This window comes from Fibrisoma limi BUZ 3 (assembly GCF_000296815.2).
In the GTDB taxonomy this organism is placed as follows: Bacteria; Bacteroidota; Bacteroidia; order Cytophagales; family Spirosomataceae; genus Fibrisoma; species Fibrisoma limi.
In genome coordinates, this window is the sequence record NZ_CAIT01000009.1 from 1962878 (window position 1) to 2007105 (window position 44228).

General features: G+C 52.0%; 30 protein-coding genes and 3 rRNA genes. 15 read left to right on the forward strand and 18 right to left on the reverse strand.

Features of this window, described 5'->3' with window-relative positions; translation table 11 throughout:
* Positions 1-135 precede the first annotated feature (135 nt).
* From BN8_RS27880 to rrf, 3 genes are all read left to right on the forward strand, one after another.
* Positions 136-1642 (forward strand): 16S ribosomal RNA (locus tag BN8_RS27880).
* A 185-nt stretch (positions 1643-1827) separates the two neighbouring features.
* A 23S ribosomal RNA gene (locus BN8_RS27885) occupies positions 1828-4659 on the forward strand.
* 145 nt (positions 4660-4804) lie between these two features.
* Positions 4805-4916: ribosomal RNA gene (rrf, locus tag BN8_RS27890) — 5S ribosomal RNA — on the forward strand.
* Together the 16S, 23S and 5S rRNA genes form the textbook arrangement of a ribosomal RNA operon.
* 72 nt (positions 4917-4988) lie before the next feature.
* On the opposite strand, the gene BN8_RS27895 is transcribed toward rrf, so the two are convergent.
* The 11 genes from BN8_RS27895 to ilvD form a co-directional block, all read right to left on the reverse strand.
* Positions 4989-5453 (reverse strand): hypothetical protein, encoded by a 465-nt coding sequence (locus tag BN8_RS27895; protein ID WP_009285301.1) that lies wholly within the window; start codon positions 5451-5453, stop codon positions 4989-4991.
* Positions 5454-5553: 100 nt separating this feature from the next.
* Positions 5554-6693 (reverse strand): 2-isopropylmalate synthase, encoded by a 1140-nt coding sequence (locus tag BN8_RS27900; RefSeq protein ID WP_009285302.1) that lies wholly within the window; start codon positions 6691-6693, stop codon positions 5554-5556.
* 11 nt (positions 6694-6704) lie between these two features.
* Positions 6705-7778 carry a 3-isopropylmalate dehydrogenase gene (gene leuB / locus BN8_RS27905; protein ID WP_009285303.1) on the reverse strand — a complete coding sequence of 358 codons (1074 nt, stop codon included), beginning with the start codon at positions 7776-7778 and terminating at the stop codon, positions 6705-6707.
* Between the two features lie 63 nt (positions 7779-7841).
* The gene (leuD, locus tag BN8_RS27910; protein WP_009285304.1) at positions 7842-8435 is read right to left on the reverse strand and encodes a 3-isopropylmalate dehydratase small subunit; all 594 of its coding nucleotides are present in this window, start codon (positions 8433-8435) and stop codon (positions 7842-7844) included.
* A 12-nt stretch (positions 8436-8447) separates the two neighbouring features.
* Positions 8448-9851 (reverse strand): 3-isopropylmalate dehydratase large subunit, encoded by a 1404-nt coding sequence (leuC, locus tag BN8_RS27915; RefSeq protein WP_009285305.1) that lies wholly within the window; start codon positions 9849-9851, stop codon positions 8448-8450.
* A gap of 6 nt (positions 9852-9857) precedes the next feature.
* A complete protein-coding gene (gene ilvA, locus BN8_RS27920; protein ID WP_009285306.1) occupies positions 9858-11129 on the reverse strand; it encodes a threonine ammonia-lyase IlvA in 1272 nt (423 codons plus the stop codon).
* 51 nt (positions 11130-11180) lie between these two features.
* Complete coding sequence (locus BN8_RS27925) at positions 11181-11759, reverse strand: O-methyltransferase (protein WP_009285307.1); 579 nt, start codon at positions 11757-11759, stop codon at positions 11181-11183.
* A gap of 111 nt (positions 11760-11870) precedes the next feature.
* Positions 11871-12914, reverse strand: coding sequence for a ketol-acid reductoisomerase (ilvC, locus tag BN8_RS27930; RefSeq protein ID WP_009285308.1), 1044 nt, complete (start codon positions 12912-12914; stop codon positions 11871-11873).
* Between the two features lie 30 nt (positions 12915-12944).
* A complete protein-coding gene (ilvN, locus tag BN8_RS27935; RefSeq protein ID WP_009285309.1) occupies positions 12945-13478 on the reverse strand; it encodes an acetolactate synthase small subunit in 534 nt (177 codons plus the stop codon).
* A 4-nt stretch (positions 13479-13482) separates the two neighbouring features.
* Complete coding sequence (gene ilvB, locus BN8_RS27940; protein ID WP_009285310.1) at positions 13483-15225, reverse strand: biosynthetic-type acetolactate synthase large subunit; 1743 nt, start codon at positions 15223-15225, stop codon at positions 13483-13485.
* 53 nt (positions 15226-15278) lie between these two features.
* Positions 15279-16979: a dihydroxy-acid dehydratase gene (ilvD, locus tag BN8_RS27945; RefSeq protein WP_009285311.1), complete on the reverse strand. Its 1701-nt coding sequence runs from the start codon at positions 16977-16979 to the stop codon at positions 15279-15281.
* A 117-nt stretch (positions 16980-17096) separates the two neighbouring features.
* Between ilvD and murQ the strand changes: the two genes are divergently transcribed.
* Entirely contained in the window at positions 17097-17894 is a 798-nt protein-coding gene (murQ, locus tag BN8_RS27950) for an N-acetylmuramic acid 6-phosphate etherase (RefSeq protein ID WP_009285312.1), read from the forward strand.
* 82 nt (positions 17895-17976) lie between these two features.
* The gene (locus BN8_RS27955) at positions 17977-19437 is read left to right on the forward strand and encodes a glycoside hydrolase family 140 protein (RefSeq protein ID WP_009285313.1); all 1461 of its coding nucleotides are present in this window, start codon (positions 17977-17979) and stop codon (positions 19435-19437) included.
* On the opposite strand, the gene BN8_RS27960 is transcribed toward BN8_RS27955, so the two are convergent.
* From BN8_RS27960 to BN8_RS27985, 6 genes are all read right to left on the reverse strand, one after another.
* Positions 19434-20636: an AGE family epimerase/isomerase gene (locus tag BN8_RS27960; protein WP_009285314.1), complete on the reverse strand. Its 1203-nt coding sequence runs from the start codon at positions 20634-20636 to the stop codon at positions 19434-19436. The genes BN8_RS27955 and BN8_RS27960 overlap by 4 nt on opposite strands.
* Before the next feature lie 117 nt (positions 20637-20753).
* Positions 20754-23252 carry an endopeptidase La gene (lon, locus tag BN8_RS27965; RefSeq protein ID WP_009285315.1) on the reverse strand — a complete coding sequence of 833 codons (2499 nt, stop codon included), beginning with the start codon at positions 23250-23252 and terminating at the stop codon, positions 20754-20756.
* 178 nt (positions 23253-23430) lie between these two features.
* Complete coding sequence (locus BN8_RS27970) at positions 23431-23901, reverse strand: DUF6702 family protein (protein ID WP_229368371.1); 471 nt, start codon at positions 23899-23901, stop codon at positions 23431-23433.
* 43 nt (positions 23902-23944) lie between these two features.
* Entirely contained in the window at positions 23945-25261 is a 1317-nt protein-coding gene (gene rseP, locus BN8_RS27975) for an RIP metalloprotease RseP (protein ID WP_009285317.1), read from the reverse strand.
* Between the two features lie 162 nt (positions 25262-25423).
* Positions 25424-26593: a 1-deoxy-D-xylulose-5-phosphate reductoisomerase gene (locus BN8_RS27980; protein WP_009285318.1), complete on the reverse strand. Its 1170-nt coding sequence runs from the start codon at positions 26591-26593 to the stop codon at positions 25424-25426.
* A gap of 10 nt (positions 26594-26603) precedes the next feature.
* Positions 26604-28115 carry a GH3 auxin-responsive promoter family protein gene (locus tag BN8_RS27985; protein WP_040006620.1) on the reverse strand — a complete coding sequence of 504 codons (1512 nt, stop codon included), beginning with the start codon at positions 28113-28115 and terminating at the stop codon, positions 26604-26606.
* Between the two features lie 209 nt (positions 28116-28324).
* Here BN8_RS27985 and BN8_RS27990 point away from each other — a divergent pair, with 209 nt between their 5' ends.
* The 10 genes from BN8_RS27990 to BN8_RS28035 all read left to right on the forward strand — a co-directional run bounded on the left by BN8_RS27990 (position 28325) and on the right by BN8_RS28035 (position 42610).
* Positions 28325-29350, forward strand: a complete 1026-nt coding sequence (locus tag BN8_RS27990) for a rod shape-determining protein (protein ID WP_009285320.1) — start codon at positions 28325-28327, stop codon at positions 29348-29350.
* 156 nt (positions 29351-29506) lie between these two features.
* Positions 29507-30343: a rod shape-determining protein MreC gene (mreC, locus tag BN8_RS27995; RefSeq protein WP_009285321.1), complete on the forward strand. Its 837-nt coding sequence runs from the start codon at positions 29507-29509 to the stop codon at positions 30341-30343.
* 59 nt (positions 30344-30402) lie between these two features.
* Complete coding sequence (locus tag BN8_RS28000; protein WP_040006965.1) at positions 30403-30909, forward strand: hypothetical protein; 507 nt, start codon at positions 30403-30405, stop codon at positions 30907-30909.
* Positions 30910-30915: 6 nt separating this feature from the next.
* Positions 30916-31401: a free L-methionine (R)-S-oxide reductase MsrC gene (gene msrC, locus BN8_RS28005; protein ID WP_009285323.1), complete on the forward strand. Its 486-nt coding sequence runs from the start codon at positions 30916-30918 to the stop codon at positions 31399-31401.
* 141 nt (positions 31402-31542) lie between these two features.
* Positions 31543-32601, forward strand: coding sequence for a 6-bladed beta-propeller (locus BN8_RS28010; protein ID WP_009285324.1), 1059 nt, complete (start codon positions 31543-31545; stop codon positions 32599-32601).
* Positions 32601-34619, forward strand: coding sequence for an alpha-amylase family protein (locus BN8_RS28015; RefSeq protein WP_009285325.1), 2019 nt, complete (start codon positions 32601-32603; stop codon positions 34617-34619). Before BN8_RS28010 ends, BN8_RS28015 begins: the two co-directional genes overlap by 1 nt.
* Positions 34620-34662: 43 nt before the next feature.
* The gene (locus BN8_RS28020) at positions 34663-36195 is read left to right on the forward strand and encodes a c-type cytochrome domain-containing protein (RefSeq protein WP_040006621.1); all 1533 of its coding nucleotides are present in this window, start codon (positions 34663-34665) and stop codon (positions 36193-36195) included.
* Between the two features lie 173 nt (positions 36196-36368).
* Complete coding sequence (locus BN8_RS28025) at positions 36369-39818, forward strand: DUF1553 domain-containing protein (RefSeq protein ID WP_009285327.1); 3450 nt, start codon at positions 36369-36371, stop codon at positions 39816-39818.
* A gap of 49 nt (positions 39819-39867) precedes the next feature.
* Complete coding sequence (locus BN8_RS28030; protein WP_040006623.1) at positions 39868-41322, forward strand: DUF1501 domain-containing protein; 1455 nt, start codon at positions 39868-39870, stop codon at positions 41320-41322.
* 160 nt (positions 41323-41482) lie between these two features.
* The gene (locus tag BN8_RS28035) at positions 41483-42610 is read left to right on the forward strand and encodes a mechanosensitive ion channel family protein (RefSeq protein WP_009285329.1); all 1128 of its coding nucleotides are present in this window, start codon (positions 41483-41485) and stop codon (positions 42608-42610) included.
* On the opposite strand, the gene BN8_RS28040 is transcribed toward BN8_RS28035, so the two are convergent.
* Positions 42588-44162, reverse strand: coding sequence for an FAD-dependent oxidoreductase (locus BN8_RS28040; protein ID WP_009285330.1), 1575 nt, complete (start codon positions 44160-44162; stop codon positions 42588-42590). The genes BN8_RS28035 and BN8_RS28040 overlap by 23 nt on opposite strands.
* Between the last annotated feature and the right edge of the window lie 66 nt (positions 44163-44228).

Sequence of the window (44228 nt, forward strand, 5' to 3'; positions counted from 1 at the left end):
TCTCACCCAGGTTCAGCAACGGCTGAGCCGACAGTTCTTTGACAAACTGGTCAGCACAACTAACAAGAGCCCAACTGGTCTTCCCTTGCGGAAGCGGTTGAACAAGACAGTAGCTTTTTAGCTACAACACTATTTACAATGGAGAGTTTGATCCTGGCTCAGGATGAACGCTAGCGGCAGGCCTAATACATGCAAGTCGAGCGGGCAGCAATGCCAGCGGCAAACGGGTGCGTAACGCGTAAACAACCTGCCCCGGATTGGGGGATAGCCCGGCGAAAGCTGGGGTAAACCCGCATGGTGCTAATGGGTGGCATCACTGATTAGCTAAATATTTATAGATCCGGGAGGGGTTTGCGTCTGATTAGCTGGATGGTGGGGTAACGGCCTACCATGGCCATGATCAGTAGGGGTTCTGAGAGGATTGGCCCCCACACGGGTACTGAGAGACGGACCCGACTCCTACGGGAGGCAGCAGTAGGGAATATTGGGCAATGGAGGCAACTCTGACCCAGCCATGCCGCGTGCAGGACGAAGGCGCTCAGCGTTGTAAACTGCTTTTGCCCGTGAAGAAACGCAGCCCTGCGGGGTTGTTTGCCGGTAACGGGTGAATAAGCACCGGCTAACTCCGTGCCAGCAGCCGCGGTAATACGGAGGGTGCAAGCGTTGTCCGGATTTATTGGGTTTAAAGGGTGCGTAGGTGGTCCTGTAAGTCTGGTTTGAAAGCTGGGTGCTCAACACTCAGATGTGGCTGGATACTGTGGGACTTGAATGAACTGGAGGTCACTGGAACGGGTCATGTAGCGGTGAAATGCATAGATATGACCCAGAACCCCGATTGCGTAGGCAGGTGACTACGGTTTGATTGACACTGAGGCACGAGAGCATGGGGAGCGAACAGGATTAGATACCCTGGTAGTCCATGCCGTAAACGATGATGACTGGCTGTTGGGTCTTTGGACTCAGTGGCTGAGCGAAAGCGTTAAGTCATCCACCTGGGGAGTACGCCGGCAACGGTGAAACTCAAAGGAATTGACGGGGGTCCGCACAAGCGGTGGAGCATGTGGTTTAATTCGATGATACGCGAGGAACCTTACCTGGGCTAGAATGCGCGTGAAGTGGGTGGAAACATCCGCGCCCCGCAAGGGGCACAAAGCAAGGTGCTGCATGGCTGTCGTCAGCTCGTGCCGTGAGGTGTTGGGTTAAGTCCCGCAACGAGCGCAACCCTTATCGTATGTTGCCAGCACGTAATGGTGGGGACTCATGCGAGACTGCCTGCGCAAGCAGAGAGGAAGGGGGGGACGACGTCAAGTCATCATGGCCCTTACGTCCAGGGCGACACACGTGCTACAATGGTCGGTACAGCGGGTCACGATGGGGCAACCCTGAGTCAATCTTGCAAAGCCGGTCACAGTTCGGATTGGGGTCTGCAACCCGACCCCATGAAGCTGGAATCGCTAGTAATCGCGCATCAGCCATGGCGCGGTGAATACGTTCCCGGACCTTGTACACACCGCCCGTCAAGCCATGGGAGTTGGGGGGACCTGAAGTTCGGGGTAACAACCGGACAAGGGTAAACCCGGCGACTGGGGCTAAGTCGTAACAAGGTAGCCGTACCGGAAGGTGCGGCTGGAACATCTCCTTTCTGGAGCCGTCGGTGAGTGATCACCGGCCAGTGGGTGTTAGTGTGCTGATGGGTTTGTCAGAGCCGGGCTGTCGTTACCGCAAGGGGCGTCAGCGCAGCAGTTCTTTGACGTACAGGGAAAGACGAAACAGCGGTGTAAGCCGCTGGTCTAACGTAAGTAAGTAGTTGACTGATTGATTTGTGACATATACACAAGCAAAGGGCGTCTGGGGGATGCCTAGGCTTCTGGTGGCGAAGAAGGACGTGGCAAGCGACGAAACGGTGCGGGGACCCGCTGGCAGGGGCTGATCCGCACGTGTCCGAATGGGGCAACCCACTAGCTTGAAGAGCTAGTACCCTTTCGAGGGGGCAAACGCGGTGAACTGAAACATCTAAGTAGCCGCAGGAAGAGAAAACAAGTCGTGATTTCCCAAGTAGTGGCGAGCGAACGGGGAGGAGCCCAAACCGGCTGGGTTACGGCCCAGTCGGGGTTGTAGGACCTGACAACAAGGCAGCAAGCGAACCGAAACGATCTGGGAAGGTCGACCGTAGAGGGTGAGAGTCCCGTACGGGTCAGGGCGCTGCCGGGTCGGGGATCCTGAGTAAGGGGGGGCCGGAGGAACCCCCTCTGAATCTGGCGGCACCATCCGCCAAGGCTAAATACGACCAGAAGACCGATAGGGCAGAGTACCGTGAGGGAAAGGTGAAAAGAACGGGGAGTACCCGGGTGAAAGAGAACCTGAAACCAGGCGCTTACAAGCGGTCGGAGCCCCTGGATGGGGGTGACGGCGTGCCTTTTGCATAATGAGCCTACGAGTTACCGTCACTGGCCAGATTAAGCGACTGGAGTCGCGAAGTCGAAGCGAAAGCGAGTCTGAACAGGGCGCATAGTCAGTGGGGGTAGACGCGAAACTTGGTGATCTACCCGTGGCCAGGCTGAAGGGGGGGTAACACCCCGTGGAGGGCCGAACCGATAAGCGTTGAAAAGCTTCCGGATGAGCTGCGGGTAGGGGTGAAAGGCCAATCAAACTGAGAAATAGCTCGTACTCTCCGAAATGTTTTTAGGAACAGCGTTCGATGTTACCACTGGTGAGGTAGAGCGACCAACAGGATGCGGGGGAGTCACATCCTACCAACTTCTGATGAACTCCGAATGCGCCAGGGGGTGTCGGGCAGTGAGGGGCAGGGTGCTAAGGTCCTGTTCCGAGAGGGGAACAACCCAGACCATCGGCTAAGGTCCCCAAGTGTGTGCTAAGTTGAACAAAGGCGGTCCGGCTGCTGAAACAGCCAGGAGGTTAGCTTGGAAGCAGCTATTCCTTTAAAGAGTGCGTAACAGCTCACTGGTCGAGCGGGGCGGGCGTCGATAATAAACGGGCATCAAGCACACCACCGAAGCCGTGGACTCATGCATGAGCATGATGTGGTAGGAGAGCATTCCCTTTGGGGTGAAGGTCAGGCGCGAGCTGAGCTGGACTGAAGGGAAAAGCAAATGTAGGCATAAGTAACGAGATGGAGACGAGAACTCTCCACACCGTAAGGCTAAGGTTTCCTCCGCGATGGTAGTCATCGGAGGGTTAGTCGGGACCTAAGGGGCAGCCGAAGGGCGGGCTCTGATGGCAAGCGGGTTAATAGTCCCGCACTGTCCATGCAGGTCGTCTCATGACGGAGCGCCGGGGCTGCTACGTCCGGCCGGAAGGGGGCGTTGAGGGGAGGCTACGGCTGAACCGAAGTGGCGAAGGGGCTTCCAAGAAAAGTGAGGCTGCGTTAAGCGCATGGGTACCCGTACCGTACACCGACACAGGTAGCCGGGATGAATAATCTAAGGTGGACGAAAGAATCATGGTTAAGGAACTCGGCAAGATAACCCTGTAACTTCGGGAGAAGGGGGGCCTACCCACGCGAGTGGGAGGCTGCAGAGAAGACGCCCAGGCGACTGTTTACCAAAAACACAGGACTCTGCCAAATCGCAAGATGACGCATAGGGTCTGACACCTGCCCGGTGCTGGAAGGTTAAGGGGGGATGTTAGGGGCAACCCGAGGCATTGAACTGAAGCCCCAGTAAACGGCGGCCGTAACTATAACGGTCCTAAGGTAGCGAAATTCCTTGTCGGGTAAGTTCCGACCTGCACGAATGGTGTAACGATCTGGGCACTGTCTCAACCATGAGTTCGGTGAAATTGTAGTAGCGGTGAAGATGCCGCTTACCCGCCACGGGACGGAAAGACCCCGTGCACCTTTACTACAGCTTATCATGGATCGCTGGTCAGGCATGTGTAGGATAGGCGGGAGGCAGTGAAGCGGTGTCGCCAGGCATCGTGGAGCCGACCTTGAAATACCGCCCTTGGCTGACTGGTGGTCTAACCTGCGAGGGGACAGTGGTTGGTGGGTAGTTTGACTGGGGTGGTCACCTCCGAAAGGGTAACGGAGGTTTCCCAAGGTCCGCTCAGGCCGGACGGTAATCGGCTGGGGAGTGCAATAGCAGAAGCGGGCTTGACAGTGAGGTCGACGGACCGATCTGGTGCGAAAGCAGGGTATAGTGATCCGGTGGTACTGCATGGGTGGGCCATCGCTCAAAGGATAAAAGGTACGCCGGGGATAACAGGCTGATCTCCCCCAAGAGCTCACATCGACGGGGAGGTTTGGCACCTCGATGTCGGCTCGTCACATCCTGGGGCTGGAGAAGGTTCCAAGGGTTCGGCTGTTCGCCGATTAAAGTGGCACGCGAGCTGGGTTCAGAACGTCGTGAGACAGTTCGGTCCCTATCTGTGGTGGGCGCAGGAAGTTTGCGGGGATCTGTCCTTAGTACGAGAGGACCGGGATGGACGCACCGCTGGCGGATCGGTTGTCATGCCGGTGGCACGGCCGAGTAGCTACGTGCGGATCAGATAAGCGCTGAAGGCATCTAAGTGCGAAACTGGCCCCAAGATGAGACTTCCGGTATAAAGGGTTGTGCGAGACGAGCACGTTGATAGGCGGCAGGTGCAGGGGGTGAGAGTCCTAGAGCTGAGCCGTACTAATGAGCCCGGACGTGTAGCTGTCAAATTCGAGTCAATACGTTGTTACGTTACTTGCGTTAGGTAAGTCTTTCTCTGTGCTGTCCAAGACACGAAGGTGTGTTTTGGAGTCGAAGGCTGCAACGATCTAAGCTGGTCCTGGTTAGGGGCTGGCGCCAGTCACAAGGAGGCTGGTGGTCATAAGGCGGGTGAGCACCTCTTTCCATCCCGAACAGAGCCGTTAAGCCCCGCACTGCCGATGGTACTGGAGTCGTTTCCGGGAGAGTAGGTAGCTGCCACCTCTTGTCAAGCGAGTCGGAGCCGTCCCCAAAAGGACGGCTTTACTCATTTTATGATGGCTAAACTATAATGTCTTAAACTACGACAGCTTCGCTAAAGTTAGGAAGCTGTATCTTCTCCAATAAATTCTCCTCAAGCAAGTTGGCCCATTCAGCCATGTAGGCAACTACATCATCGCGTACGTTATGTTTGAGGGTAAGTCGCCTTTCAACCGCAAATCGAGCCAAGACCTGCTTATCGGACAGTTTTTCTAAATGCTTTAAGTCTTCCAGCATTAAGCCAGCATTGAGCATTTCATTAATTACTATGTCAATTGGAAGCGAACTGGTTGAACAATAATCATCAACTTGCTCATTCCAATCGCCATAACGCTGCATGGCATACGTGTGAATTTGATCTTTACTCAATTTAGTCAGTTCCTGCGCTAAATTGCCGCAATTGCACCCGCCCATATGGCCCCATTGATAGGGTGCGCCATCTTTAAGCTTTTTGGCAGTCCGGCGCAAAGCGTTTATCAATTCTGGATTCGGTCGTGCCATTTTTGTTCAAGGTTTATTTGGTTTCTTGCCTAACGTACTGTTTTAAAGTTTTGTTCGTAGGGTATTATAGCAAAAAAGCCGGCTATTAACCGGCTTTTATCTATCTGACTAACTCCATCAGATCTTTATCATTAACTTCTTTTTTTACATCAGCTAAATCAAGGAAACGCTTATAAATACCATCAAGCGTTGGCTTGTCGTATCGATAACCTAACAATTCGAGCCGGTGCTTTAAGGCATGACGGCCGCTACGAGCTGTCAGAATGATAGAGGATTTAGGAACTCCAACATCGTGAGGATTCATAATCTCGTAGTTCTCAGCATGCTTAAGAAAACCGTCCTGGTGGATGCCTGATGAATGGGCAAAAGCGTTTCGGCCGACGATAGCTTTGTTTGCCTGGACGGGCATCCGCATCATCTGAGACACTAAATTACTTACCGGAAACAGACGGGTAGTGTCTATACCTGTTTCAAACCCAAGTTCTTTGTGAACCTTCAACGCCATTACAACCTCTTCCAGCGACGTATTGCCCGCCCGCTCACCAATGCCATTCATAGTAACCTCGACCTGACGAGCACCGTTCATAATGCCGGCCAGCGAATTCGCTGTTGCTAAACCTAAATCGTTATGGCAGTGAATAGAAATGGTGGCCTTATCAACGTTAGGTACGTTGTCATAGATATACTTGATTTTGCGGCCATACTCTTCCGGTAAGCAATAGCCAGTTGTATCCGGAATGTTAACAACCGTAGCACCAGCCCGAATAACGGCTTCCGTCAGTCGGCACAAAAAATCTAGATCAGCACGGCCAGCGTCTTCTGCGTAAAATTCTACATCATCGACGTAGTTACGAGCATGTTTGACCGCTGAGATGGCCTGTTCCACTATCTGGTCCCGTGTACTGTTAAATTTATTGCGAATATGAATATCTGAGGAGCCAATTCCAGTGTGTATACGACCCCGTTTGGCTAGCTTAAGGGCTTCGCCGGCCGCGTCAATATCGTCTAGCTTCGCACGTGAAAGAGCACAGACAGTAGGCTCGGATACTGCTTTGGAAATTTCAACAACCGACCGGAAGTCGCCAGGGCTGGAAACTGGAAAGCCGGCTTCGATGATGTCAACGCCCAGGCGCTCTAGTTCTTTGGCCACAACCACTTTTTCTTCGGTTGTTAACTGGCAGCCCGGAACCTGCTCACCGTCACGCAGAGTAGTGTCGAAAATATAGACTCGCTGGCTCATTGTATGTATAGTTAATTAAGTTCAGCAATTAGTCGGGCACCAATGGCTTCTGTGCCCAATATTCTGTCAGAAGAGGTATTGGTGTCGGCAATGTCGCGTGTCCGGTACCCTGCTTTAAGCACGTTATCTACAGCGGCAAGCACTGTTTCTGCTTCTGTTTTAAGCCCAAACGAAATGTCGAGCATCAACGCAACGGATAGAACGGATGCCAACGGATTAGCGACGCCTTTTCCGGCAATGTCATGCGCCGATCCGTGGATAGGCTCATAGAGCCCAACAGTGTCACCGACCGAAGCCGAAGCCAGCATACCCATAGAACCTGCAATTTGCGACGCTTCGTCCGTCAGAATGTCGCCGAACAGGTTTCCGGTCAATACAACGTCGAAGCGCCGAGGGTCTTTAATAAGCAGCATAGCAGCCGCGTCGATGAATTGGTGCTCAACCTCTACGTCCGGGTATCGTTTGGCCACATCCTGCACCACTTCCCGCCAAAGCCTTGACGACTCCAATACGTTTGCTTTATCAACCGAACACAGTTTCTTTCGGCGCGTCATAGCGGCCTCGAACGCTTTTTCAGCAATCCGCTCAATCTCATAGCGGCTATATATCATTGTGTCATAAGCCGTGCTACGATCTTCGTTACGCCCCTTTTCACCAAAGTAAACATCACCGGTTAGTTCGCGGAAAAACAGGATATCAGCACCCTGTAAAAATTCCGGCTTAATGCTGGAAGCCCCCAGAAGCTCATCAAACAACTTGATGGGCCGCAAATTGGCGTAAAGTCCCAACGCTTTCCGAATACCCAGTAGCCCCTGTTCCGGCCGCACTTTAGCCGAAGGATCATTATCGTACTTCGGGTGGCCAACCGCTCCAAACAGAATGGCGTCTGACGCTTTGGATTTAGTAATGGTTTCTTCTGGTAGCGGATTACCTGTGGCTTCAATAGCTGCGTGGCCGATCAGGGCTTCGTCGTACGTGAACTCATGGCCAAACTTCTCGGCAATCCGCTCCAGCACCTGTTTGCCAACCGCTGTCACTTCCTGACCGATTCCGTCGCCGGCAATAACTACAATGTGTTTCTTCATTCTACTGATTGACTAACTGGTTGAATTGTAGAGTGTAGCACAATGCAATCAGTTGGTCATTTATTATGCGTGGGCTAAGTCGAACTGTTTTATATCTTCTTTTAGGCTGAGTAAATAATCAATATCGTCGTAGCCGTTCATCAGGCACGTCTTTTTATACGTATTGATGTCGAACGACTCGCTCAGACCGTTCGCCAGGGTAATGGTCTGGTTCGCCAGATCGACCGTTATCAGTGTATGCGGGTCTGCATCAATTGCTTTAAAGATTTCGGCCAGGAACGCGTCTGAAACCTGAGCGGGAAGCACGAAGTTGTTTAAGGCGTTATTCTTAAAAATATCAGCAAAAAAGCTGGAAATAACGACTTTGAAGCCGTAATCATGAATGGCCCAGGCTGCGTGTTCGCGGCTGGACCCCATACCGAAATTTTTGCCAGCAACCAGAATCCTGGCGTCTGCATAGGTGAGGTTGTTCAGTACAAAATCGGCTTTTGGAGTATCATCAGCATTATAACGCCAATCCCTAAAGAGGTTGTCGCCAAAGCCTTCACGCGTGGTTGCCTTCAGGAAACGGGCCGGAATAATCTGGTCCGTATCAATGTTTTCGATAGGCAGCGGAGCCGCGGTTGCCGTCAGTTTAGTGAATGTTTCTTTGCTCATGATTGCTGAAGGTTACACAAACTCTCGTACATCCTGTACTTTGCCAGTAACGGCGGCAACGGCGGCCGTGAGCGGAGATGCCAGGAAGGTGCGTGACTGAGGTCCTTGACGACCCTCAAAGTTCCGGTTCGACGTGCTGACACAATACTTACCGGCCGGAATTTTATCTTCGTTCATGCCCAGACAAGCCGAGCAGCCAGGGTCACGTAGTTCAAAGCCGGCTGCTGCAAACACTTTATCGAGTCCTTCGGCTTTGGCCTGATTAGCTACCTGAACAGAACCAGGCACGATCCAAACCTCGACACCGTCGGCCTTTTGCTTACCCTTTACAAATTCAGCTACCTGGCGTAGGTCTTCAATCCGAGCGTTTGTACAGGAGCCAATAAACACGTAATCGACGGGTTTACCGACCAAATCCATGCCGGGTTCAAGCCCCATGTACGCCAGCGACTTCGTATAGGAGGCCAGTTCGCTTTCGGGGATATCGCTCAAATTTGGTACTTGATGGCTGATGCCGATACCCATGCCGGGATTGGTCCCGTAGGTAATCATCGGCTCAATGTCTTCGGCGTTGATGTTCAGTTCACGATCGAACGTGGCACCTTCATCCGTTTTCAGCGTACGCCAGGTTTCGACCGCCTTGTCGAAGGCTTCGCCCTGCGGAGCAAATCGGCGCCCACGAATGTAATTGAACGTAGTTTCGTCAGGAGCAATCAGACCACCACGAGCACCCATTTCAATGCTCATGTTGCAAATGGTCATTCGGGCTTCCATTGACAAACTTTCGATTGTATCGCCCGCGTATTCGACAAAGTAGCCGGTTGCACCACTAGCCGAAATTTTCGAGATGATGTAAAGAATGATGTCTTTCGACGTAACGCCTTTACCGAGCTTGCCATTAATGCTGATACGCATCCGCTTCGGTTTGTATTGCAGAATACATTGCGTAGCCAGTACCTGCTCCACTTCTGACGTACCGATACCAAACGCGATGTTACCAAACGCGCCGTGGGTGCTGGTATGGCTGTCGCCACAAACGATGGTCATGCCCGGTTGAGTGAGACCCAGCTCAGGGCCGATGATGTGCACAATGCCCTGAAATGGATGGCCGAGGTCGTAGAGTTCGATTCCAAAGTCTGCACAGTTCTTACGCAGGGTTTCCACCTGATGGCGCGATAAGGCTTCTTTGATCGGAAGGTGCTGATCTTTGGTCGGGACGTTATGGTCGGCGGTAGCCGTTGTACGGCCGATGTTGAACACGCTAATACCCCGTTTCCGCAGGCCGTCAAACGCTTGAGGGCTGGTTACTTCGTGGATGAAATGGCGGTCAATAAATAAGGCATCGGGATGGCCTTCAGCGCGCTTGACAACGTGGGCGTCCCAGATTTTATCAAAGAGAGTAGTGGGCGTTGACATATATTCTCAAATCAAAAACTCAAATAAATCTGGCTTATCGTTGAGGTACTCAAAGTGAATGCGGGCATCCTGCATACGAATCAGGAGCGGTTCAAAATCAGCTTTACTTTTCAGTTCAATACCAACCAGAGCAGGGCCGCGTTCACGATTCGTCTTTTTGGAATACTCAAAGAGTGTGATGTCGTCGTTGGGACCGAGTACGTCGCTTAGAAATTCCCGCATGGCACCCGCCCGTTGGGCAAACCGAATGATGAAATAGTGCTTCAGGCCTTCGTACAGCAAGGAACGCTCTTTAATTTCCTCCGTCCGGGTAATGTCATTATTGCCACCACCAACGAGACACACGACGTTTTTGCCTTTGATCTCGTCTTTCAGAAAGTCCAGTGCTGCGATCGTCAGGGCACCCGCGGGCTCGGCAACAATGGCTTCTTCATTGTAAAGCTGCAGGATTGTCGTGCATACTTTGCCTTCGGGCACAAGCACCACACGATCCAGATTCTGACGGCACACCTCAAACGTCATATCACCGACGCGCTTGACGGCGGCTCCATCCACGAACTTATCGATCTCATCAAGAGCAACTACGTGACCTTCATCTATAGAAACCTTCATGGATGGTGAGCCAAGCGGCTCAACACCGATGAGCTTGGTTTTAGGACTTAGTTGCCGAAAAACCGTCGAAACACCCGATGCCAGACCACCTCCGCCGATTGCCATCAGCAGGTAATCAATCTTAAAATTTGAGTCTTTAAATATTTCCAGCCCGACTGTACCCTGGCCTTCCATCACCTGAACGTCGTCGAAAGGGTGGACAAACGTACTGTCGTGCGTATTAACGTATTCAATAGCTGCGTGGTAAGCGTCATCGTACGTATCGCCGGTGAGCACAACCTCGACAAACTCTTTACCGAACATCCGTACCTGCTTCACCTTCTGGGCGGGCGTAGTTGTTGGCATAAAAATCCGTCCTTTAACGCCCATTTTCCGACAGGCATAAGCCAGCCCCTGCGCGTGATTTCCAGCACTCGCACACACGACTCCCTTCGCCAGAGCCTCCTGGGGCAGGCTGGCCATTTTATTATAGGCCCCCCGAATTTTGTAGGACCGCACAACCTGCAAATCTTCCCGTTTCAGGAAAATGTTGGCCTGGTACCGATCCGACAGGTTCATGTTTTCCTGTAGGGGCGTATGCGTCGCGACTCCCCGCAGCCGTTCGGCCGCAAGGTAGATATTATCAAGGTCGGGAAACGTTATTTTCTTCTCTGCTTCTACCACCACCTGTTTTATTTACGACTGATGACGTTATCCTTCAAATTTACGAAATCTTCATCAGTCTTTCTTCGTCGCTATGATCAAGCCGGTTGACCAGGCCAGTTTTGTTAGTACGATGTCGTCGCGGTTCTCCAGATGAGCTACTAACTGCTCAGCTTTAGTGTCATGGCCATCCGGCCAGTTGGGTTGCGGCAACATATCGTCAATTACGTATAGACCACCCAGTTTCAGCATGGCCAGCGTTTCATCGAGCTGTAGGTATTTTCCCGCCCAGGTATCGGCGAAAATAAAGTCAAATGCTCCCGGATTTGCTTCGATCCACTCGGTACCGTCCTGGCAAACCAACGTCAGCCGCTCATCGTGGCCTAAAAACTGTTCTGCGATAGCCTGACAGGCTGGGTCATTATCGACCGAAATTAGCGTCGAGTGCTGGTCCATACCGTCCAGCAGCCAGGCTGTCGACAGGCCCGTTCCCGTGCCGAGTTCCAGGAACGTACCGCCGGGTTTGGACCGTGCCAGTGTTCGCAGCAATGAGGCTGTCAGCACATCGGCGTTCATGGCAAAGCCCAGGGCGGTTGACGCGGCAACTATGCCCTGATGCGGATCGATCGTCTCGGAGATACTGTCGAAGGCCATGATGCAATGGAAAAGGAGGGTAGGAATAGTAGGGAATAGCGTCGGTTCGTATAGGGTAAAGTAGTGCCGGGTTCTGAACCCGACACCACGTTCCCAGATACCACATTATTACTAGCTTCGTTCGGGGCGCAGGCTGCGAACGGCAGTACCCGCTTGCCACATTTCAGATTCGCGCAGTTCTTTCAGCTCGACTTCCAGCTTTTCGCGGTAGTCAGGCTGCGAGTTCCGGGTGATCGAAATATTGGCTTGCTCACCCGCCTTCACTGAATTGTAGAGTTGCTCAAAAACCGGTTTGGTGGCATCACGAAATGGCTTCCACCAATCGAGGGCACCCCGCTGGGCCGTAGTTGAACAGTTAGCGTACATCCAGTCCATACCGTTCTCGGCAACGAGCGGCATGAGTGACTGCGTCAGCTCTTCTACCGTTTCGTTGAACGCTTCAGATGGGCTGTGGCCGTTAGCCCGGAGTACTTCGTACTGAGCCGCGAAGATGCCTTGAATAGCGCCCATCAACGTACCACGCTCACCCGTCAGGTCGGAGGTAACTTCTTTATAGAAATCCGTTTCGAACAGGTAGCCGGAGCCGACACCGATACCCATGGCAATGCACTTTTCGCGGGCGTGGCCTGACGCATCCTGATAAATGGCGAAGCTGGAGTTCAATCCCTTGCCTTCTACAAACAGGCGACGCAACGAGGTGCCGGAGCCTTTCGGAGCTACCAGGAATACATCGACATCGGCAGGAGGAACAATGCCTGTCTGGTCTTTGTACGTTACGCCGAAGCCGTGCGAGAAGTACAACGATTTGCCGGGTTTGAGGTATGACTTAACGGTCGGCCACAGTTCAATCTGAGCGGCATCCGACAGCAGGAAGCAAATGATCGTACCGCGCTCCAGAGCCTCCTCAATTTCGAACAGCGTTTCGCCGGGGACCCAGCCGTCGGCAACGGCTTTGTCGTACGTTTTGCCTTTGCGCTGGCCGACGATTACGTTGAACCCGTTGTCGCGCATGTTGAGCGACTGGCCAGGGCCCTGTACGCCGTAGCCGATAACGGCAATTACGTCATCTTTAAGTACGTCGAGGGCTTTCTCAAGAGGAAACTCTTCGCGGGTTACTACGTCTTCTTCTACTCCGCCGAAGTTAATTTTTGCCATGACAGACAGTTGTATAAAAGGTTAAACAAATTACAGATAGTATTCCCACTCGGCCTCCGGGAGGTATTCAACCAGCCCTTTTTCGGTTTTTCCGACGGCAACGCGTCCCGAGCGTACAAATTCCAGGATACTGTGGGGTTTAATGTATTCGAAGAAGGTAAAAATCTCCTCTTCGGTCCCGGTTTTCTCAATCACGACGTAATCAAGCCCCCAATACACTACCCAGGCTTTGTACTGGTTATTGATTGTTTCGATATCCAGTGGTTTTGCTCCCAGTGGCGTTTCAATCTTGAACAGGGCAATCTCGTTGTATACAACGTCTTCGTTCAGATAGCCAAAGACAGCCAGCACTTCTACAATTTTTCGAATCTGCCGGACCAGTTTCTCAACGGCCTCCCGAGACTCGTGCTTGATGACAATCGTAAACCGGGATACGCCCTTTCGCTCCGTTTCCGACACGGTCAGGCTTTCAATGTTAATTCGTCGCCGGGTAAAAATGATCGTGATGCGATTAAGCAGCCCGATCGTGTTTTCGGTGAATATGCAAATGGTGTAGGTCGTCATCGGGCTATTCGAGTCTAATACTGGCTACGCTTGTGCCGGCCGGAACCATGGGAAATACGTTTTCTTCCTTTTCGACAATCACTTCGAGCAGATACGGCTTGTCGGAGTTGAGGAGCGTGTCGAGCGACGCAGACAGGTCCTCGCGGTGATTGCACGTATGCCCATCGATACCGAAGCCTTTGGCGATGGTAATGAAGTCAGGGTTCTGCAATTCCACAAACGAGTATCGGCGTTCGTAGAACAACTGCTGCCATTGACGTACCATGCCGAGGTAGTTGTTGTTGAGGATAATCGCTTTAACCGGCAGTTTGCTTTGGGCAATGGTCCCCAGTTCCTGAATGGTCATCTGGAAGCAGCCGTCGCCGATGATCGCGATAACTTCACGGCTTGGATCACCGACTTTGGCACCAAAGGCTGCAGGAAGGGCGAAACCCATTGTGCCGAGGCCGCCTGACGTAATGAGGCTATTCGGACGTTTATACTGGTAGTAGGCAGAGGCCATCATCTGGTGCTGACCAACGTCGGCAACCAGTACCGCTTCACCATTGGTTTTTTTAGACAGCAAGTCGATCACCTCTGGCATCTTGATCTTTTCTGTCGTTGGTGCCAGGGCCGGGCGCTTTACCTTCTCTTCTTCAATGGCGTCGTACTTCCGGAATTCGTTTCGCCAAACGGTGTGGTCGTTAGGCTGTACCAGTGGAATCAGGCGGTTCAATACCTCTCTGGCATCTCCAATCACCGGGGCATCTGCCTTGATAATCTTATCAATTTCGGCCGGATCGATCTCAATGTGAACCACTTTAGCCTGGGGAGCAAACAAGGTGGCGTTGCCCGTTACCCGGTCGTCGAAACGCATACCGATCCCAATCAGTACGTCGCATTCATTGGTCATGACGTTCGGGCCATAGTTGCCGTGCATACCGAGCCAACCGGCATACAGCGGATGGTCGGCGGGGAAAGCCGACTGACCAAGCAGCGTAGTCGCAACAGGTATGCCTGTTTTTTCGGCGAATGCCAGTAATTCTTTTTCGGCTTTGGCGATCAGCACACCATGCCCGACCAGCATATACGGCTTTTTGGCGTTGTTGATGAGCTCAGCAGCTTTTTCTACCTGATCCTGCTTTGGAATCAGGCGCGGGCGGTAACTGACGAGCGTCTGGCAGCACTGATACTGAAACGGCTTGGTCATCAGTTCCTGTTGCGCATTCTTCGTAATGTCAATGACCACTGGCCCCGGCCGTCCCGACTGCGCAATGTAAAACGCTTTGGAAATGATTTCCGGAATCTCGTCGGCGTTCGTAACCTGGTAGTTCCACTTGGAAATCGGCATGGTAACGCCAATCACATCGGTCTCCTGAAAGGCATCGGTACCTAACAGGCTTTTACCAACCTGACCAATCAGGCACACCATCGGTGTTGAGTCGATCAGTGCATCGGCAATGCCCGTTACCAGATTGGTAGCACCCGGGCCTGACGTAACCAGGCAGACCCCCGCCCGGCCGGTGATGCGGGCATACCCTTCTGCTGCGTGGGCTGCTCCCTGCTCGTGCCGTACGAGAATATGGTGCAACTGATCCTGAAAGTCGTAAAGCGCATCATACACAGGCATGATGGCACCGCCTGGATAGCCAAAAATTGTGTCAACACCCTCTGCGACGAGCGACCGCATGAGCGCTTCCGAACCGGTGATCAGCTTCACCTCTTCCGTTATCGTTTCTTTCTCTGGTACGACGCTAACCGTTTCCATGGAGCTATGCGTTTAAATAGTATCGTTCTGTGTTTACTGCTACCCATACGGGGCTAGACTTCATCTGTCACACACCCTTCACTGGCCGGCTTCACGTCACGGATGTACTTGCCGAGCATTCCCCTTGTAAACCGAGGTTCGGGCTTCGTCCACTGACTCCGGCGCTCGGCCAGTTCTTCGTCTGATACGTGCAAGGTGATGTTTCGGGAAACGGCGTCGAGTGTAATGCGATCACCGTCTTTAACGAGTGCAATTGGGCCGCCTTCATGAGCTTCAGGCGTGATATGCCCTACTACAAAGCCGTGTGTACCTCCCGAAAAACGGCCGTCGGTAATCAAGGCTACTTTGTCGCCCAATCCGGCACCCATGATGGCGGAGGTAGGCTTCAGCATTTCGGCCATGCCCGGTCCGCCTTTCGGCCCTGCGTTTCGAATTACAATAACCTGTCCGGGCAGGATTTCGCCTTTAGCCAGCGCATCGATAATCTCGCCTTCGTGTTCGCAAACTTTGGCAGTACCCTCAAATCGTTCGCCTTCTTTACCTGTGATTTTAGCAACGCCACCCTCAGGAGCGAGATTGCCGTACAAAATCTGAATGTGCCCTGTTTTTTTGATGGCCTGCGACAGCGGGAAGACAATCTTTTGCGCATCGAAATCCAGATCAGGAGCCTCGGCCAGATTTTCGGCAACGGTTTTGCCCGTAACAGTCAGGCAATCGCCGTGGATCATGCCCTGCTGGTATAGGTATTTCATTACCGCCGGAACACCACCAATAGCCAGCATGTCTTCCATGTAATATTTACCGCTGGGTTTCAGGTCGGCCAATAAAGGCACTCGGTCGCTGATTGCCTGAATATCGTCAAGGGTTAAGGAGATACCGGCGGTTCGGGCAATAGCCAGGTAGTGCAATACTGCATTGGTTGAACCGCCCAGGGCCATAACGATTGTTAGTGCGTTTTCGAGCGATTCGCGGCTGATGATTTCTTTCGGAGTGATGTTGCGTTCGAGCAACACTTTCATAGCCGCCCCAATTTTTTTGCATTCCTGCTGCTTTCCCTCGTGAGTAGCCGGGTAGCTGCTGCTAAAAGGAAGGCTTAAGCCCATAGCTTCAATGGACGAAGCCATCGTATTAGCGGTGTACATACCCCCGCAAGCACCTGCGCCCGGAATAGAATTCTGAATGACGCCTTTGTAGTCTTCGTCTGATATGTTGTTGGCGAGTTTTTTGCCAAGGGCTTCAAATGCCGAAACAATGTCTAGTTTCTGTCCTTTGTAGTGTCCTGACCGGATGGTGCCGCCGTATACCATGATGCTTGGCCGGTCGAGCCGCGCCATTGCCATGATGGCTCCGGGCATGTTTTTATCGCAGCCAACCACGGTCACTACGCCGTCGTACCATTGTGCTGATACGACCGTTTCTATGGAGTCGGCAATCAGGTCGCGGCTGGGGAGCGAATAACGCATACCGTCATTACCGTTCGTCATGCCGTCGGAAACACCAATTGTATTGAAAATTAAACCGACCATGTCATTCGCCTGAATGCCCTGCTTCACATAGACCGATAAGCCGTTGAGATGCATGTTACAGGTATTTCCCTCGTAGCCTGTGCTGGCAATGCCAATTTGCGGTTTTTGCATATCCGCTTCCGTCAGACCAACGCCATAAAGCATGGCCTGTGCAGCCGGATTGCTGACTTCCTGGGTCAATGTGCGGCTAAAGCGGTTCAACTGAACGGTGGTGGCTTCTTGATTCATATTTAGCGAAATTTCGCTGTTGGCGTAATAACGCTTCAAAGAAAAGAGACCTTTTTCATTTATGCAAGAATTTTTGGGTTAATTGTAGCTTAGCTGACAGGGGCTTACCTTTGGCATATGATTACGGAAACTACTTCTCACTACGATCATTTAGAAACAATGTCGGTAGGTGAGCTACTGACAAACATTAATAAGGAAGACCAGACGGTTCCATTGTCGGTTGAGAAAGCGATACCTCAGATTGAAGCACTAGTCACCCAAATCGTGGCGCGGATGAAAGAAGGCGGACGGCTCTTTTACATTGGTGCCGGTACGAGTGGTCGGCTAGGTATTGTCGATGCATCGGAGTGCCCTCCTACCTACGGTGTGCCACACGATCTGGTAATTGGCCTGATTGCCGGTGGCGATGGAGCTATTCGGAAAGCCGTGGAATTTGCCGAAGATGACCCGGAGCAGGCCTGGAAAGATTTGCAGGTTTACCATATAGAAGCACTTGATACGGTTATTGGTATTGCTGCCTCGGGCCGAACGCCTTATGTAATCGGTGGTTTGAATCAGGCTCGGGCAGCCGGCTGCCTCACCGGCTGTATTGTCTGCAATCCTGGTTCGGCCGTAGCTCAGGCGGCTGAGTTTCCGGTTGAGGTGGTCGTTGGGCCAGAGTTCGTGACAGGCAGCACCCGCATGAAGGCGGGTACGGCCCAGAAGCTGGTGCTGAATATGATCTCGACGTCAGTTATGATCCAGCTTGGCCGGGTTAAAGGGAACAAAATGGTCGACATGCAACTGACGAACATCAAGCTACAGGACCGGGCCGCGAAGATGGTGATGAGCGAACTGGGTGTCAGCCGCGAAAAAGCTGAAGAACTGCTGGCTAAATACGGCAACGTGCGGGGCGCGATTGAGGCTCAGCAGTAGACAAGGCGAGTGTCTGCTTTAAGATCTAATGACGGGGCTGGTTTGGTATCAGCCGTTTTCCGTGAGCTATTCCTAAACCCACATGAATTACAAAGCCCTTTTGCCGGCTGCCTGGATAGCCATTGCAACCGCCGGTGCTCAGTCATTACCCGAAATTAAAGTCAGCAGTAATCAGCGCTATCTACAAACGGCCGACGGTAAGCCATTTTTTTGGCTTGGTGATACAGACTGGGAGCTATTCCATCGCCTGAATCGGGAAGAAACCGACGCTTTTCTGGAAACCCGCCGAAAGCAGGGCTTCAACGTCATTCAGGCGGTGGCTTTAGCCGAATTTGACGGTGTCCGTACGCCAAACCGGTATGGAGATCTGCCCCTCGTAAATGAAGACCCTACAAAACTTGCCATCACACCCGGCGCTGATCCTAAAGATCCCGCCCAGTACGATTACTGGGACCACGTGGACTACGTTGTGCAGACGGCCAGCCGGAAAGGCCTTTACATCGGTCTGTTGCCCACGTGGGGCGATAAGCTGACTCGCGACTGGGGCGCGGGGCCGGTCATTTTTACGCCGGAAAATGCTCGAGTTTATGGCCGGACGTTAGGCCAGCGATACGGACGGTATAATGTGATCTGGATTTTGGGAGGGGATCGCCCGGCCATTTACAAGGGCCGCAAGGAAAACAAAGATAAAGAGTTCGATGACCGGCCCATCTGGCGGGCGATGGCAGAGGGCATTGTAGAGGGTGTTGGGCATGATCCGTTTATTACGTACCACCCGCCCGGTGGACCAAATTCAACTTCACAATACGTTCACAATGAGCCCTGGCTTGACATGAATGCGTTTCAGTCTGGTCATGGCTCGCGGGAAATTAAGGCCTGGGATTTGGTTACGCGGGATTTGGCGCTGGAGCCACAGAAACCAACGCTGGATATGGAGCCTTGTTACGAAGATCATCCCGTAAATCCGTGGGATGGTAAGTGGACCCGGCAGCGCGGTTACTTCTCTGCCTACGACGTCCGGGCCCGGACGTATCGCGGTGTCTTTGCCGGGGCCTGTGGAGTGACGTATGGTCACCATCAGATCTGGCAATTTGTGAATAAAGACCTGTATCCACCAATCAACATTGGCGATACGCTCATTCCCTGGCCACAAGCCTCCAATGCAGAGGCCGCCAACCAGATGCAGTATTTGAAGCGACTCATGCTGTCTCGCCCTTATACTTCGCGCATTGGCGATCAGCGTATAATTACATCAGCGGCCGGAACATCATATATCGATCGTATCGAAGCGACCCGCGACACCGACGGATCGTATATAATGGTCTACTTGCCGCAGAACCAGCCGGTCAGTCTGTCTCTTGAAAAGTTATCTGGAAATCAGCTACGTGTCTGGTGGTATAACCCGCGTACCGGAAAGGCCACTGCGGGTGAGACAATGAAAAAAGCGGCTACACACTCATTTACGCCACCATCAAATGGAAAAGACTGGGTGCTGGTTGTAGACGATGCGTCGAAGAAGTATAAAGCGCCGGGCCAGCTTTAGGCAACTCGTACATTACGGCCTAAGGGCTGCAACTGACCGCATCTGGCCAGTGTATGAGCCGTTTCAGTCATACATCGAATGGGCGAGTAGCAGCTAATGTCAGGGGTGGCTTTTACCGGCATAAAAGGGCTGTTTTTATGGTCCAGTACCAGATGCCAGCCTATGTGCTTCGGATCAGGAAAGAAATGAAAAACGTAATCGTGGATGCGTTTAAACCATTTGGGACATTCGGGGTGGCGGGTGTGAAAATAGCCTTTTGTCAAGGCCGACAGTGCTTCCAGATGTACCCAGGCCCATTTTTGTCGCCAGTCAGTGAAGGGTAGCGGCTGTCCTTTGTAATCGACGTACTGAAAAAAACCACCGGTCGGCTCATCCCAGGCCTGCTCGCACATCCACAAAGCCCACGTAACTGTTTGCATGGCCAGCTTACGGTTCGGTAGCTGATCGCATAGATCGAGCAGTACGTTCACGGCCCGAAACGTCAGGCCTGTATTTAGCCGCCTGCCTTCAGGCGTATTTACAAACGCACCTTCAGGCAGGATGTACTCCCGCAGCGTGTCGGTACGTCGGTCCAGAAACTCGCGAAGCAGTTCCAGCAAAAGGGCTTCAACGGCTTCTTTCCAGGTTTCTTCGCTCAGGAGCGGTTGCATGGCCAATAAAGCTGTCAGCACAGTGATTGGCTCACTCAGATGCCGTAGCTGCCGAAATCCGCCCAAATCTTTTACCTGATCGAACCGAGTGGTAGCTCGTCGGTGAAGGAGCGTCCGAAACGTTTGCTGTGCCAGCATGGACCATTCATCTTCGCCCGTGGCCTGGTAGAGTTGCACATACGCCATCACGGCGAAGCTATCGGGAACTACATCCGGGGCCGGAGCGACCGGACGGCCCCGGCGGTCGAGGATAGCGTAGCAGTCGAGATGTTCGTCGTGAGCGAACTGGCTGAGGAATGCAGCACCGTATCGGGCGTGGTCGAGCCAGGCCGATTGGCCATCCAGTTTGGTATACAACCAGGCAAAAGCCCAGGCCTGCTGGGCCTGGCTAGCTACGTATTTGTCGGTTTCAACGGCTTCGCCCGTCGTTGTCAATATATCAAAATACCCTCCGCATAGCTCATCCCGGCTGTGTTTCAGCCAGAACGGCACGATCTGCCGCAGGAGAGCCTGCTGGTAATCGGCGGAAAGCTTTTGAAAATCGAGCATAACTGATAAATATAGAACGAGGCTGCCGCAGATTACCGCATTGGCGGGCCGACGAATGTACACAGATAAAAATCTGGGTTCATCAGCGTAATCTGCAACAACCTCGTTTCGGCAAAATTAATACGCTCGCTCAACTTCGCGTTCCCGTTGCGAGTCACGCTCTTCGGGGAACACAAATTTCATGGGCTTGCCAACCTGGCCCGGTAATAAGGCAGTCTCAAGTACCTGGTCCACCGTGTCAACGTAGTGAAACGTCAGGTCCTTGATGTAGGTCTGGTTGATTTCCTCGATATCCTTACGGTTTTTGGAGCAAAGGATAATCTCTTTGATACCAGCTCGGTTAGCCGCCAGAATCTTTTCTTTGATGCCACCAACGGGAAGTACCTTACCCCGCAATGTAACCTCACCGGTCATGGCCAGATACGGACGTACCCGGCGCTGCGTATAGATCGACGCCATTGAGGTCAGCATCGTAATACCCGCCGAGGGACCATCTTTCGGAACCGCGCCAGCCGGAATGTGGATGTGCAGGTCGTAATGGTTGAAGATTCGATAGTCAATGCCCAGATCGTCGGCATGTGCTTTCAGATACGAAAGCGCTGTGATCGCCGACTCCTTCATTACGTCGCCTAATTGTCCGGAAAGCGTTAAGGTGCCTTTGCCGCGGCTCAGGCTGGATTCTATAAGCAGAATTTCACCACCTACCTGTGTCCAGGCCAGTCCCGTTACAATACCGGCAATGTCGTCGTCGGCGTATAACTCCTTGTCAAAGATTTCGGCACCAAGCATCTTCGGAATATCGGCAGCTTTGACCACGTGATTGTATTCTTCCTCCATGGCAATGGATTTGGCTACCTTCCGAACCAGTGCGCCAATTTTCTGCTCCAGATTCCGAACACCCGATTCGCGGGTATAGCCCTCGATGATTCGCAGAATCGCTTTATCTTCGATCTGTAGGTCTTTAGTCTTCAACCCGTGGTCTTTCCGCTGCTTCGGAATGAGGTATTTCTTCGCAATCTGAACTTTCTCCTCAACCGTGTAGCCGGCAATGTCGATGATTTCCATCCGGTCGCGCAGGGCAGGGTGGATCGTATCGAGTGTATTGGCCGTAGCAACGAACAACACCCGCGACAGGTCGAACTCCGTTTCCAGATAGTTATCCATAAACGTGGAGTTCTGTTCCGGGTCGAGTACTTCCAGCAGCGCCGACGACGGGTCGCCCCGGAAGTCAGAGCTTACCTTGTCAATCTCGTCAAGAATGAAGACTGGGTTGGCCGAGCCGCACTTCCGGATGTTCTGAATAACCTTGCCCGGCATGGCACCAATGTAGGTTTTCCGGTGACCACGTATTTCGGCTTCGTCGTGAACACCACCCAGTGCCATGCGGCTGTATTTCCGTCCCAAGGCTTTCGCAATTGACCGGCCAAGCGACGTTTTACCGACACCCGGAGGGCCATACAGGCACAAAATCGGGGCCTTCATGTCGTTTTTGAGCTTCAGTACGGCCAGGTACTCGATGATGCGCTCTTTCACCTTTTCCAGGCCAAAGTGGTCGGCATCCAGAATCTTTTGTGCCCGCTTCAGGTCGAAGTTGTCCTTGGTATATTCGTTCCAGGGCAAATCAACCATCAGCTCGATGTAGTTCATCGTTACCGGGTATTCCGGTGCCATTGGGTTGATGCGCTGAAGCTTATTTAACTCTTTATCGAAATGCGCCCGGACATCTGCCGACCACCGTTTCTGATCGGCCCGCATCCGAAGTTCTTCAAGGTCGCGGTCGGGACTGTCCATCCCGAGTTCGTCCTGGAGTACTTTCATCTGCTGACGAAGGTAATAATCGCGCTGCTGCTGGTCGAGGTCCGAGCTGGCTTTCGATTGAATCTCGCGTTTCAGTTCAAGGAGCTGGACTTCGCGGAGCATATATTCGAGCAGGAGCTGCGCCTGCTGGCTACCTTCCAGCGTTTCGAGCAACCGTTGCTTGTCGGCTACTTCCGCATTGATATTCGACGACAGGAAGTGAAGCAGAAACGTAGGACTTTCGATATTGTCCAGCGCAATACGGGCTTCCTGAGGAATTTCCGGGTTTAAGCGCAGAATCTTATACGCTGCATCTTTTAACGACTGAAGCAGTGCTTTCCCTTCTTTCTTATTAACATTCGGGAAGGCATCATCGATCTGACGCACCTGTGCCGTCATAAAGGGCTCTTCCTGAACAATCTGCTGAACTTCGAACCGCTTTTTACCCTGAATAATAATGGTAATATTACCGTCGGGCAGCGTAATCATCTTGATGATATAAGCTACTGTACCCAACCGGTACAAATCATCGGCCGTTGGTTCATCTTTCTGCTGATTCAGTTGTGCAACGACGCCAATTATGCGATTGCCCTTGTATGCTTTTTTTACCAACCGGATTGACTTCTGACGACCAACAGTTACCGGAATGACCATGCCCGGGAAAAGCACGGTGTTTCGAACCGGCAGAATAGGCAGGTTAGTTGGTAACTCGTAATCATCGTCAAGGCCTTCGGGTGACCCCAGCGGCACAATTTCCAGGTTGTCCGAGTCAAAATCGGCCAGCAATAAGCGGGCTGTTAAATCTTTATCTGAAATCATATAGTGACTGCCAAACTGACAGCTATCAATTCATTTGTCGGTGTCCTAATGCAAAAACCAGTATACGAAGTGTTTACAAGGGTCGTGCCAGAATGGGCAATGCTGACGTAATGCCAGCGTCAATGCACAATACACAAAATAACTAAAACAAATGGGTTATCATTTATAAAATTTACTTTCAGAGAGAAATTGGTTGTATGGGTTGGTTTTTACGAAAAACAAAGGTTTTTTTCTGACCTGAGTATTGAATATTGACCATGTTAACCTGATCATCAAACAGTTCCATTAGTATATCCTGCTTCATCTGGCCGCCCTGGAAAGCTTCGGCATAAGGCATTTGTAAGTATACCCAGCATGCATCGGCTTCAAGCTCATATCCCACGTATTCAGTGGGTTTGCGTTGTCGGTCGGAAGTTACATAAGCAAAATGAGCTCTGACATACTTTTCTATTAACGGGTCAAATTTGTCATTGGCCGAGAGGTGTATTTTTTGACCACTTTCCTTAGCGAGCGCCGTTTCAAGATCGTCCGTAAAGAGACGGATGCTAATTTCAAATGCCTTCTCCTTTGGATTGAACTGCATTTGAGTAACACTGGCATGAAAATCATGCAAACGCAGTGGCCGGGCACCCAACAGGCAGCCGGCCACTACGAACAAAAGAACGATTACAACACTTCGTTTAACCAAGTCCTTAGAAAACGGCTTTGAATACGTCGTTAAAAATAGCAAAGGCCATCAGTCCCAGCAAAATAACCATCCCTACGCGTTGTGCTGCTTCGAGGAAACGGTCTGATGGCTTCCGGCCCGATACGATCTCATACATGAGGATGGTAGCATGACCACCGTCAAGAGCCGGAATGGGTAACGCATTCATAAATGCCAGGGCCATAGAGAGCAGACCCGTTACGGTCCAGAACCGATCCCATACCCAAATACCACCAAACAGGTTTTGAGCGATGCCAATCGGACCGCTCAGAGCTTTTGAAGCGGATACCTCACCCCGGAAAATCTTACCAAACCCTTTGATGTTGTCGAACACAACCTGGAAGGCGCGTTCAGTACCCACAACCAGCGCTTCTCCGAAAGTGTACTCCTGGGTTGTATATTTCAGTAATCCTTTTGGGTAGAAGCCGATCGTACCCGTTTCGGTCGTTGTTACGTTCAGCGTCAGCGACTGCCCGTTCCGGTTGATACCGAGCGTCAGGGGTTTATTAGGATAGGGCTTTACACTTTCAACGAACTCGTGGTAGAACCGGATAGGCTTTCCATTAACGCTGGTAATTACATCGCCTTCTCTCAGGCCTGCCTTGGCGGCCGGTTGATCGGGAACAAGTTCGCCAACTTTGAAGGGCTGGGCAATATCAATGAACTCACCGGCGCTTTTCCGATCGGCTAGTTTGTCGACCAGATTGTTGGGTATGTAGATGTCTTCCTGCTGACCATTACGCTCGATGGTGTAGTAACTATTGGTGCCCAGCAGTACGTCCGTACTTGTGATGTCGTTGAAACGTTCGTACGGTTTGCCGTTAATCTTAACGATTTTGTCACCCGTCCGCAGGCCAATTTCCTGAGCCAGTTTGCCGGCAACGATACCGTATTTAGCATCTTCGGCGGCAATGTATGTGTTTCCATTTTTGTAGGTCATGAAAACGAAGATCATGATACCCACAATGACATTGACGATGATACCACCCAGCATAACGATCAGCCGCTGCCAGGCGGGTTTAGCCCGAAACTCGTAGGGCTTTGGCTCGGCCTTCATTTGTTCGGTGTCGAGCGACTCGTCAATCATGCCCGAAATTTTCACAAAACCTCCCAGCGGGATAGCGCCTACTCCGTATTCCGTTTCGCCCCGTTTCGTACTCCAGATTTTAGGCGGAAACCCAATAAAATACTGCTCTACCCGCATGCCAAATGCCTTTGCCGCCAGTAAATGGCCCAGCTCATGCAGTCCTACCAGGATGGACAGACCCAGAATGAGCTGTCCCGCCATTATTAATACTTCCATGTATGTTTGAACTGTGATTAACTAACTTTCTTTCTGTCAATAATCTAGGAACGGCGTCTGAAAAAGCGGAGCAAAAACAAGCCTAGTGCAATGCCGATGATAAACCAGATCCAGTATTCCATGCGATATGAACGTTGAGTGAAGCCTCTATTGTCTAAACACTTAAACTAAACTTTTGATTCGCTCGGCGGCTACTCGCCGTGTTTCTTCGTCGGTCCGGACATAATCATCATAAACTGGCGCTTTGACAAAGCTTACCTTCGCCAGACAGGCTTCGATAACGTCCGAAATTTCCAGGAAGCCTATCGCATCGTGCAGAAACGCATCGACGGCTATTTCGTTTGCGGCATTAATGATACAAGGCGCATTTCCGCCCCGGTCCAATGCATCAAACGCTAACTGCAAATTGCGAAACGTATCGGTATCCGGCTGTTCAAATGTGAGGGACGGATAGTTGACGAAGTTAAAACGCGGAAAAGTAGAGGGCAAGCGGTTGGGGTAGCCCAGTGCAAACTGAATCGGTAGCCGCATATCGGGCAGGCCCATTTGCGCCTTCATGCTCCCATCCTCAAATTGTACGATGGAGTGAATGATGCTTTGCGGATGAACAATGACATCAATCTGATCCGGACGAAGCCCGAACAGCCACTTCGCTTCGATCACCTCCAGCCCCTTGTTCATCAACGTAGCCGAATCGATCGTGATTTTAGCCCCCATGTTCCAATTGGGGTGTTTGAGCGCCTGCTCCTTGGTAACACCGGCCAGAAACTCCCGCGACTTTCCCCGAAATGGGCCACCCGAAGCCGTTAGAATAATCTTTTCGATGGGGTTGTGAAACTCACCCACCAGACACTGGAAAATAGCCGAGTGCTCCGAATCAACGGGGTAAATGTTCACACCTTTCTGTTGGGCCAGGGCCGTGATCAACTCACCGGCCACTACCAGCGTTTCCTTGTTGGCTAAGGCAATCTGCTTGCCGGCTTCGATGGCTTTAATTGTTGGCAGCAGACCCGCATAGCCGACCATCGCCGTAAGGACGATGTCAATGTTGTCCATCTGCACGACCGATGCGATGGCATTGAGTCCGGCATATACTTTAATGTCTAGCGGATTTAGAGCGTCGAATACCTGATCGTAGCGGTCCTGATTGCAAATGACGACTACGTTAGGCTTCAGGTCAATGGCCTGTTGGATAAGCAGATCGGCATTGTTGTTAGTTGTCAGGACCTCAACCTGAAAGGTATCCGGGTGGGCTTTAATCACCTCAACGGCCTGCGTCCCGATGGAGCCAGTGGAGCCAAGGATGGCGATGTGGCGTTTAGAATGCTGCATTAAGTGTTTGTTACGGTTGTAGCTCGCTCAAATTATTACTAACTAATCCCTCCGCAATCTTCCGGTCATTCGCCAGGCGCGGTACTTTATTTTGCCCGCCCAGCTTCCCCTGCGATTTCATGTACCGTTGGAACGCGCCACGTGGTAACGTAGTGAGCTTCAACGGCCGTAGAATGCCGCCCGTAATCAGGTCGTCGTAGTAAACGTTTAGCTCAACCAATCGGTTATCCACATCCTGTGCAAACGCAGCCGGGTCGTTGGGTGGAGTCGCAAATTCAACCAGCCACTCGTGATAAGGCAAGCCTTCGGCCGGGCTAACCATGGGCGCAACCGTGAACTCAACCACTTCGGTTTCAGGGTGACGCTCCATCGCAAATTGCAGGGCTTTCTCAACTTCTTCGCCAATGACGTGTTCCCCAAAGGCTGAGATAAAGTGTTTGATACGTCCCGTCACGACCAGACGGTACGGATCGCGGGACACAAACTTGACCGTATCGCCGATGGAGTAACCCCACAAACCGGCGTTGTTGTTGATGATGACGGCGTAGTTTTTTCCTAACTCTACTTCATCGATCGTCAGTCGGCGCGGATTTTCGGAGAAGTATTCATCTGCCGGAATGAATTCGAAAAAGATGCCGCTGTCCAATAACAGCAAAAGCCCTTCTTCCGTCTGCGTATCCTGAAAGGCGATGAAACCCTCTGACGCGGGGTACGTTTCGATCGAATCGATTCGTTTACCGATGCTTTCGAAGAGTTTGGCGCGGTACGGCTCAAAGTTAACGCCACCGTACACGAACACTGAGAAGTCCGGAAAAACGTCTTTGATCTTCTTGCCGGTACGTTCCTGAATCCGATCGAAATACATCTGTACCCACGGGGGTATACCCGAAATGAGCGACATGGGCTGGTTAATCGTTTCGTCGATGATCCGATCCAGCTTGGTTTCCCAATCCTCGATGATGTTGGTTTCCCAGGAAGGTAGTTGATTCGTGCGGAGGTAAGCTGGTACGTGGTGGTTAGCAATGCCGGATAATCGGCCAGTTTTGATACCGGCTTTTTCGTCCAGTTCAGGACTGCCCGACAGGAAGATAAGTTTCTTGTCCAGAAAGGCGCCATTGCTGGTTTCGTTCACGTAGTTCAGCAGGGCGTCGCGGGCCGAATCGATGTGGTTCGGAATCGAATCGCTTGTGATGGGGATGTATTTCGTACCGGAGGTGGTACCCGAGGTCTTGGCAAAATACGTTGGCTTGCCTTTCCACAGTACGTCGGACTGGCCGGCCAGAATCTTTTCAATGTAAGGTTTCAGGTCCTCATAATCGCGGATGGGGACAGCCGTCCGAAACTCCTCAACCGTTTGAATGTCGCGAAAACGATGGTCTTGGCCAAAAAGGGTTTGCCGACCGCCGTCGACCAGCCGCCTGAACCAGCGCTGCTGCGCTTCGGCGGGCCGATACATCCATTCCTGCTGCCGCTGAACAACCCATTTAGCCAAGGGGCGGCTCAATACTGATCGTACTCCCATAGTCCTGCAAAAGTAATGGATAATAGACAATGGATAACGTACGAGGCTAATCGCTCATTTTACACAAGCAGGAATCCATTTATCTGATAGTCATTTGAAAAATACAATACTCTATTCATATAGTGGGCATGAATTATCTCGAATAATCCATATTTTTGCAAACCTTTCAAAAATCTGTAGGCGTAACGAAGCTTCTTAGCAAACCTGAAATGGGACTTTTCAATTTCTTGACCAGCGACATTGCGATTGACCTGGGTACGGCGAACACCTTGATTATTCACAAGGATCGGATTGTGGTGGATGAACCCTCGATTATCGCGATGGACAAGGTCAGCGGTAAAGTGCTGGCAATTGGCCACAAGGCCATGCAGATGCACGAAAAAACGAACGAGAACATAAAAACGATTCGTCCGTTGAAAGACGGAGTGATCGCTGACTTTACGGCTGCTGAATTGATGATTCGCGGCTTGATTAAGATGATCGATACCGGCAGTAAGCTGTTTTCGCCGTCGCACCGGATGGTCATCTGCATCCCGTCGGGTATTACGGAGGTAGAAAAGCGGGCTGTAAAGGACTCGGCCGAGCACGCTGGCGCGAAGGAAGTGTACATGGTACACGAGCCGATTGCAGCCGCTATCGGCATCGGCATTGACATCACGCAGCCGAACGGAACGATGATCGTTGACATCGGCGGTGGTACGACCGAAATCGCTGTGATTGCCTTGTCAGGTATCGTTTGCGAACAGTCCATTCGCATCGCCGGCGACGTATTCACCCGCGATATCGTCGATTACATGCGTCGGGAGCACAATCTGCTCATCGGCGAACGCTCTGCTGAGCAGATTAAGATGGAAGTTGGCTCGGCCCTGCCCGAACTCGACAACCCGCCGTCGGATTACGAAATTCGCGGTCGTGACCTGATGACCGGTATTCCGAAAGAGATCAAGGTAACGTACAGCGAAATTGCCTATTCACTCGATAAATCCATTTCGAAGATTGAAGAAGCTGTGATGAAGGCGCTCGAAATCTCACCCCCGGAACTGTCGGCCGACATCTACACGAACGGTATTCACCTGACGGGTGGCGGGGCTCTGCTGCATGGTCTTGACAAGCGGCTGGCAGCTAAAACCAAATTGCCTATTCACGTAGCTGATGATCCGCTCAAGGCCGTCGTGAAGGGGACCGGCGAGGTGATCAAAAACCTCGATATGTACAAATCAGTACTGATTAGCTAAGTATAGCCAGGCTTTAGTCTGGAATAGTTAAGTAAGTCATTTTTTCAATTGTCAGCCCTGAACTACACGGACTGAAGTTCAGGCTACATGATAGGTTTGAGTTACTGGCTCAAACCTATCGCCGTTTTCTGCCATCATTCCACCGTTGCCCGACGCATGGGAGAGTTATTTGATTTTATTGTCCGTAGCCGGAATTTCATTTTGTTTGTGTTGCTGGAGGTGATCTGTTTCTATTTCATCATCAACACAAGCAATTACTGGAGCGCGACCTATTTCAATACGTCGAATCGTTATGCCGCGCAGATGCTGGCCTGGTCGAACGCGGTTAGCGAGTATACCCAGTTACGTCAGGTGAACGCTGATCTGGCGGCCGAAAACCAGCGGCTGAACCAGGAACTTATGAAGCTTACACAGGCCCAGCCGGCTGCTCCAGCGCAGTATAAAGCAGATTCGTTGTTTGCCAATCGTTTTAAATACACGGTTGCAAAAGTGGTAAACAACACCACTCAGTTTGCCAACAACTATATCACCATCGACAAGGGAACGGACGACGGCATTCAGCCGGGTATGGGCGTAATTTCTCCAACCGGTATTGTCGGCAAAGTGAAAATCTGCAATCGGCACTTTTCGGTTATTACGTCCATTCTGCACTCTGAGTTTCTGGTGTCGTCGAAGCTGGTAAAAGCGAATGAAATCGGAACGGCGCGTTGGGATGGCGTTGATCCTAATCTGGTCAAGCTTCGTGACATATCCCGTATCAAGCCAGTGAGTAAAGGCGATTCGGTGGTTACGTCGGAGTTTAACTCCACCTTTCCGCCCGGGATTCTGGTGGGCCGTGTGCGTTCTGTTGGAGTAGAGCCGAACCAGACCTTTCACGACATTACGCTCAATCTGGCAACCAATTTCGGCAACCTGGCTTTTGTTTATGTTGTGCAGAACCTGCTACGACCTGAGCAGGAGCAGTTGGAAAAGCAGCTCGAAACTGAAAAATAGCCGGGTCTTCAGCATCCGTAAACCGCCATATATCCGCCAATTCTCCGCTACGCATGACTATGACCTTACGTGAGATTGTACGAACCACGTTGCTGTTTGTGTTTTATCTGGCTCTGCAAATCTTGCTGGTACGCAATCTTGTATTATTCGATTACGCGTTTTGCTTCGTGTACATTGCCTGTATCCTGATGCTACCGCTGGATACCAGCCTGACACTGTTGTTGGTGACGGCTTTCGTAACGGGCCTTATTGTCGATACATTCTACAATACACTTGGTATGCATGCGGCCGCTACGGTTCTGATGGCGTACTTTCGGCCTATCATTGCCCGGACGCAAATTGATCAGTCGGGGCAGGAGTTTCGCACGGAGGTGTTGTTGCAGGATCTGGAAACCGGCCAGTTTTTTCGCTATGTGCTTATTCTGGCACTAATTCATCACGCGGCTTTGTTCTTCATCGAAGCGAGTAGCCTCACACTACTGATTCCTACTCTGATACGCATTGGTGCCAGCGTACTGTTCACTACGGTTAGCATCATGCTGCTTACTTTCTTTACAAAACGATGATTGATCATGGCGGAAACTTTGCTTATTCCACAAACTACTGATCGAAAAGCTATTTACGACAGCCTGATTCCGCAGCTAGCCGCCCTGACGGAAGGAGAGCCCGATCTGACGGCAAACCTTGCCAATATCGCGGCTGCGCTGAAAGAAGCGTTCGGCTTTTTCTGGGTTGGATTTTATCTGAAAAAAGAGAACCAACTGGTACTTGGGCCGTTTCAGGGGCCGATTGCCTGCACGCGCATTGCGTTCAACAAGGGCGTGTGCGGAGCCGCCTACACGCGCCGGGAAACCATTCTTGTTCCGGATGTAGAGCAGTTTCCCGGGCATATTGCGTGTAGCTCCGCATCAAAGTCGGAGGTGGTTGTTCCTGTATTTGACAAGCAGGGTGAGGTGAGTATGGTGCTGGACGTTGACAGTGATCAGCTTAACGACTTCAGCGAAGTTGACGTTGAAGGTCTTGAGCGCGTTGCAGCGCTGATTACGGCATTTGTGTAGGTTGTCCTGGCCAGGCTTTCGCCTGGCCTTTGATAATTTTTCAGATTGGCCAAGCAGGAGCCTGGTCGGGACTTTGGCGGTCGGTGTAAGGGTAAAGTACACCGGAGATTGTCTTTTTTAGGTAAACCCTGACAAACGACCATGCTTTTCCATTCGTCCCGGCGGTCCTTCCTGCGGCAGGCCTCCCTCCTTACGGCTGCGGGTCTATCGACTCCTTCATTACTCTCCGCTTCGGCCGCGAACGAGACCGTCGTACTGGGTCATAATTCCCATCGGTACCGGATTGTGCCTAACTGGGGCATGCTCGACGCAGGCGTCAATCCTGTCAACGACTGCCATGAAATGGTGCAGGACGCCAAAGGGCGAATTATCCTGCTTACCAACGAGACAAAGAACAATGTTCTGATCTACGACAAGTCAGGTAAGCTGCTCGAAACCTGGGGGCATGAATACCCGGGTGGGCATGGCCTGACGCTGGCGGGCGAAGGGAGTGATCAGTTTCTGCTTATCTCCGACACAGATCGGCATCAGGTTATCAAGACCGACCTGAAAGGCCGCGAATTGATGAAGCTCGATTATCCAAAGGAATCAGGAAAATACGCATATCCGAGCCAGTTTAAACCAACTGAAACAGCGGTCAATCCCGCAAATGGCGACATTTACGTAGTAGATGGCTACGGTCTGAACTACGTTACGCAGTATGATCAGAAGGGCCGGTACATTCGGCACTGGGGTGGTAAGGGCACCGGCGACGAAACCTTTGACTGTTGCCACGGGATCGTGGTGGATCGACGTACGGCATCGCCTACGCTGTTGATAACCGATCGTCGGCGTAATGCGCTGAAACGGTTCTCCCTGGACGGTAAGTACATAGCTACCATTGCCCTGCCGGGGTCGTACATCTGTCGGCCGGTGATTCACGGAGACAACATTTACGGAGCTGTGTTTCGCAGTACGTCCGATTCGTATCCAGATTCAGGCTACATCACCATTCTGGATAAAAACGACCGGGTTGTTTCGACGCCTGGCGGATCAGAGCCGGTCTACGCAAACGGAAAGCTGGGCGAACAGCGCAAGGATCGAAGTGCCACTATTTTCATGCACCCGCATGACGTGCTTGTTGACGAGGACGATAACATCTACGTAGCGCAGTGGAACTCACGGAAAACGTATCCGGTCAAACTGGAACGTGTCGCCTGATGAAGTACACTCTCTCACTATTCCTGGCCATATGGGCCGCTGGGAATGTAGTGGCTCAGCAGCGATCAGCGGTTCAGACCAACCGGCAGGCACCGCTCCGCCGAGCGGATAGTTTCTTCGGATTGCATTTTGATTTTCACGCGGAAAAGGGGGATACTGCCATTGGCCGAACCCTGACCGAGGGTATGATCGATACGTTGCTGACCCGCGTCCGGCCCGACTTTATTCAGGTCGATTGCAAAGGGCATCAAGGTGTGTCGAGTTACCCGACAAAAATCGGCTACTCACCAGACCGGTTTGTCAAAAATACCCTGGAGTTGTTTCGCACCGTGACGCGCCGACATGGTGTGGGTCTTTACGTTCATTACTCAGGTGTCTGGGACTTTGAAGCGCTACGGCACCACCCTACCTGGGCACGGGTCGAACCAGGCGGTAAACTGGATACGCGGGCTATGTCGGTCTATGGCCCTTACGTAGATAGCCTGCTGATTCCGCAGCTAAAAGAAATCAGCGATTACGGCGTTGATGGCGTTTGGGTCGACGGCGACTGCTGGGCGACCGTACCGGATTATGGCCCGGCAGCGCTACAGGCGTTTCGGTCCGAGACAGGCATTCAGGACGTACCCAAAAAGAAAGGAGACGGTGGCTATGATGCTTTGCTGGAAACCCAGCGCCGGGCTTTTCGGCGGTACGTGGGGCACTACGCCGACGAACTGCATCGCTACAAACCAGCGTTTCAGGTGGCTAGTAACTGGGCATTTTCGTCGTTCATGCCCGAACCGGTCGACATCAACGTCGATTTTATATCGGGCGACTTGGCTCCAACAAATAGTGTCAACAGTGCGGCTTACGAAGCCCGGTGCATTGCCCCGCAGGGAAAACCCTGGGACCTGATGGCCTGGAGTTTTGGTAGTAACTACGATGAAGTGCATTCGCCCAAGCCCGCCCGGCAGTTATGTCAGGAGGCCGCGCAGGTAATGGCAATGGGGGGCGGTTTTCAGGCTTATTACACCCAGCAGCGCGACGCGAGCATCAGGCTCTGGGAAGTGGGCGTTATGGAGGAACTGGCCCGATTCTGCCGCGCTCGTCAGGCTTACACGCACAAAGCGGTTCCTGTTCCGCAGATCGCCCTGGTGTACTCAAGTGTCGGTTATAAAAAGCTCAGCACAGGCATTTACCCCGGCTCCAATGGTATTAACCAGGCGCTGATCGGTATCCTGGATATGCTGTTGTACAACCAATACCCGACCGAGGTGCTGATGGAACATCATTTGCGCGGTCGGATGCAGGAGTATCCGGTTATCATCATACCGGAGTGGGCAACGCTCGATCCCACTTTTCGGGACGAACTGGTGCAATACGCCCGGAATGGCGGCAAGCTGGTAGTGATTGGTAGCGAAGCCGTACTTAACTTCCCTGATGTACTGGGCGTGCAACTGAACAACGTAGTAAAAGGCGGCTTGTCGGTCGGGCTGGCTAATCAGATTACGGATACGCCCGAAACATACCAAACGTTCTCGCCGGCAGCCGGTACGCAAACAATTGGAGGGATATACCGTCGGCGGGATATGCGGAATCACGTAGGCCCTGCGGCTTCAATTGCTCCGTTGGGAAAAGGTCAGATTGCCGCTATTTACGTGAATCTGGGTGCCAACTACCTGAAGCGCGAAACAGTGCAAAATCGTGATTTTCTAAAGGCCGTTCTGAATGAGGTGTTCCTGAAGCCGCTGGTTGAGGTCCGAGGCTCCGGGAAAGTGCACGTAACGGTAAATCGGAAAGGAAGCCAGTTACTGGTGAATCTGATTAATATGACTGGTGCGCATGCCAATAAAGCCGTCCATACCTACGATGACATAGCACCGGTAGGGCCTTTAACAGTGAGCCTGCGGACCCCAACCAAGCCTAAGCGTATAATACGTCAACCTGGGAACGTTCCGGTACGGTTCACCACGGAAAGTGATAAAATTTCATTAATAATTCCGAAATTAGACATTCATTCCGTGCTGGTTATTGAATAAGCAGATCGTTCTGCTTCCGCTTTTTTTTTGAGTTGATATTACCATGAACTCTCTATCTATCCTCTTACAAGTCAATACGTCACCGTCTGATTGGGTCCTGTTTTTCGGACACTTTCACCCACTGATCGTACACCTGCCTATTGGTTTTCTAATTGTTGCTGGTATCCTCGAAGCAGGTCGGCGGATGGGGAAAATCAGTGTCAGTGATTCAGCCGTCACCAGTGTTTTGTTCTGGTCGGCAGTCAGTGCCACAGTAGCCTGTCTTTTTGGTTATTTCTTATCGCTTGGCGGAGGCTACGAACAGGAAACGCTGGATAGCCACATGTGGCAGGGCATCGGTGTAGCAGTGTTTGCGTGGATCGCCTGGGCGGTTAAATCCGATTATATTGGTGATCGCATTCCATTTGGGTCAGCTCTCTACCTGCCTGCGCTGGTGGTGGCTATTGTTCTGCTCGGTACCGCTGGCCACCTGGGCGGTTCGCTGACCCACGGCTCCGACTACCTCACGCAGTATACACCAGAACCGTTCCGAACCCTGGCCGGTATTCCGCCCCGCCAACAGGAGGTGGCGATCAAGCCTATTACGGATGTTAACCAGGCACTGGTCTACGAGCAGATTGTCAATCCAATTTTGAAAACGCGCTGTGTGCAGTGTCATAATGCCGAGAAATCGAAAGGCGATCTACGCTTTGATACCGCCGAGATGCTGAAAAAAGGAGGGGAGAACGGCCCTGTATTTATAGCCGGCAAAGGAACTGAAAGCGAGCTGGTGAAGCGGTGCTTACTGCCCGAAGAAGACGATCACCACATGCCGCCCAAGGGAAAGACTCAGCTCACCGAGGGCCAGATAGCACTGTTGACCTGGTGGATTGATCAGGGGGCACCTTTCGACAAAAAAGTGTCGGACCTGAAAGTTAACGATGCTATTGCGCCGGTTTTGGCATCGCTGAGCAGCGGTGCACCAGTTGGCAGCGGCAGTCGTGTAGCTTCGTCAGGGCCCGCTCCTGTATCGCCGGTGCTGACCATGAAGCTACCGGCTCCCGATCCTAAAGCCGTCGAGGAACTGAAACAAACAGGTTTGCTAGTGCTGCCGCTGTCGAAAGAACAGCACCAGTTGGAGGTCAGCGCCGTCAATGCCAAGACTTTTTCTGACGCTCAGGCAGCTTTGCTACCCAAACTTTCGCAGCAGATTGTGTGGCTGAAGCTGGGCGAAACGGCCGTTACGGATGCGACACTGGCACAAGTAGCTAAACTCAAGAATCTTCAGAAATTACATCTGGAACAGACCAAGGTTACCGATGCCGGATTAAAGCAACTTAAAGGATTACCCAACCTGGAGTATCTGAATCTGTACGGTACGGCCATCACCGATGCAGGATTGAAAGAACTGGCCGAGCTGAAAAGCCTTAAAACGGTTTACCTCTGGCAGACAAATGTTACGGAGACGGCACTTGCCGAGTTGAAAAAATCGCTTCCCAACGTAGAATTCGTGGGAGGGATTAGTGAACAGGCGGTGGCTGAATTCACCAAAGCCGGGGCAACTGAGGCCCAACCCGACGATCCGAAGAAGAATTAAGTTTTCGCGTAAGGCGCAGCTTATGTAGTGCCTGAACGAGGGCTTTTTCTGCTATAAATCGCGATAAATCTGTAGGTAAGCTATAGGACGGTTTGGTAAAGAAATTGAGTTTAACTTCTCATTCGTGCAAGAAAAACGTAGTTTTGTTACGTATTCCTTTTCTATCTCAACGTATGCCTATCTGGTCTGACATACGATTCAAATACGCAGCTCTATCAATAGCGCTCGGTACGTTTGGGGTGACGGTATGGTCATCGTGCGGTCATCGCTCGGTCGAGAAACCGGCCGACGTACTAGCTGCGGAAGCCAATCTGCCCGAAAAGGTTGATTATAACCTGCACATTAAGCCTATTCTTTCCGACCGTTGTTTTGCCTGCCACGGACCAGATAAGAATAAGCAACAGGCTGGTTTGCGGCTCGATACGCCTGAAGGTGCTTACGAGGCACTGGCCGAGAGCGGCAAAAGAGCCGTTGTACCGCATGACCTGGGCGAAAGCGAGGTTGTTCACCGGATTACGAGTACCGATCCGGACTATGTCATGCCTACGCCGGAATCAAATCTGAGCCTGAATGCCGAGGAGAAAGCACTGATTCTGCGCTGGATTGAGCAGGGGGCCGAATACAAAGAACACTGGTCGCTTATCGCTCCGACCAGACCCAATCCGCCCAAAGTAAACGACGAAAAGTGGGTTAAAAACGATATTGACCGCTTTGTGCTGGCTAAACAGGAAGCAAAGAAGCTAAGCCATGCGCCCGAAGCTGATAAAGCGACCTTGCTACGTAGGGTTAGCCTGGACCTGACGGGGTTGCCCCCAACGTCGGCTGAGGTTGATGCATTCATGGCCGACAAATCGCCCGATGCGTATGAAAAAGTGGTAAACCGACTGCTGGCCAGCCCACACTATGGTGAACGTCAGGCTATGGAGTGGTTAGACGTAGCTCGCTATGCTGACACCCACGGTTACCAGGACGATGGTCTGCGGACGATGTGGCCCTACCGCGACTGGGTCATTAAAGCATACAACCGAAACCTGCCCTTCGACAAGTTCATTACGTGGCAACTGGCCGGCGATCTGCTGCCTAAATCCACCAACGCGGACGTGAACCGGAGTCGAATGATTGCCACGGCCTTCAACCGTAATCACCAGCAAAGTCAGGAAGGCGGTATTGTGGATGAAGAATATCTGGTAGAATACGTAGCTGACCGGGCCAATACGTTCGGGAAAGCCATGCTCGGCTTGACGGTGGAATGTGCCCGGTGCCATGACCACAAATACGACCCCATTAGTCAGAAGGATTATTTTCAGTTGTTTGCCTTCTTCAACAGTAATAATGACCGTGGGCAGATTCCATACAACGGCGAGGCTGCACCGACCATCACGCTAACCAAGCCCGAGACGGAGGCTAAGCTAAAGTTTATTCGTGAAAAGCTTACGCCACTTGAACAACAGTTGAACGTGAACCGGCCCGACTACCAGCATCGCTTTAGCCGCTGGCTGGCGACGGCCGAGCGTGGGGGGGGGCGACCTTCAAATCTGTGCTTGATCGCTCATTACACATTCGATGAAGCTGACCGTACGGACATCAGCGCGTATGAGAAAGCTCAGAATGAGAAACGAAAACTTGAGCAGGAAAAGCGTAAACGAGAAGAAAAGAAAAACCCGGAGGTAAAGAAGTCGGAGAAGAAGGCCACTGCTAAACGCAAAACAAAAGAAGAGCTTCTGAAAGACCCGCGCAACGCTTTTGCCAATACGGTCAACGATACGCTGCCTGCCCGCTTGGGCGGAGACCCTGACAAAGTACCCTACAGTGTGCCGGGCCGGTTTGGGAAAGCACGTTTCCTGCCCGGTGACAGCTTCATTCAATTACCTTACGAGTTTGGAGCGTTTGAGCAAAATCAGCCTTTCACGGTCAGTAGCTGGTTCAATCTGTCAAAGCCTGGAATGGCTCTTACGTTGATGGGACGTACGACGGGGCCAATGGATGGCCAACGCGGTTATCAGCTTGATCTTCTCGCCGACGGTCGTCTGAAGTTAACGTTCAGTCACGTTTGGCCGGCGAACGCCATCGATATTGAATCGCTCGACAAGGTGCCCGTCGGGCAATGGTTTCAGGTGGCTTTCGCCTACAACGGTATGGGCGAAGCCAAAGGATTAACCTTGTACGTGAATGGGGCACCTGTCCGAACGAAAGTTATAACCGATAATCTCATTCACAGTACAGTTTACGGCAAAGATAAAACGCACTGGGCGCAGCACTCGTTTTACGTCGGTCGGATGCACGATTATTTTTATAAAGACTTTGCGGTTGATGAACTGCGGATCTATAATCGTTGCCTGACCCCGCTCGAAATGCCGGCTCTGGCTGGTCGGCCGGATGCATTAACGGCTGCTCTGCGGACGCCCGTTACTAAGCGTACGCCGACGCAACGGACGGGCTTATACGTCTATTACGTTACCACGCAGGATTCTACGTATAGCAAAGCCTTTGCGGAAGCCATGAAGCTTCGCGGTGAAGAGTTGATGCTCTATACGAACTCAGATCAGTTGATGGTGATGCAGGAGCGGTCCGTGCCGCGTAAAACATTCGTATTGAAACGGGGTGCCTACGATGCACACGGAGAGGAAGTTTCGCCATCAACACCCGAGCAACTCATGCCTTTCCCGGCCGACTACCCGAAAAACCGGCTTGGGCTGGCAAAATGGTTATTGCATCCGGATAATTCGCTGTTTAGCCGCGTAATGGTGAATCGGTTCTGGCAGCAATATTTCGGACAGGGATTGGCTAAAAACAGCGACGATTTTGGTAACCAGGGAGCGTTGCCATCACATCCAGAATTGCTGGATTACCTAGCTGTACAGTTCCGGGAAAGTGGCTGGAATGTGAAAGCCATGCAAAAGTTGATCGTCATGTCGGCTACGTATCGACAGGCGTCTACGGTGTCCGAGAAGGCCCGCGAACTGGACCTCGACAACTCATTTCTGACGCGTGGGCCGAGTTACCGGATGTCGGCTGAGCAGGTTCGTGATAATGCATTAGCCGCGAGTGGCCTGCTGACTCGAACCGTTGGCGGCCCTAGCGTGCATCCCTACCAGCCGGCCGGCATCTGGGAAGCGCTGGCCACACGGAATGCCGTAAAATACGTTCAAAACCACGAAGACAGCCTCTACCGACGGTCGATGTACACCATCTGGAAGCGGAGTTCTCCTCCACCGATGATGTTGAATTTCGACGCCAGCGAACGCCATTTCTGCATAGTTAAACGCCAGAAAACCAGTACGCCCTTGCAGGCACTGGTAACGCTCAACGACCCGCAGTTCGTCGAAGCGGCCCGTGTTCTGGCGCAGCGTGGGCTTGCGCAGGGACAGACCGGCGACGTATTCATCAATAATGCCTTCAAGGCTGTGGTGAGTCGTTCGGCACGGCCAGCCGAAATTGATCTGATGAAGCAGTTGTATGCTGAGGAGTTGAGCGACTTCCGCCGTAATCCAAAACGAGCCAAAGAATTGCTTTCGGTGGGTGAGTACCCCATGGATAAAAAGCTAAACCCGGAGGAGCTGGCGGCCTGGACGGTAGTGGCCAGCACCATCATGAACGTTGACGAAGCGATTATAAAACGATAGCCGTTGGCTACTGAGTCAAGTTGTGCTCAACAGTCGACTGATGAAGACTATGGACATTCAGGACGAAATCCACGATCAGCTTAGCCGCCGGACCTTTCTGGGTCAGACCAGTGCGGGGTTGGGTACCATTGCGCTGGCGTCGCTTTTAAATCCTAAGCATTTGTTTGCCGGCTCATCAGCCCCGGGCGAAACGCCGGGGTTGGGTAAACCGCACTTTGCTCCTAAGGTAAAGCGGGTAATCTACCTGTTCCAGAGTGGTGCACCCTCGCAATTGGAGTTGTTTGATTATAAGCCCCGGCTGGAAAGTATGTGGGGCAAAGACCTGCCGGAGTCGGTGCGGAAAGGGCAGCGACTGACCGGTATGACAGCCGGACAAAGTCACTTTCCATTAGCTGCCTCCCGCTATAAATTTGCGCAGTACGGTCCCAGCCGGATGTGGATCAGCGAACTATTACCGTATACCTCCCGTATCGTCAACGACCTGACTTTTATTCGGTCGATGCACACCGAAGCGATTAACCACGATCCGGCCGTTACGTTCTTCCAGACCGGAAGTCAACAAGCAGGGCGGCCGAGTTTCGGGTCGTGGATTAGCTACGGACTGGGATCAGATAACCAGAATCTGCCTGCTTTCGTCGTGCTTTTGTCGAAAGGTCGTGATGGTGATCAGCCCCTCTACGCCAAACTATGGAGCAACGGCTTTCTGCCTTCCATACACCAGGGCGTTGTTTTCCGGTCAGGTCCGGACCCAGTTTATTATTTGAACAACCCGCCGGGTATCGACAAGGCCAGCCGTCGACGGATGCTCGATTATCTGGCCAAAATGCATCAGGAGCAATATAAGCACGTACTCGATCCGGAAATCAATAACCGGATGGCTCAGTACGAAATGGCCTACCGCATGCAGACCTCCGTGCCCGAAACGCTCGACATCTCGAAGGAGCCCGACTACATCTTCGATATGTACGGTCCTGAGTCGCGCAAACCCGGTACGTTTGCCGCTAATTGCCTGCTGGCCCGCAAACTGATCGAAAAGGACGTAAAATTTGTGCAGCTCTATCACCAGGGCTGGGATCAGCACGGCAATCTGCCCAACGACATCAAGATTCAAACGAAGAGCGTCGACCAGCCGTCGGCCGCTTTAATTCTAGATCTGAAGCAGCGTGGCCTGCTCGACGATACGCTGGTTATCTGGGGTGGGGAATTTGGCCGGACGAATTATTCACAAGGCAAGCTGACCAAAGACAACTACGGCCGCGATCACCATCCCCGTTGTTTTACAGTTTGGATGGCCGGTGCCGGTATCAAGAAAGGTATGGTCTACGGCGAAACGGACGAATTTGGCTACAACATTGCCAAAGACCCCGTCCACGTCCACGATTTTCAGGCAACGGTGCTGCACTTGCTGGGTATGGACCACGAGAAACTAACCTTCAAACACCAGGGCCGTCGCTACCGGCTGACGGACGTACACGGTAAGGTAGTCAAGCCGCTGTTATCCTGATTCTTACTGACAATGGGTGCCGGTGGGTTGATAACAAACCGGTTCAGTTACTCATTAAAAAGCTGACCAACCGGTCAGCTTTTTAATTTTGCAGTTAAATAAAGCTCAATACGGGCTTGATATTATAACTGGTTGCCCACTGTCAGACGGAATAGAAACCATGCAACAACAAATAGATAGCTGGATTCGGGAGATAATACGCTGGTTTGGCTTTGTTCCAAACCGCGACTTGTCAGGGTGGATATTGCTCATCATCGCCGTCGTGCTCGGCCTGATCGTTAACGTGATTGTAACATGGGTGGTCCGGGCCATTCTAAACCGGCAGAATCCTGACTTCCTGTTGATCATGCGCCGTCACCTGCGTTGGGCATTCTACGTATTTGTGCCCTCGCTGTTTTTTCTAATCGCGACCAATCTTCAGTCAGAACGGTTTATTCGCCGGCATCCCGTTGCTGATAAAACCGCAGAGGTGTTCTTTCTGGTGGCTACTACGTGGCTGCTTATAAAGCTGCTGAAATTTGGCGAGGTACTGCTTATCCGACAATACGATACCACCAAGGACATCAACCTGTCGCAGCGGAAGTTTGTGACTCAGGTCCGATTCATCCGGCGCACCGTTGGCCTGGCGATAATTATTATTAGTGCCTCGTTGCTACTCATCACATTCCAGGGAAGTCGAAAGGTCGGTCTGAGCGTATTAACATCGGCGGGAGTTGTTTCAGTATTGATCGGTTTTGCCGCTCAAAAAACGCTGGGCAACTTTCTGGCTGGTGTACAAATTGCCTTCACTCAGCAAATTCGGCTGGACGATGCCGTCGTGGTTGAAAAAGAGTGGGGCCGAATTGAGGAAATCAACCTCACAAACGTAGTTGTTCGACTCTGGGATCGCCGACGCTTAATATTGCCGATCACGTATTTCGTTGAAACACCGTTCGAAAACTGGACCCGATCAGATGCTTCGCTTACAGGAGCTGTGCTGCTGTACCTGGATTACAGCGTACCTGTCGAACGAGTACGTGAAAAAGCTAAGGAGCTGGCCGGAAACGATCCGCTCTGGAACGGCGAGGTCTTCGCCGTCCAGGTCACAGAAATACTGCCAACCTGTATTGTTGTGCGGGTGCTGGTGTCGGCGGCCGATGCATCGTCGGCTTTTGACCTTCGCTGTAACATGCGCGAGAGGCTTCTTCAATTCATCCGCGATGAATACCCACAGAGCCTGCCGCAGACCCGCCTTCAGCTTGCCGACGAATTAAAACCAAAAGAAATTATAGAAGGTCCGGCCAGTTAACACCCTGCCGGATGGTGTCGATGGAGGGCATACGGTTGGTCTGCATCAACTCCCGGATAGCAATCATGTCCTGGTCGCGTTTGACTCCGGCCGCGGCTTTAACCTGGCCATCCTGCACATAGAAAGCGATAAACGCGTCGTCGCGCTCGGGATCGCCGTCGTAGATAATGTTGTCGATGCGCTCAGTATGGCCTATGTAGTTGATCCGGGTTCCCTGCTGATTCGTCCAGAAAAACGGCACACTACGGTAAGGAGTCGATTGTCCCGACATGTTCAGGCCCGCTACGTATCCCTGCAGGCCGGCCACTTTCCAGTGCTCAATACGTTGTGAACCGTCGGTGGTGGGATAATGAACAATATCACCGGCGGCATACAAACCATCAGCAATTTGCAGAAATTCATCTGACCGAACTCCACCGTCTTCGTCCAACTGGACACCCTGCAGGAAATCAGTGCGGGGACTTACCCCCAAACCAACCAGTACAAAATCGGCGGATAGACGCTGGCCGTTGCTGAGGATAACATGGGTGACCTGACCGGCGCTGCCTTCGAGCCGCTCCACACGTTGGCCAAGGTGGAATCGAATCCCTTGTTTTTCATGCCAGCTTTGTACAACGCGCCCTATTTTTTCGCCCAGTACATTCTCAAACGGAACCGTTTGAGAGCCTACTACGTCGACATCACAACCCAGTTTGCGCAGACTCATGGCACCTTCCAGGCCAATAAATGAACTGCCAATGATGACGACTCGTTTGCGAACCTGGCCTATGGCGCGCAGCATGCGGCTGTCCTGTAAACTTCGTAAGGTATACACACCCTCCAGGTCGGCACCCGGAACGTTTAACGGATTAGGAGTTCCTCCGGAGCAGATCAGCGCTTTCTGATACGTAATGGTTTCGCCGGAAGTCAGTTCAATGCGTTTCTGCTGAGGATCAAGCGAGGCTACCTGCTCGCCACGCCGAATATCGATGCCATACGATTTATAAAAGTCGTCGTCGCGTAAAGGCATCCACTCATCCGGCGCTTCGCCCTGCAAAAAATCTTTGCTACAGTTAGGCCGGTCATAGGGTCCTTCGGAATCCTGGGTCAGCATAACAATCCGACCTGTAAACCCACCCTGGCGTATGGCTTCAGCGGCAAATGCTCCGGCCCCACCACCGCCGACGATTACGTAAGTGTCGTGGTTAGTTTCATCTGGCGTTGCCATTGGGTTCGGCACGCTTTCTTCTTCCGTTGCTAACCGAACAATTACCTGATCACCGTCAATACGAACATCATGCATAGGCAGCCCATTCAGGGCTGGCGATTCCAGACGATGTCCCGTGCGAACGTCAAAGCAGGCATTATGCCACGGACAAACCAGACGATTTCCATGCAGGAGACCCTTTGCCAGCGGGGCCTGGTAGTGTGAACATTTGGGATGAAGTGCATAAAACTTCCCCTCGACGCGGGCCAGCAGGACATCCGTTTCGCCAACTCGAACTTCTTTTAATTGGCCATCAAGCAAATCAGAGACACTGCATACAGCAGCTTCGGTGAAGTTGGTAGTCATAAATGAGTGGTTCAGCGCTGATATAAACCATTCAAGTCGTGAAATTGATTGGACAATAATGCAAAG

What these genes read in the sequence shown, in the direction of transcription:
- BN8_RS27895 (WP_009285301.1), bottom strand. Translation starts at nt 5,453, where the DNA reads ATGGCACGACCGAATCCAGAATTGATAAACGCTTTGCGCCGGACTGCC.
- BN8_RS27900 (WP_009285302.1), bottom strand. Translation starts at nt 6,693, where the DNA reads ATGAGCCAGCGAGTCTATATTTTCGACACTACTCTGCGTGACGGTGAG.
- leuB (WP_009285303.1), bottom strand. Translation starts at nt 7,778, where the DNA reads ATGAAGAAACACATTGTAGTTATTGCCGGCGACGGAATCGGTCAGGAA.
- leuD (WP_009285304.1), bottom strand. Translation starts at nt 8,435, where the DNA reads ATGAGCAAAGAAACATTCACTAAACTGACGGCAACCGCGGCTCCGCTG.
- leuC (WP_009285305.1), bottom strand. Translation starts at nt 9,851, where the DNA reads ATGTCAACGCCCACTACTCTCTTTGATAAAATCTGGGACGCCCACGTT.
- BN8_RS27925 (WP_009285307.1), bottom strand. Translation starts at nt 11,759, where the DNA reads ATGGCCTTCGACAGTATCTCCGAGACGATCGATCCGCATCAGGGCATA.
- ilvC (WP_009285308.1), bottom strand. Translation starts at nt 12,914, where the DNA reads ATGGCAAAAATTAACTTCGGCGGAGTAGAAGAAGACGTAGTAACCCGC.
- ilvN (WP_009285309.1), bottom strand. Translation starts at nt 13,478, where the DNA reads ATGACGACCTACACCATTTGCATATTCACCGAAAACACGATCGGGCTG.
- ilvB (WP_009285310.1), bottom strand. Translation starts at nt 15,225, where the DNA reads ATGGAAACGGTTAGCGTCGTACCAGAGAAAGAAACGATAACGGAAGAG.
- ilvD (WP_009285311.1), bottom strand. Translation starts at nt 16,979, where the DNA reads ATGAATCAAGAAGCCACCACCGTTCAGTTGAACCGCTTTAGCCGCACA.
- murQ (WP_009285312.1), top strand. Translation starts at nt 17,097, where the DNA reads ATGATTACGGAAACTACTTCTCACTACGATCATTTAGAAACAATGTCG.
- BN8_RS27955 (WP_009285313.1), top strand. Translation starts at nt 17,977, where the DNA reads ATGAATTACAAAGCCCTTTTGCCGGCTGCCTGGATAGCCATTGCAACC.
- BN8_RS27960 (WP_009285314.1), bottom strand. Translation starts at nt 20,636, where the DNA reads ATGCTCGATTTTCAAAAGCTTTCCGCCGATTACCAGCAGGCTCTCCTG.
- lon (WP_009285315.1), bottom strand. Translation starts at nt 23,252, where the DNA reads ATGATTTCAGATAAAGATTTAACAGCCCGCTTATTGCTGGCCGATTTT.
- rseP (WP_009285317.1), bottom strand. Translation starts at nt 25,261, where the DNA reads ATGGAAGTATTAATAATGGCGGGACAGCTCATTCTGGGTCTGTCCATC.
- BN8_RS27980 (WP_009285318.1), bottom strand. Translation starts at nt 26,593, where the DNA reads ATGCAGCATTCTAAACGCCACATCGCCATCCTTGGCTCCACTGGCTCC.
- BN8_RS27985 (WP_040006620.1), bottom strand. Translation starts at nt 28,115, where the DNA reads ATGGGAGTACGATCAGTATTGAGCCGCCCCTTGGCTAAATGGGTTGTT.
- BN8_RS27990 (WP_009285320.1), top strand. Translation starts at nt 28,325, where the DNA reads ATGGGACTTTTCAATTTCTTGACCAGCGACATTGCGATTGACCTGGGT.
- mreC (WP_009285321.1), top strand. Translation starts at nt 29,507, where the DNA reads ATGGGAGAGTTATTTGATTTTATTGTCCGTAGCCGGAATTTCATTTTG.
- BN8_RS28000 (WP_040006965.1), top strand. Translation starts at nt 30,403, where the DNA reads ATGACCTTACGTGAGATTGTACGAACCACGTTGCTGTTTGTGTTTTAT.
- msrC (WP_009285323.1), top strand. Translation starts at nt 30,916, where the DNA reads ATGGCGGAAACTTTGCTTATTCCACAAACTACTGATCGAAAAGCTATT.
- BN8_RS28010 (WP_009285324.1), top strand. Translation starts at nt 31,543, where the DNA reads ATGCTTTTCCATTCGTCCCGGCGGTCCTTCCTGCGGCAGGCCTCCCTC.
- BN8_RS28015 (WP_009285325.1), top strand. Translation starts at nt 32,601, where the DNA reads ATGAAGTACACTCTCTCACTATTCCTGGCCATATGGGCCGCTGGGAAT.
- BN8_RS28020 (WP_040006621.1), top strand. Translation starts at nt 34,663, where the DNA reads ATGAACTCTCTATCTATCCTCTTACAAGTCAATACGTCACCGTCTGAT.
- BN8_RS28025 (WP_009285327.1), top strand. Translation starts at nt 36,369, where the DNA reads ATGCCTATCTGGTCTGACATACGATTCAAATACGCAGCTCTATCAATA.
- BN8_RS28030 (WP_040006623.1), top strand. Translation starts at nt 39,868, where the DNA reads ATGGACATTCAGGACGAAATCCACGATCAGCTTAGCCGCCGGACCTTT.
- BN8_RS28035 (WP_009285329.1), top strand. Translation starts at nt 41,483, where the DNA reads ATGCAACAACAAATAGATAGCTGGATTCGGGAGATAATACGCTGGTTT.
- BN8_RS28040 (WP_009285330.1), bottom strand. Translation starts at nt 44,162, where the DNA reads ATGACTACCAACTTCACCGAAGCTGCTGTATGCAGTGTCTCTGATTTG.